General features: G+C 71.2%; 52 protein-coding genes. 27 read left to right on the top strand and 25 right to left on the bottom strand.

The features are described 5' to 3' along the window. The first annotated feature begins 24 nt into the window (after positions 1-24). The 12 genes from AC07AB_RS03105 to AC07AB_RS03050 all read left to right on the top strand — a co-directional run bounded on the left by AC07AB_RS03105 (position 25) and on the right by AC07AB_RS03050 (position 14596). On the top strand, positions 25-1614 hold the full coding sequence (locus AC07AB_RS03105) for a phage tail sheath subtilisin-like domain-containing protein (RefSeq protein ID WP_478559070.1): 1590 nt from the start codon (positions 25-27) through the stop codon (positions 1612-1614). Between the two features lie 75 nt (positions 1615-1689). Continuing rightward, complete coding sequence (locus tag AC07AB_RS03100; RefSeq protein WP_478559067.1) at positions 1690-2133, top strand: phage tail protein; 444 nt, start codon at positions 1690-1692, stop codon at positions 2131-2133. Then, positions 2133-2588, top strand: a complete 456-nt coding sequence (locus AC07AB_RS03095) for a hypothetical protein (RefSeq protein ID WP_478559064.1) — start codon at positions 2133-2135, stop codon at positions 2586-2588. Before AC07AB_RS03100 ends, AC07AB_RS03095 begins: the two co-directional genes overlap by 1 nt. Then, the gene (locus tag AC07AB_RS03090; RefSeq protein ID WP_478559061.1) at positions 2585-2743 is read left to right on the top strand and encodes a DUF6760 family protein; all 159 of its coding nucleotides are present in this window, start codon (positions 2585-2587) and stop codon (positions 2741-2743) included. Before AC07AB_RS03095 ends, AC07AB_RS03090 begins: the two co-directional genes overlap by 4 nt. A 6-nt stretch (positions 2744-2749) precedes the next feature. Beyond that, positions 2750-6553 (top strand): DNA polymerase III subunit gamma/tau domain-containing protein, encoded by a 3804-nt coding sequence (locus AC07AB_RS03085; RefSeq protein WP_478559058.1) that lies wholly within the window; start codon positions 2750-2752, stop codon positions 6551-6553. A 61-nt stretch (positions 6554-6614) separates the two neighbouring features. Next, a complete protein-coding gene (locus AC07AB_RS03080; protein WP_478559055.1) occupies positions 6615-7052 on the top strand; it encodes a phage tail protein in 438 nt (145 codons plus the stop codon). A 1-nt stretch (position 7053) separates the two neighbouring features. Beyond that, a complete protein-coding gene (locus AC07AB_RS03075) occupies positions 7054-7803 on the top strand; it encodes a CIS tube protein (RefSeq protein WP_478559052.1) in 750 nt (249 codons plus the stop codon). Beyond that, on the top strand, positions 7800-9704 hold the full coding sequence (locus AC07AB_RS03070; protein WP_478559049.1) for a VgrG-related protein: 1905 nt from the start codon (positions 7800-7802) through the stop codon (positions 9702-9704). The genes AC07AB_RS03075 and AC07AB_RS03070 overlap by 4 nt, the downstream gene beginning before the upstream one ends. 213 nt (positions 9705-9917) lie before the next feature. Next, positions 9918-10325, top strand: a complete 408-nt coding sequence (locus AC07AB_RS03065) for a GPW/gp25 family protein (protein ID WP_478559046.1) — start codon at positions 9918-9920, stop codon at positions 10323-10325. Further along, a complete protein-coding gene (locus AC07AB_RS03060; RefSeq protein ID WP_478559043.1) occupies positions 10325-12280 on the top strand; it encodes a putative baseplate assembly protein in 1956 nt (651 codons plus the stop codon). Before AC07AB_RS03065 ends, AC07AB_RS03060 begins: the two co-directional genes overlap by 1 nt. Positions 12281-12285: 5 nt before the next feature. Next, positions 12286-12891: a phage tail protein gene (locus tag AC07AB_RS03055; RefSeq protein WP_478559040.1), complete on the top strand. Its 606-nt coding sequence runs from the start codon at positions 12286-12288 to the stop codon at positions 12889-12891. Then, positions 12884-14596 carry an NADase-type glycan-binding domain-containing protein gene (locus AC07AB_RS03050; RefSeq protein WP_478559037.1) on the top strand — a complete coding sequence of 571 codons (1713 nt, stop codon included), beginning with the start codon at positions 12884-12886 and terminating at the stop codon, positions 14594-14596. Before AC07AB_RS03055 ends, AC07AB_RS03050 begins: the two co-directional genes overlap by 8 nt. A 60-nt stretch (positions 14597-14656) precedes the next feature. Here the strand turns inward: AC07AB_RS03050 and aspS are convergent, their stop codons facing one another. Next, positions 14657-16420, bottom strand: coding sequence for an aspartate--tRNA ligase (gene aspS / locus AC07AB_RS03045; RefSeq protein ID WP_478559034.1), 1764 nt, complete (start codon positions 16418-16420; stop codon positions 14657-14659). Between the two features lie 146 nt (positions 16421-16566). On the opposite strand from aspS, the gene AC07AB_RS03040 reads away from it, so the two are divergent. Continuing rightward, the gene (locus AC07AB_RS03040) at positions 16567-18762 is read left to right on the top strand and encodes an ATP-binding SpoIIE family protein phosphatase (protein ID WP_478559031.1); all 2196 of its coding nucleotides are present in this window, start codon (positions 16567-16569) and stop codon (positions 18760-18762) included. Here the strand turns inward: AC07AB_RS03040 and AC07AB_RS03035 are convergent. After that, positions 18663-19805 (bottom strand): AI-2E family transporter, encoded by a 1143-nt coding sequence (locus AC07AB_RS03035; protein ID WP_478559028.1) that lies wholly within the window; start codon positions 19803-19805, stop codon positions 18663-18665. The two genes, AC07AB_RS03040 and AC07AB_RS03035, sit on opposite strands and share 100 nt — an antisense overlap. Before the next feature lie 189 nt (positions 19806-19994). Here AC07AB_RS03035 and AC07AB_RS03030 point away from each other — a divergent pair, with 189 nt between their 5' ends. Both AC07AB_RS03030 and AC07AB_RS03025 read left to right on the top strand, forming a co-directional pair. Beyond that, positions 19995-20963, top strand: a complete 969-nt coding sequence (locus tag AC07AB_RS03030) for a hypothetical protein (RefSeq protein WP_478559025.1) — start codon at positions 19995-19997, stop codon at positions 20961-20963. 192 nt (positions 20964-21155) lie between these two features. Next, entirely contained in the window at positions 21156-21449 is a 294-nt protein-coding gene (locus AC07AB_RS03025) for a hypothetical protein (protein WP_478559022.1), read from the top strand. Between the two features lie 105 nt (positions 21450-21554). Here AC07AB_RS03025 and AC07AB_RS03020 read toward each other — a convergent pair whose 3' ends face one another. Both AC07AB_RS03020 and AC07AB_RS03015 read right to left on the bottom strand, forming a co-directional pair. Beyond that, on the bottom strand, positions 21555-22508 hold the full coding sequence (locus AC07AB_RS03020) for a pirin family protein (protein WP_478559019.1): 954 nt from the start codon (positions 22506-22508) through the stop codon (positions 21555-21557). A gap of 155 nt (positions 22509-22663) precedes the next feature. After that, positions 22664-23137 (bottom strand): SseB family protein, encoded by a 474-nt coding sequence (locus AC07AB_RS03015; protein ID WP_478559016.1) that lies wholly within the window; start codon positions 23135-23137, stop codon positions 22664-22666. Positions 23138-23268: 131 nt separating this feature from the next. On the opposite strand from AC07AB_RS03015, the gene AC07AB_RS03010 reads away from it, so the two are divergent. The 5 genes from AC07AB_RS03010 (at position 23269) to AC07AB_RS02990 (ending at position 30109) form a co-directional block, all read left to right on the top strand. Then, complete coding sequence (locus AC07AB_RS03010) at positions 23269-25125, top strand: acyl-CoA dehydrogenase (RefSeq protein WP_478559013.1); 1857 nt, start codon at positions 23269-23271, stop codon at positions 25123-25125. Positions 25126-25407: 282 nt separating this feature from the next. Further along, positions 25408-26739, top strand: a complete 1332-nt coding sequence (locus AC07AB_RS03005) for a M18 family aminopeptidase (protein WP_478559010.1) — start codon at positions 25408-25410, stop codon at positions 26737-26739. A 1-nt stretch (position 26740) separates the two neighbouring features. Further along, the gene (locus AC07AB_RS03000) at positions 26741-28888 is read left to right on the top strand and encodes an AfsR/SARP family transcriptional regulator (RefSeq protein ID WP_478559007.1); all 2148 of its coding nucleotides are present in this window, start codon (positions 26741-26743) and stop codon (positions 28886-28888) included. Between the two features lie 121 nt (positions 28889-29009). After that, complete coding sequence (locus tag AC07AB_RS02995) at positions 29010-29768, top strand: DUF4232 domain-containing protein (protein WP_478559004.1); 759 nt, start codon at positions 29010-29012, stop codon at positions 29766-29768. A gap of 116 nt (positions 29769-29884) precedes the next feature. Beyond that, positions 29885-30109, top strand: coding sequence for a DUF6458 family protein (locus tag AC07AB_RS02990; RefSeq protein ID WP_478559001.1), 225 nt, complete (start codon positions 29885-29887; stop codon positions 30107-30109). Positions 30110-30226: 117 nt separating this feature from the next. On the opposite strand, the gene AC07AB_RS02985 is transcribed toward AC07AB_RS02990, so the two are convergent. The 7 genes from AC07AB_RS02985 to AC07AB_RS02955 all read right to left on the bottom strand — a co-directional run bounded on the left by AC07AB_RS02985 (position 30227) and on the right by AC07AB_RS02955 (position 36701). Then, positions 30227-30880 (bottom strand): contact-dependent growth inhibition system immunity protein, encoded by a 654-nt coding sequence (locus tag AC07AB_RS02985; RefSeq protein ID WP_478558998.1) that lies wholly within the window; start codon positions 30878-30880, stop codon positions 30227-30229. 9 nt (positions 30881-30889) lie between these two features. After that, complete coding sequence (locus AC07AB_RS02980; RefSeq protein WP_478558995.1) at positions 30890-31189, bottom strand: RNase A-like domain-containing protein; 300 nt, start codon at positions 31187-31189, stop codon at positions 30890-30892. Positions 31190-31240: 51 nt separating this feature from the next. Continuing rightward, a complete protein-coding gene (locus tag AC07AB_RS02975; protein ID WP_478558992.1) occupies positions 31241-31924 on the bottom strand; it encodes a hypothetical protein in 684 nt (227 codons plus the stop codon). Positions 31925-31938: 14 nt separating this feature from the next. After that, on the bottom strand, positions 31939-33510 hold the full coding sequence (locus AC07AB_RS02970; protein WP_478558989.1) for an RNase A-like domain-containing protein: 1572 nt from the start codon (positions 33508-33510) through the stop codon (positions 31939-31941). A 386-nt stretch (positions 33511-33896) separates the two neighbouring features. Next, a complete protein-coding gene (locus tag AC07AB_RS02965; protein ID WP_478558986.1) occupies positions 33897-34202 on the bottom strand; it encodes a WXG100 family type VII secretion target in 306 nt (101 codons plus the stop codon). A 34-nt stretch (positions 34203-34236) separates the two neighbouring features. Then, positions 34237-34683, bottom strand: coding sequence for a WXG100 family type VII secretion target (locus AC07AB_RS02960; RefSeq protein ID WP_478559721.1), 447 nt, complete (start codon positions 34681-34683; stop codon positions 34237-34239). 179 nt (positions 34684-34862) lie between these two features. Beyond that, positions 34863-36701: an NHL domain-containing thioredoxin family protein gene (locus AC07AB_RS02955; protein WP_478558983.1), complete on the bottom strand. Its 1839-nt coding sequence runs from the start codon at positions 36699-36701 to the stop codon at positions 34863-34865. A gap of 64 nt (positions 36702-36765) precedes the next feature. On the opposite strand from AC07AB_RS02955, the gene AC07AB_RS02950 reads away from it, so the two are divergent. Further along, the gene (locus AC07AB_RS02950) at positions 36766-37278 is read left to right on the top strand and encodes an LURP-one-related/scramblase family protein (protein WP_478558980.1); all 513 of its coding nucleotides are present in this window, start codon (positions 36766-36768) and stop codon (positions 37276-37278) included. Positions 37279-37390: 112 nt separating this feature from the next. Here AC07AB_RS02950 and AC07AB_RS02945 read toward each other — a convergent pair whose 3' ends face one another. Then, positions 37391-38170, bottom strand: a complete 780-nt coding sequence (locus tag AC07AB_RS02945) for a carbon-nitrogen family hydrolase (protein ID WP_478558977.1) — start codon at positions 38168-38170, stop codon at positions 37391-37393. Between the two features lie 137 nt (positions 38171-38307). On the opposite strand from AC07AB_RS02945, the gene AC07AB_RS02940 reads away from it, so the two are divergent. Then, positions 38308-39138 carry a maleylpyruvate isomerase family mycothiol-dependent enzyme gene (locus AC07AB_RS02940; protein ID WP_478558975.1) on the top strand — a complete coding sequence of 277 codons (831 nt, stop codon included), beginning with the start codon at positions 38308-38310 and terminating at the stop codon, positions 39136-39138. A 364-nt stretch (positions 39139-39502) separates the two neighbouring features. On the opposite strand, the gene AC07AB_RS02935 is transcribed toward AC07AB_RS02940, so the two are convergent. Together AC07AB_RS02935 and AC07AB_RS02930 are read right to left on the bottom strand one after the other, a co-directional pair. After that, entirely contained in the window at positions 39503-40825 is a 1323-nt protein-coding gene (locus AC07AB_RS02935) for an MFS transporter (RefSeq protein WP_478558972.1), read from the bottom strand. Continuing rightward, positions 40822-41502 (bottom strand): GntR family transcriptional regulator, encoded by a 681-nt coding sequence (locus AC07AB_RS02930; protein WP_478558969.1) that lies wholly within the window; start codon positions 41500-41502, stop codon positions 40822-40824. The genes AC07AB_RS02935 and AC07AB_RS02930 overlap by 4 nt, the downstream gene beginning before the upstream one ends. A gap of 192 nt (positions 41503-41694) precedes the next feature. Here AC07AB_RS02930 and AC07AB_RS02925 point away from each other — a divergent pair, with 192 nt between their 5' ends. After that, positions 41695-42600, top strand: coding sequence for a 4Fe-4S domain-containing protein (locus AC07AB_RS02925; protein WP_478558966.1), 906 nt, complete (start codon positions 41695-41697; stop codon positions 42598-42600). Positions 42601-42794: 194 nt separating this feature from the next. Here the strand turns inward: AC07AB_RS02925 and AC07AB_RS02920 are convergent, their stop codons facing one another. The 4 genes from AC07AB_RS02920 to AC07AB_RS02905 form a co-directional block, all read right to left on the bottom strand. After that, positions 42795-43454 carry a hypothetical protein gene (locus AC07AB_RS02920; protein WP_478558964.1) on the bottom strand — a complete coding sequence of 220 codons (660 nt, stop codon included), beginning with the start codon at positions 43452-43454 and terminating at the stop codon, positions 42795-42797. A gap of 11 nt (positions 43455-43465) precedes the next feature. Next, positions 43466-44689, bottom strand: a complete 1224-nt coding sequence (locus tag AC07AB_RS02915; protein ID WP_478558961.1) for an AAA family ATPase — start codon at positions 44687-44689, stop codon at positions 43466-43468. 607 nt (positions 44690-45296) lie between these two features. Further along, positions 45297-45518 carry a DUF397 domain-containing protein gene (locus AC07AB_RS02910; protein WP_478558958.1) on the bottom strand — a complete coding sequence of 74 codons (222 nt, stop codon included), beginning with the start codon at positions 45516-45518 and terminating at the stop codon, positions 45297-45299. Positions 45519-45522: 4 nt separating this feature from the next. Next, the gene (locus tag AC07AB_RS02905; RefSeq protein WP_478558955.1) at positions 45523-46398 is read right to left on the bottom strand and encodes a helix-turn-helix domain-containing protein; all 876 of its coding nucleotides are present in this window, start codon (positions 46396-46398) and stop codon (positions 45523-45525) included. 241 nt (positions 46399-46639) lie between these two features. On the opposite strand from AC07AB_RS02905, the gene AC07AB_RS02900 reads away from it, so the two are divergent. After that, complete coding sequence (locus AC07AB_RS02900) at positions 46640-47071, top strand: ATP-binding protein (protein ID WP_478558952.1); 432 nt, start codon at positions 46640-46642, stop codon at positions 47069-47071. On the opposite strand, the gene AC07AB_RS02895 is transcribed toward AC07AB_RS02900, so the two are convergent. Beyond that, on the bottom strand, positions 47068-47469 hold the full coding sequence (locus AC07AB_RS02895) for a recombinase family protein (RefSeq protein WP_478558949.1): 402 nt from the start codon (positions 47467-47469) through the stop codon (positions 47068-47070). The two genes, AC07AB_RS02900 and AC07AB_RS02895, sit on opposite strands and share 4 nt — an antisense overlap. Positions 47470-47526: 57 nt before the next feature. After that, positions 47527-48114: a TetR/AcrR family transcriptional regulator gene (locus tag AC07AB_RS02890; protein ID WP_478558946.1), complete on the bottom strand. Its 588-nt coding sequence runs from the start codon at positions 48112-48114 to the stop codon at positions 47527-47529. A 287-nt stretch (positions 48115-48401) separates the two neighbouring features. On the opposite strand from AC07AB_RS02890, the gene AC07AB_RS02885 reads away from it, so the two are divergent. Continuing rightward, on the top strand, positions 48402-48986 hold the full coding sequence (locus AC07AB_RS02885) for an NAD(P)H-dependent oxidoreductase (RefSeq protein ID WP_478558943.1): 585 nt from the start codon (positions 48402-48404) through the stop codon (positions 48984-48986). A 1219-nt stretch (positions 48987-50205) separates the two neighbouring features. Here the strand turns inward: AC07AB_RS02885 and AC07AB_RS02880 are convergent. Further along, positions 50206-51084: a LysR family transcriptional regulator gene (locus AC07AB_RS02880; protein WP_478558940.1), complete on the bottom strand. Its 879-nt coding sequence runs from the start codon at positions 51082-51084 to the stop codon at positions 50206-50208. A 112-nt stretch (positions 51085-51196) separates the two neighbouring features. On the opposite strand from AC07AB_RS02880, the gene AC07AB_RS02875 reads away from it, so the two are divergent. After that, complete coding sequence (locus tag AC07AB_RS02875) at positions 51197-51796, top strand: N-acetyltransferase family protein (RefSeq protein WP_478558938.1); 600 nt, start codon at positions 51197-51199, stop codon at positions 51794-51796. A gap of 143 nt (positions 51797-51939) precedes the next feature. Here the strand turns inward: AC07AB_RS02875 and AC07AB_RS02870 are convergent, their stop codons facing one another. Together AC07AB_RS02870 and AC07AB_RS02865 are read right to left on the bottom strand one after the other, a co-directional pair. After that, a complete protein-coding gene (locus tag AC07AB_RS02870; protein WP_478558935.1) occupies positions 51940-52551 on the bottom strand; it encodes a DUF1707 SHOCT-like domain-containing protein in 612 nt (203 codons plus the stop codon). 189 nt (positions 52552-52740) lie between these two features. Continuing rightward, a complete protein-coding gene (locus tag AC07AB_RS02865; RefSeq protein ID WP_478558933.1) occupies positions 52741-53490 on the bottom strand; it encodes an SDR family NAD(P)-dependent oxidoreductase in 750 nt (249 codons plus the stop codon). 95 nt (positions 53491-53585) lie between these two features. On the opposite strand from AC07AB_RS02865, the gene AC07AB_RS02860 reads away from it, so the two are divergent. Then, a complete protein-coding gene (locus AC07AB_RS02860) occupies positions 53586-54194 on the top strand; it encodes a TetR/AcrR family transcriptional regulator (RefSeq protein ID WP_478558930.1) in 609 nt (202 codons plus the stop codon). Between the two features lie 90 nt (positions 54195-54284). Here the strand turns inward: AC07AB_RS02860 and AC07AB_RS02855 are convergent, their stop codons facing one another. Beyond that, entirely contained in the window at positions 54285-55043 is a 759-nt protein-coding gene (locus AC07AB_RS02855; protein WP_478558927.1) for a phosphotransferase family protein, read from the bottom strand. A gap of 172 nt (positions 55044-55215) precedes the next feature. Beyond that, entirely contained in the window at positions 55216-56028 is an 813-nt protein-coding gene (locus AC07AB_RS02850; RefSeq protein ID WP_478558924.1) for a helix-turn-helix transcriptional regulator, read from the bottom strand. Positions 56029-56369: the final 341 nt, after the last annotated feature.

Genomic DNA, 56369 nt, shown 5'->3' with positions numbered 1-56369 from the left:
ACCGTCGCAAGGAGTTCAGCCCCCATGCCCTCTTACCTGTCCCCCGGCGTATATGTCGAGGAAGTCGCCAGCGGATCGCGCCCCATCGAGGGTGTCGGCACCTCCGTCGCGGCCTTCGTCGGACTCGCGCCGGTCGGTCCGGTCAATGAGCCGACTCTGGTGACGAACTGGTCGCAGTACGTGGCGTCCTTCGGCGAGTTCACCGACGGGTACTACCTGGCGCACGCCGTCTACGGCTTCTTCAACAACGGCGGCTCCGCCGCGTACGTCATCCGCGTCGGCGGCACGGGCCAGTCCGCTGGGGCCGGCGGCGGCTCGCAGGGTGAGGCGGCGGCCAGCAAGCTGGTCAAGGAGCTCGTCGCCGGGGAGCCCGCGGCGCTCGGCTCGTTCAAGGTGTCGGCCATCGCCGGCGGCTCGATCAGCGTCGAGGTGCAGGACGTCGAGGGCGAGGGCGCCGCCGACCGGTTCAAGCTGGTCGTCAAGGACGGCGAGAAGGTCTCCGAGAGCTTCGACGTGAGCGCGAAGAAGAGCGCGCGCAACTACGTCGTCACGCAGGTCAAGCAGCGCTCCAAGCTGATCGTCCTCGAAGAGGCGGCCCCGGCCGCCCAGCTGGCGAAGCCCGACGCGCAGACCGTCGCCCTCGCCCCGGCCGTGCCCGCCCCCGAGCCGGCCGCGGCGCCGAACGCGGGCGCGGAGCTGGAGCAGCTCGCCCCCGGCCGGTTCATCGGCGACTCCGCCGACCGTACGGGCTTCGGCGGGCTGGAGGCGCTCGACGAGATCAACATGGTCGCCGTGCCCGACCTGATGGCCGCCTACCAGCAGGGCCTCATCGACCTGGAGCACGTCAAGGCCGTACAGCTCGGACTGGTCGCGCACTGCGAGCTGATGGGCGACCGGATGGCCATCCTCGACCCGCCGCCGTCGCTCGGCGCCCGGCAGATCCGCCAGTGGCGGCAGGAGGTCGCGGGCTACGACTCCCGGTACGCCGCCCTCTACTACCCCTGGATCAAGGTCTTCGACCCGGCCACCGGCCAGACCAAGACCGTGCCGCCGTCCGGCCACATGTCCGGCGTCTGGGCCCGCAACGACTCCGAGCGCGGCGTGCACAAGGCCCCGGCCAACGAGATCGTGCGCGGCGCCGTCGACCTGGAGCTCCAGATCACCCGCGGCGAGCAGGACCTGCTCAACCCGATCGGCGTGAACTGCATCCGGGCGTTCCCGGGCCGCGGCATCCGGATCTGGGGCGCGCGCACCCTGGCGTCCGACCCGGCGTGGCGCTACCTGAACGTCCGCCGGTACTTCAACTACCTCGAAGAGTCGATCCTCATCGGCACCCAGTGGGTCGTCTTCGAGCCCAACGACCAGGCGCTGTGGGCGCGCATCCGCCGCAACATCTCGGCGTTCCTGGTCAACGAGTGGCGTGCGGGCGCGCTGTTCGGATCGCGTCCCGAGGACGCGTTCTATGTGAAGTGCGACGAGGAGACCAACCCGCCGGAGTCGGTGGACGTCGGCCGGGTCATCTGCGAGATCGGCATCGCGCCGGTGAAGCCCGCCGAGTTCGTGGTGTTCCGGCTGGCGCAGTTCTCGGGCGGCGGCGGCGAGCTGGAGGAGTAACCGATCCGCGCCGCGGGCCGCGCCCTCGCCCGTACCTCTCAGGAACAGCAGGAACAGAAGGAAGAGTGAACTCCCTTGTCGCTTCAGCCCGGTGACGCCCTCACCACACACAATTTCGGCCTCCAGATCGACGGCGTGATGGTCGAGTACCTCCAGGAGGTCAGCGGTCTGACGATGGAGCAGGACGTCATCGAGTACCAGCAGGTCTCGGCGGACGGCAAGCCCGTCGTGAAGAAGATGCCCGGCACCAAGAAGGCCGGCGAGGCCACGGTGACGCGCGGTATGACCCAGTCGTCCTCGTTCAGCGAGTGGATCAACCAGTCCATCGCCGGTGACATGGGCTCCGCCCGCAAGAACGCCACCATCATGATGATGGACTTCCAGAACAACCCGGTGAAGCGCTACAACATGCGCAACGCCTGGTGCAGCAAGGTGGAGACCAGCAGCGTCAAGGCGGGCGACGCGGCCGCGCTGACCGAGCAGGTCACCATCGTCTTCGAAGAGCTGGTCATCGAGTAATGCGACGCGAAGGCCCGGCGGCACCGGCGGGCGCGGCGGGGCCGGTCCCCGCCGGGCCCGGCCCGGCCGCACAGGCGCGGGAACCCCTGCGCACGGAGTTCGAGTTCGAGCTGCCGCGCGGCTTCGTCGACGATTCCGGCACCGTGCACCGCAACGGCTCGATGCGGCTCGCCACGGCCCGCGACGAGCTGATCCCGCTGCGCGACGTGCGCGTCCGGGAGAACCCCGCGTATCTGTCGGTGGTCCTGCTCGGCCGGGTCATCACCCGGCTGGGTACCCTGCCGATCGTGCACGACGGGACGGTGGAGAACATGTTCGCCTCCGACCTCGCCTTCCTCCAGGACTTCTACCGGCAGATCAACGCGGAAGGGCACACCCGCGCCGCGGTCGCCTGCCCGCACTGCTCGGAGTCCTTCGAGGTGGAGCTGGCCGGGAGCCGCCTGGGGGAATCGTGACGTACGCGACCGACCGGATCCACGAGGAAGTCGCGTACCTCGCCTACCACTTCCACTGGGGGCTTGAGGACATCCTCGACCTCGAACACGCCGACCGGCGCGCATACGCGACGCGGATCGCGGACTTGGTGGAACGCGCCGAAGGGAAGCAGTGACGGGGCATGGGGTTGTTCAGGAGGAAGTCCCGCCAGCCGAAGGCCGACCCGCGGTCGGCCCCGGCCGGCATGCCCGCACCCGCGTCCTCGCAGGCCCCGCCCGCCGAGGCGCCTGACGGGGGCTGGGCGGCCATGCCGCCCGTGCAGCGGGTGCTCGGCGCGCCGAGCCCGGTCGTCGAGACGGGGTTCACCGCCTCGCTGGCCTCGCACCGCGACCCGTCCTTCGGCGGAGAGCTGGGGCACGACGTACGGGCCTCCGCGCCCGGCGGCACGGTCGGCGGGGTGATCTCGCGGGCCGTCGCGCCCAGCGGGAGCGTGCTGCCGGCGCTGCCGGTCCTGCCGGTGGCCCCGCGCGGCCGTACGGACGCCCCGGCCGCCCCCGAGCCGCCGGAGCCGCGCTCCCTGCGCCCGGCGCCCGTCCAGCGGGCGGCGGCGCCCGTCCAGCGGGCGGCCCGTAGCCTGACCTCGGCGGCCGCCACCGCCCCGAGCAAGCCGCGCCGCCTCCCGGCGGCCCGGCCCACCAACGTCCCCGCCCCGGGCCACACCCCCCGGGCGGGGACCCCGGCCACCGACGCGCAACGCACCGCGCCGGTGGCCGAAGCCCCTGTCGCCGTACGGCCGTCCACCCCCGTAGCGGCCGTGCGGCGACAGGCGGCGATTGCGGATGCGCCCGCCGCCGCGCCTTCGGGCCCGGCGGGCCCCGCGGCCCCGGCTCCCTCGGAGCCGGGGCCCTCCGCCTCTGCCGCGTCCGCCGCGCCGGTCCACCCGGGGCCGGCCATCCAGCGGCGCACGCCGCGGACCGGTGCCGCTCCGGTACGGCCGGCCGGCCCCGCGAGCCCGGCCGGTCCGTCTCCGGCGGTACAGCGGCGGGCCACGGGCGGCGAAGCCCGCCCGGCGGCGGACGGGCCTGGTCCCGCCGCGCCGCCACAGACTTCGGGCCCCGGCCCGGCCCCCGTTCAGCGGCGGGCGACCGAGGGAAGCACTCCGCCGGTACGCGGCGGCGGCACCGCCGAGCCGACGGCGCCCGACGGCGCGAAGGCGCGGCCCTCGTCGCCGCCCCCGGCGGGCCCGCCGATCCAGCGGCGGCCGACGACCGGCGGCTCCGCGCCGATACGCGCGGCGGACGCGCCGTCGACGACTTCCGGGCCGACGGCTTCGGGCCCGGCGGCTTCGGGCCCGACTCCTTCCGGCCCGACTCCTTCCGGCCCGACTCCTTCCGGTCCGACTCCTTCCGGTCCTTCCGGCCCGGCAGCTGCCCGCCCGGCGGCTCAGCGGCGGGGGCCGGGCGACGGCCCGTCGAGCCTGGCCGACGCGCCCGGCCGGATCGGCCCGGCCATCCAGCGGCGGGCCGCGGGCAGGACGCCGGGCGGCCCGTCGCCCGTCGGTCCGGCGGGACAAGCCGGCCAGAGCGGTCCGGCGGACGGTCCGGCCGTGCAGCGGCGGGCGGATGGCGGTACCCAGGGCCGGGCGGCCTCGGGCGACGCCATGGGCGGCCCCGCTGCGCAGCGGCGGACCCCCGGCGACGCCACCGGCACCCCGGCCGCGGCCAGCCCGGACCAGGGCCCGGCCGCCCACGCGCCCGTACGGCCCGGCCCGGCCATCCAGCGACGGGCGGCTACGGGCGGCGCGCACGGGCAGTCGACCCAGCCCGTGCGGCGGCAGACCCCGGGCAACGCCACCAGCGGCCCGAGCCAGGGCCCGGCCGCCGACGCGACCGGGCAGGGCAGCCCCACTGTCCAGCGGCGGACGACAACGGGCGGCGCCCCCGGCCAGTCGGGCCCGGCGGCCGACGCGGCGGGGCAGCAAGGCTCCGCCGTGCGGCGGCAGGCGGCGACCGGCGACGCGTCGGCGACCCGCTCCGCGACCACGCGCCCGGGCGGCGGCCCCGGGGACTCCACCACTCCGGCCGTACAGCGGAGCGCGTCGACGGCCAGCGACGCCGCGCCCGTACGCGCCACCGGCACCCAACCGGCCTCGCCCTCGGCAGGGCCCACCATCCAGCGACGGCCCACCACCGGCAACGCCGCACCCATCCACACCAGCCAGCCCCCGAGCGACAACACCGCGGCCCCCGCCCGGCAGTCGGCGACGACCGGCGACACCGCGCCCGTACGCGCCTCCGGAACCCGGCCCGCCGCGCCGTCGGCAGGCCCCGCCACCGGCGGCGCCGAGCCCGCCAGTCGGCCCCCGAGCGCCGCCGCCGGGGACTCCACCGTCCCGGCCGTACAGCGGAGCGCGTCGACGACCGGCGACGCCGCGCCCGTACGCACCGGCCAGGCCCCGGGCAGCAGCGCCGCGGACTCCACCGCCCCGACCGTCCAACGGCGGCCCACGGCGAGCGGCGGTCCCGCGCCCGTACAGGCCACCGGGGCCCAGTCCGCCCCGCCCTCGACAGGCCCCGCCGTCCAGCGACGGCCCACGGCCGGCGGCGCCGCGCCCATCCACACCGGCCAGACCCCGAGCGACAGCACCGGGAACCCCGCCCGGCAGTCGGCTACGAGCGGCGACTCCGCGCCCGTACGCGCCTCCGGAACCCAGTCCGCCCCGCCGTCGGCAGGGCCCGCCATCCAGCGACGGCCCACCACCGACAGCTCCGGGGACTCCGCCCGGCAGTCGGGGACGAGCGCCGACTCCGCGCCCGTACGCCCCGGCCAGACCCCGGGCAGCAGCGCCGCGCCCCGGTCCGGCGACGCGGCGGGGCAGCGCGGGCCGGCCGTTCAGCGGCGTGCCGCCGACACCGCCCCCTCGGCCACCGGCGCGCCGGTCCGGCCGGGCCCCGCCGTGCAGCGGCGGGCGGCGGACGGCGCCGCCCAGTCGGCCCGTACCGCCGAGAGCCCCGCCGCGCGGCGGCCCATGACCGGCGGCTCGGCCCCCCTGCCCGCCGTGGACACCAGCGGCCCCACCAGCACCGGCACGCACCGCGCACCGGCCGACGCGGCGCGACCGACGGCGCGCGGCACCAGTCCGGCCGCCGCGCCCGTACGCGCCCAGGAAGCCCCCGCCAAGCCCGTCATCCAGCGGCGCGCGACCACCGGGGCCCCCGGCAACCGGCTGGAGTCCGCGCATGCCGCCGCCGAGGTCGGCCGCGCGCTCCGGCCGGCGGGTCCCCCGGCCGGCCCGCAGCCCGTCCGGCCCGTCCAGCGCACGGCACCGGCGCCTTCCGCGCAGCAGCAGCCCGCGCCCGGCCCCACCGCCACGGGCGCCCCGGCAACCGCCCCCGCCGAGAACCCCGGCCTGGGGCAGGCGGCCGCGCCGCTCGTCCAGCGCCGAGCCGCCCCCACCGCCCCGGTCAAGAACCTCGGGCTGGCGCAAGCGTCCGCCCCCCTCGTCCAGCGCCGGACCGACCCCACCATCAGCGCCCCGACGGCCCCCGGCCCCCTCGGTACGGGCGTGGCCCCGGCCCCCGAGCAGCAGCACGCGCCCGTCGTCCCCCTCCGGAAGCCGGCCGCGCCCGCCGCCGTGCCCGCGCCCGTACAGCGGCGCACCGTCGAGGTCCCGGCGCCACCGCCGCCCCCGGCCCCCGCGCCCGCGCCCGCTCCCGGGCCGGCGCCCGTTCAATCACCTCCTCCCCCGCCCGTCCAGCGGCGGACCGCGCCACCGCCGCCGCCACCGCAGGCCCCCCGGCCCGCGCCGTCGGCGTCCGCGCCGGCCCCCGCGCCCGAGCCCGAGCGACCGCCGGTCACCGCCCCCGACCCGGCCGAACTCGACGACCTGGCGCGCCGGCTCCTCGCGCCGCTGTCGCGGCTGCTCCGTGCCGAGCTGCGCGGGGACCGCGAGCGCATCGGGCGGCTGCGCGACCACGGGCGCTGAGCGCGACGGCACCACCTCGACACCAGCCCCCACCCCGTACCACTAGCGAGAGAACCAACGCATGCCGACGACCAAGGACCCCGGTTCCACCGTCTTCTTCAAGCTGACCATCGACGGCCAGGACCTCGGGCTGTTCAACGGCTGCGAGGGGCTCGCCTCCGAGGTCGAGGTGGAGCAGCGTCAGGAGGGCGGCAACAACGGCTTCGTCTGGCAGTTGCCGTCCCGCGTGACGTTCTCCACGATCCGGCTCACCCGGCCGCTGACCCACGAGACATCGCGGGTGGCCGCCTGGATCTCGTCGATCGCCACCGGCATCAGCCGGCCGACCGCGCAGATCGCGGCGCTCCGCGCGAACGGTGAGATCGTCGCGCAGTGGGGGCTGGTGGAGGTGCTGCCGGTGCGCTGGCAGGGGCCGAGTCTCAATCCGGAGAGTCCGAGCGTGGCGACCGAGACCCTCGAAATCGCCCATCACGGTTTCACTGACGCGGGAGGTTCCTGACATGGCCGCGCCGACCGGCGGCAAGGCGGGAGCGAGCCTGGTACGGGCGTCGCTCGCGATCCATCAGCCCCCCACCGACCTGGGCGGGTCGATGGGCGGGAAGATCGGGGAAGTGGAGTTCCAGTTCAACCCGACCCAGCTCCAGATGGGGCGCGAGGCGGAGTGGCAGACGCGGCAGGCGGTGGCGTACATGCGCGGCGCGCCGCCGAAGTTCACCGGCACCCGGCCCGCGACGCTCCAGCTCGAAGTGTTCCTGGACGCCTCCGGCACCCCGAAGTCCGGCAAGGTGCAGAAGCACGTCGAACTGCTGCTGTCCTGCTGCGAGGTGACGTCGCAGAGCTCCACGTCCAAGCGGCCGTCGCCGCCGTGGGTGCGGTTCTCGTGGGGGTCGTTCAACACGGTGCAGTTCATCGCGTACGTGACGTCCGTCAACGCGACCTACACCCTGTTCAACCCCACCGGCGAGCCGATCCGCGCGACGTGCACGCTGTCGCTCACCGAGGTGGCCATGTCCACCAAGGGGCAGAACCCGACCTCCGGCGCGCTCTCCGCGCGCCGGATCACGCGCACCGTGGCGGGTGACTCGCTGGCCTCCCTGGCCTGGCGGGAGTACGGGGACGCGACGCGCTGGCGAGTGATCGCCGAGGCGAACGGCATCGACGACCCGATGCGGCTGCGCCCCGGCACCGAACTGCTGCTTCCGGCCGCCGACGAGGTACGGGCGCCGGACCTGGGCGAGGAGGACTCATGAGCGAGAAGACTTTCACCACCGTTCTCCACGCGGAGATCGGCGGAGCGGTGCTGACCGACAAACTGGCGGCCCATCTCATCGAGGGCTGGGTGGACGCGAGCGTCAATGTGCCCTCCGCGTTCCAGCTGACCTTCGACGACTCGGGCAGCGACATCCTGAAGAAGTTCCCGCAGATCAAGATCGGCGCGGAGGCGAAGCTCTGCCCGTTCACGGACGGCAAGCGCGGCGACCCGATGCTGACCGGCGAGGTCACCGCGCTGGAGGCGGACGTCGACGCGGGCGGCAAGTCACTGGTGGTGCGCGGCTACGACCTCGGCCACCGGCTGCTGCGCAACCGCCGCGTCGAGGGGTACCCGAACATGACGGCCGGGGACATCGTCAAGCGCCTCGCCGGCAAGAACGGCCTGTCCATCGGCAAGATCGACTCGACGCCCACGGTGTACGAGCTGGCGACCCAGCCCAACATCACCGACTGGGACTTCCTCTCCCGGCTCGCCGCGGAGAACGACGTCCACCTCTACTTCGACCGGCACGGCAAGCTCCAGTTCACCGACCTGGCGCCGGCCTCCGGTGCGCCCTCCGACAGCACGTCGGCGGCGCAGTCCCCGTACGTACTCGAATTCAGCCACAACACCACCCAGGCCCGGGTGTCGGTCACCGCGGCCGGGCAGGTCAAGCGCGCCGCCGCGCGCGGCTGGGACATGCGCACCAAGCGCTCGCTGTCGGCCGACTCCCCGGCCACGAAGAGCGAGGACATCATCGCCGACATCACGCCGGGGAAGGTGTCGTCGCCGTTCGGGGCGTCCGAACTGACCGAGACGCAGACCCCGTACACGAAGTCGGGGCAGGTCAAGCACGCCGCGAAGGCGCTCGCCGACGACGTCGCGAACTCCTTCGCGGAACTGGAGGTGGCGATCACCGGCAACCCCGAGATGCGGCCGGGCCACCCCGTCGCGCTCAAGGGCGCCGGTTTCCCCTTCGAGGGGAAGTACACGGCGACCGGTGTCCGCCATGTCTTCGAGTCGGGGCGGCCGTTCACCACCTGGCTGCATGTCTCGGCGCGGCAGTTCCGCTCCCTGTACGGGCTGGCCTCGGGCGGCTCGGAGGCCGCGCCGACCATGCCGGGCGTGGTGGTGGCGCTGGTCAGCAACGCCAAGGACCCGCTGAAGCTGAACCGGGTGAAGGTGACCTTCCCGTGGCTCTCGGAGACGTACGAGAGCGACTGGTGCCGGGTCGCGCAGTTCGGCGGGGTCAAGGGCGGCGGGCTGCTGATGCCCGAGGTCGAGGACGAGGTGCTGTGCGCCTTCGACCGGGGCTCGCTGGAGCACCCGTACGTGCTCGCGGGCCTGTACAACGGGAAGGACAAGCCGACCCCCGACCCCGACGGCATCGACCCGGTCGACCAGCTCAGCGGCAAGGTCAACTGGCGCAGCCTGACCTCCCGCTCCGGGCACACGCTGGAGCTGGTGGACGCCAAGTCGAAGATGAAGAGCGGCGTGCGGCTGCAGACGGGCAACGGCAGGTTCACCGTGCACCTCGACGAGGTCAAGACGAGCGTGACGATCAGTTCCGACGGCAGCGTGCACATCCGGGGCAACCGCAGCGTCGACATCACGGCCGGCGGCAATCTGTCGCTGAAGGCCGCCGGGTCGATCAACATCGACGCCGGGGCCGCGGTGGACATCAAGGCGGGGATGAAGTTCGGGGTCACCGCGGGGGCCGAGGCGGACATCAACGCGAGCGCCGCCGTGAACATCGAGGCGGGCGAGGCTGTGGAGATCCAGGCGGGCCTCACGGCCGGGGTAAAGGCCCTGGTCGGGCCGGTGACGCTCAGCTCCCTCATGGCCGTGGGCATGGAGACACCGGTGGTGCTCGTCAACGACATCCCGTTGCCGATCTGATCCGGAGGCCGAAAATCCGAGCCCGAGACCGAGACCGAGACCTGGCCCGAGACCGACCCCAAGTCCGAGACCTGGCCCGAGCCCGACCCCGAGCCCGACCCCAAGTCCGACCCCAAGTCCGAGTCCGAGACCGAGAACAAGTCCGAGAACACGTCCGCGTCCACGTCCATGGACCGGACCTGGTTCCGATCCGAGCCTGAGGGGCCACGGCAGATGAGTGAGCAATTCGTCGGTGCGGGCTGGGCGTTCCCGATGCGCACGGATGTCTCCGGCGGCATCGCGCTCGTCCGCCGCGAGCGCGAGATCGAGGAGTCCATGCGGCTGGTGCTGGCCACCGCGCCCGGCGAGCGGCCGATGCGGCCCGAGTTCGGGTGCGCGGTGCACGACATGGTCTTCGCACCGGTCAACGAGGCCACGGCCGGGCGCATCCGGTACGAGGTGCGGCTGTCACTGGACCGGTGGGAGCCGCGCATCGAGGTGCTGGACGTACTGGTGAGCCCCGCGCCGGACGACTCGTCGGTGCTGTACATCGACGTGCAGTACGCCGTGCGGGGCACCAACAACCCGCGCTCCCTCGTCTTCCCCTTCTACGTGATCCCGTCCACCGAAAGCGACGTCTGATGGCCCTGCCCGCCCCCCACCTCGACGACCGGCGCTTCCAGCAGTTCGTCGACGACGCCAAGCGCTACATCCAGCAGCGCTGCCCCGAGTGGACCGACCACAACGTCTCGGACCCGGGCGTCACCCTCATCGAGGCCGTCGCGCACATGGCGGACCAGGTCGTCTACCGGCTCAACCGGGTGCCGGAGAAGAACCATCTCGCCTTCCTCGACCTGCTGGGCGTCAGCCTCTTCCCGCCCGCCGCGTCCCGCGCGGACGTCACGTTCTGGCTCTCCGCGCCGCAGGACGAGCCCGTCATGCTGCCCGCCGGCACGGAGGTGGCGACCAGCCGCACCGAGTCCGAGGAGGCGGTGGCCTTCGCGACGGAGCACGATCTGACGATCGTGCCGTGCGAGCTGGGGACCGTGCTGCGGCAGGAGGCCGGTTCCTCGCCCGAGGACCGCAGCCACGACATCTTCGGCGGCGACGACGTGCCGGTCTTCGCCGAGTCGCCGCGCCCCGGCGACATGCTGCTGTTCGGGCTGTCGGCGGCCGTGCCGCGGTGCGTCGCGGTGCTGAACCTCGACAGCCGGGTGGACGGCGTCGGCGTCGACCCCCGGCAGCCGCCGCTGTGCTGGGAGGCGTGGACGGCCGACGGCTGGATCGAGTGCGAGGTCGACGAGGACTCCACCGGCGGCCTCAACCGGCCCGGCGAGGTCGTGCTGCACATCCCCTCCGGCCATCTGCTCTCGCGCGTCGGCCGCCGGGAGGCCGGCTGGCTGCGCTGCCGGGTGACGGAGGCCGCGCCGGGGCAGCCGTTCTACAGCGCCTCGCCGACCGTACGGTCGGCGTCCGCGTTCACCATCGGCGGCACGACGGTCGCCGCCCACGCCGAGGTCGTACGGGACGAGTCGCTGGGCGAGTCCGCGGGCGTCCCGGGGCAGCGGATGCGGCTCGCGAACGCGCCCGTCGTCGGCGACCACCCGCCGCTGCTGCTGGAGGTCTCGGAGGGCGACGGCTGGCAGAGCTGGGAGGTCGTCGGCGACTTCGCGCGCTCGGGGCCCGAGGACCGCCACCTCACCCTGGACGCGGCCACCGGGGAGATCGCCTTCGGCCCGTCCGTACGCCAGGCGGACGGCGAAGTGCACCAGTTCGGCGCCGTGCCCGCCAAGGGCTCCATGATCCGCGCCGCCCGCTACCGCACCGGCGGCGGGCGCGGCGGCAATGTGGCGCGCGGCGCGATCCAGGTGCTGCGCAGCTCCATCCCGTACATCGCGCGCGTCGTGAACCGGGAGGCCGCGCGCGGCGGCGTCGACGGCGAGACGGTCGACGAGGCGAAGGTACGGGCCCCCATCGCGCTGCGCGCCCAGGAACGGGCCGTCACGGCGCGGGACTACGAGGAGCTGGCGCGCCGCGCCGCGCCCGAGACCGCCCGTATCGCGTGCCTGGCCGCGGACCAGCACGACCACGGCGACAACGCGGTGCGGGTCCTCGTCGTCCCGCAGGCCGTCTCCGACCGCGGCGGCCGGCTCCGCTTCGAGCAGCTGGTGCCCGGCGACGAACTGCTCGGCCGGGTCACCGACTTCCTCGACGAGCGCCGCCCGCTGGGCACCCGGCTGTCGGTCGGCCCGCCCTTCTACCAGGGCATCACGGTCGTCGCGACGCTGCACTCCTTCCGGGCCGCGCAGGCCGAGCGGGTACGGGCCGAGGCGCTCGACGCGCTCTACGACTACCTCGACCCGCTGACGGGCGGCGCGCACGGCGAGGGCTGGCCGTTCGGACGGCCGCTGCGCTCCGGCGAGATCTTCGCGGCGCTCCAGCGGGTGCCGGGGGTGGAGCTGGTGGACGAGGTGCTGCTGCACCCCGCCGACCCGCTGACCGGGCGGCGCGGCGACGCCACGGACCGCATAGAGCTGGCGCCGTCGGCGCTGCTGTTCCCCTTCGACCACCGCGTACGCGTGATTGAGGCCCGGTAACGCCGATGACGACACCGATCGAGGCGGTGCCGCCGCCCGCCTACCGGGGCACGGTCGACGGGCTCGGCACCCCCTACCCGCTCGGCGACCAGCTCCCCGGCATCTACGCCGAGGACGATTTCGCGCTGCGCTTCGTCGAGGGCCTGGACGTGGTGCTGGCGCCCTTGTTCAACGTGCTGGACTGCCTGGAGGCGTACTTCATGCCGTCCCTGGCGCCGGACGACTTCATCGACTGGCTGACGACCTGGGTGGGCGCGGAGCTGGACGGCACGGAGCCGGTGCCGCTGCGCCGCCACGCGGTGGCGACGGCCGTCTCCCTGCACCGGGTGCGGGGCACCTACCAGGGGCTGTCCGACGCCGTGCGGCTGGCGTTCGGCGTACGGCCCGAGATCGCGGAGAGCGGCGGCGCCAGCTGGTCGGCGCGCCCCCTGGGCGCCTTCCCCGGCGACCCGCGGCCGTATCTGCGGGTGACCCTGCACGTCCCGGACCCCGCGGCGGTCGACGCCCACCGGCTGCACGCCATCGTCTCCGCGGCCCGCCCCGCGCACCTCCCTTTCACGACCGAGGTAGCCTCAGCCCCCGCTCCCCTGGAAGGAACCGACCATGTCTGACGCCCCCGCCGCCACCTGCCCGGACTGCGGTACCCCGGCGCGCCAGGAAGGCCAGTCCTTCTGCGACTCCTGCGGTGGATTCCTCCGCTGGGACTCCTCCCCGACCACATCGCCGGCCGACGGCTCGTCCGCGAAGAACATGCCCACGGTGGACACGACCCCGCCCCCCAGGTCGGCCCCGGCTCCGAAGGACGGCGGCACCATCCAGGGCGGTACGGGCCGTGGCCGGCCGGACTCCGCGCCGGGCGGCGCTTCGGGCGCTTCGGGCCCTTCGAGCTCTTCGAGCCCTTCGGGTTCGGCCTCCGGCCCGTACTCCGGGCGCGAGTCCGGGGTGCCCAGCGGGCCGGACGCGGGGGCGGGCTCCGGCTCGCACGACGGCCCGCCCGGCGGCTCGTACGGCAGCTCGTACGACGCCCCGCACGGCAGCCCCGGCCCCGGTCCGGCCGGCCGTCCCCATGCCTCGGGTTCCGCGCCGCTGCCCCCGGCGGGGCCCATGCCGAGCGAAGCGGCACCGGGCAGCGCCGGCGGCGCGGCGCAGACCCGGCCCGGGTACGAGGACCCCGACACCGAGAACACCGTGCCGCTGCCGCCGTCGCCCGGCGACCGGCGCGCGCGGCGGGGCGTCAACGACGACTGGCCCACCGCGCAGAGCCCCGCGGAGCCCGCCGGGCCCGCCGAGCCCGACGAGGCCGCTCAGTCCGGTCAGGCCGGCCAGGCTGCTCAGTCCGGCCAGGCTGGTCAGTCCGGTCAAGCTGGTCAGCCCGGCCAGGCTGGTCAGTCCGGTCCCGCCGCGCCGACCGCTCAGCCCGGCGCCGACTGGGAGCCGCAGCGCCCCGCGGCAGACCCCCCGGGCCGGTCCGACACCGCGATCCGCGCGCTGCTCGTGCCCGTACCGGAGGCCACGGCGCCCGCCGCCCCGCCGGAGGCGCCCGGCACGGTGCTGCCCGGCCGCCCCGAGACGCAGCGGCCCCGGGTCCGTACGCCGGGCGTGCCCATGGCCGACTTCGGGGACCCCTGCCGGTACTGCAGCACGGTGAACCCGCCGCGGCGGCACTTCTGCCGGCAGTGCGCCAGCCCGCTGTCGGATGAGCGGGACGCGGTGGCCGAGGGCCCGTACGCCGGTCAGCGCCCGCGGCTGCACCGCGAGCACGGCCGCTGGATCACGCGCGTCCTCCTCGCGCTCCTGCTGGTCGGCGTGATCGTCGGCGGCGTCTTCGGCGGCCCGCCGGCCGCCCGCGCCGTGCAGGACCACTTCGCCAAGCGGGTGCCCGTGCACCCCACGTCGTGGGCGGACAAGCACCACTCGCCCAAGCACGGACCGGAGCAGGCCGGCGACGGCTACTCCAACACCTGGTGGGGCACGGGGTACGCGGGCGACTCGGCGGGCCAGTGGATCGAGGCGCGGTTCCAGCAGCCCACCGACCTGCTGGCGATGCTGGTCACGCCGGGCTCCTCGGCCCGTTCGGCGCAGTCCGCGGACGAGGCCCGCCCGATGGACTTCGACCTGATCGTGACGGACTCCGCGGGCAAGGCGCACACCTCGCACCACACGCTCAACGACGGCGGTGTGCAGCAGGTCGACGTGCGGGTGCGCAACGCGGTGACCGCGCGGTTCGTCATCCGCTCCGCGTACGGCACGGGCAAGGACAAGCAGGTGGCCGTCGCCGAGCTGGAGTTCTACCGCCGCGCGACGAACTCGCACTGAGAACGCGAAGAGGGCCCCTGAACCGCGAGGTTCAGGGGCCCTTCGCCGTCTTTGTGGCGACTACTTCAGCGGCGGCTTGCGCAGCGACAGGTGCAGCTCCTTGAGCCGCGCGTCCTCCACCTCGCTCGGCGCGCCCATCAGCAGGTCCTGCGCGTTGCCGTTGAGCGGGAACGCGATGGTCTCGCGGATGTTGGGCTCGTCGGCCAGCAGCATCACGATGCGGTCGACGCCCGGGGCGATGCCGCCGTGCGGCGGGGCGCCGAACTTGAAGGCGCGGAGCATGCCGCCGAACTCCTGCTCCACGGCGTCCTTGTCGTACCCGGCGATGGCGAACGCCTTGTACATGACCTCGGGCTCGTGGTTGCGGATCGCGCCGGAGGACAGCTCGACGCCGTTGCAGACGATGTCGTACTGCCAGGCGAGGATATCCAGCGGGTCCTTGGTCTCCAGCGCCTCCAGGCCGCCCTGCGGCATGGAGAACGGGTTGTGCGAGAACTCGATCTTCCCGGTGTCCTCGTCCTTCTCGAACATCGGGAAGTCGACGATCCAGCAGAACCGGAAGACGTCCTCCTCGAAGTGCCCGGCGCGCTTGGCGGCCTCGACCCGCACCGCGCCCATGATCTTGGAGACCTCGTCGAAGTCGCCCGCGCCGAAGAACACCGCGTGGCCGGGCCCCGCGTCCAGGGCGGTCAGCAGCGCCTTGGTGTCGTCCTCGGTGAGGAACTTGGCGATCGGGCCGGTCAGCGCGCCCTCGTCGCCCACCCGGACCCAGGCGAGCCCCTTCGCGCCCTGCTGGACGGCGAAGTCACCCATCTGGTCGAAGAACTTCCGGGACAGTTCGGCGGTGTCCGGCACGGCCAGCGCCCGTACGTGCTTGTCGGCGAACGCCTTGAAGCCGGAGCCCGCGAAAACGGCCGAGACGTCGGTCAGCTCCAGCTTGGCCCGCAGGTCGGGCTTGTCGGAGCCGTACTTCAGCATCGCCTCGCGGAACGGGATCCGCGGGAACGGCGAGGTGACGGTCTTGCCGCCGCCGAACTCGGTGAACAGCTCGGTCATGAGCTTCTCGATCGGGCCGAAGACGTCCTCCTGCTCGACGAAGCTCATCTCCACGTCGAGCTGGTAGAACTCGCCCGGCGAGCGGTCGGCGCGGGCGTCCTCGTCGCGGAAGCAGGGCGCGATCTGGAAGTAGCGGTCGAAGCCCGCGATCATCAGCAGCTGCTTGAACTGCTGCGGGGCCTGCGGCAGCGCGTAGAACTTGCCCGCGTGCAGCCGGGAGGGGACCAGGAAGTCGCGGGCGCCCTCGGGGGACGTCGCGGACAGGATCGGGGTCGCCATCTCGTTGAAGCCCAGCGCGGTCATCTTGTGCCGGATGGCGGAGATCACGGCGGTGCGCAGCATGAGGTTGCGGTGCATACGCTCGCGGCGCAGGTCGAGGAAGCGGTATTCGAGCCGCTTCTCCTCGTTGACCCCGTCCTCGGCGTTGATGGTGAAGGGGATCTGCTCGGCGGCGCCCAGCACCTCGACGGCGGTGACCTCGACCTCGACCTCGCCGGTCGGCAGGTCGGGGTTGACGTTGTCCGTGCCGCGCGCGCTCACCCTGCCGTCGATACGGACGACGGACTCCTTGGTCAGCGAGGAGAGCGCCTCGTTGGCGGGGGTGCCGGGGCGGGCGACGAGCTGCACGAGACCGTAGTGGTCGCGCAGATCGATGAAGAGGATGCCGCCCAGATCACGACGATTGTGCAGCCAGCCGCTCAGCCGGACGTCGGTGTCGACGTCAGCCGCACGGAGCTCGCCGCAGGTGTGGGACCGGTACCGATGCATCGTTCATCCAAGTCGTCTGATCGGGGGCGGATGGCCGGCGGATGGCCGGGGGCGGGGCCTGAGGTCGTCCAGTACAGGCCAATGTGCAAGCCTACCGTTACGCCCCTCGCTGGTATCCCTGACTTAAGTCCACATAAAGTGGGGCAATGCGCACCGAGGATGTCCTGGCCGCCGTCGCGACCGGCCTATGGCGCTGGAACAACGTCACGGGCCTCGTGACCTTCGACGCGGAGGCCGCCCGACTGATGGGCCTGCCCGCCGCGCCCGTGGAAGTGGCCGAGTCCGCCGCGCGCGCCCGCTTCCACCCCGTCGACTGGGTCGAGATCCAGGGCATCATCAGCCTCGCCGTCGCCGAGGGCACCCTCGCCGAGGCCCGGCTGCGCGTCGTGGACCACGAGGGCCGTGTGCTGCGCACCGTACGCAGCCGCACCAAGCCGGTCCCGCGCGACGGCTCGTACGAGCTCGTGGGCACCCTGGCGGAGGTCCCCGAGCCGCAGCCCGGCACCTCCGCCGCCCGTACGCCCGTCACCGGCGACTGGCGGCGCAACCGCGAGGCGTTCCTGCTCGACGCGGGCCGGGCGCTCGCCGAGGCGCGGTCCACGGCCGAGGTGCTGCGGGTCGCGGCCGGACTGTCCATGCCGGGGTTCGAGCCGGCCGGGCTGGCCGTCTTCGGGATCGACGGCGACCGGATACGGGTCATCGGCCACCACGGCCACCGGCAGGGCGAGGAGGAGCCGTTCCTCGACATGCCGCTGTCCACCGACTACCCGGCCGCCGAGGTCATCCGGACCGGCCGGGCGATCTACCTGCCCGACCCGGACGACTACCGCCGCCGCTTCCCCACCACCTGGCCGCTGGCCGAGAAGTTCGACCGCCGCTCCTGGGCCTTCCTGCCGCTGATCAACGCGGGCCGCACCATCGGCGCCTGGATGGCCGGATTCTCCATACCCGTCACCTTCAGCCCCGACGAGCGCTCCGTGCTGACCACGGTCGCCCGGATGCTCGCCCAGGCCCTCTCGCGCGCCAGCGTCCACGAGTCGGAGCGGGAGCTGACCGACGGCCTCCAGCGCTCGATGATGCCCACCGTGCAGCCGGACATCCCCGGCATGGCGGTGGCCGCCCGCTACGTGCCGACCGGCGGCGGCCTGGAGGTCGGCGGCGACTGGTACGACATGATCACCCTGCCGTCCGGGAAGATCGCGCTGGTCATCGGGGATGTGCAGGGCCACGACGTACGGGCCGCCGGGCTGATGGGCCAGCTGCGGATCGCGCTGCGCGCCTACGCCTCCGAGGGCCACCATCCCGACGCGGTCCTCTCCCGCGCCTCCCGCTTCCTGGCCGGCATCAACGACCTGGACGACCCCGGCGGCGGCTCCGACCCGCGCTTCGCCACCTGCCTCTACATCGAGGTCGACCCCGGCACCGGCCTCCTCGACATCGCCCGCGCCGGCCACCCGGACCCGGCGATCCGGCTGGTCGACGGCACCATGCTGGTACGGGCCACCGCGGGCGGCCTGCCGCTCGGCATCGACCCGGACACCGACTACCCCACCACCCGGCTCGTCCTCGAACCCGGCGAGACGATGATGGTCTGCACCGACGGCCTCATCGAGACCGGCGGCCACGACCTGGAGACCGGCTGGAGCCGGCTCCGCTCCATCATCGAGGGCCACGACCTGTGGGAGGCCGAAGGCTCCGGCGGCCTGGAGAAGCTCGCCGACGCGCTCGTACAGGCCGTGCACGGACCGTCCTCGCACCACACCACCGGGCCGCTCGTCGACCGGCGGGAGGACGACATCGCGGTGCTGCTGCTGTGCCGCGAGGGCGGCAGCTGCGGCGTCGGCTCGTACGGCCAGACGTCCGCGCCCGTCCGCCGCACGGTGCTGACCGTCGCCCAGGCCGAGCCCGAGCGCATAGCGGCGGCCCGCCAGCAGCTGCGCGACCTGATGCACGACTGGGCGGACGAGGACCAGATCGACTCGGCGGTCCTGATGGTCTCCGAGATGGTCACCAACGTCCTGGTGCACACCGACGGGGACGCGCTCCTCGTCGCCGAGATCACCGGGGAGCGGCGCCGGCGCCGCATCCATGTCGAGGTCGCCGACGCCAGCGACGACATGCCTCACCTGCGCCAGCCCGGCGAGATGGCGTCCTCGGGGCGCGGGCTGGTGCTGATGGAGCTGCTCGCCGAGACGTGGGGGGTGGACCCGCGGGGCGAGGGGAAGTCGATCTGGTTCGAGCTCTACGAGGGGTCGGCGGCGCCGGGTCCGGCACCGGCGGAGCCGTCGGCGCCCCCGGCCCCGTCGGCCCCGTCGGCCCCGTCGGTCGAGCCCGCCGCGTAGCGTTCCCGCAGTTCGGCGAAGATCCCGAAGGCCGCGGCCGTCAGCGGCACGGCCAGCAGCATCCCCACGATCCCGGCGACGCTCGCGCCCGCCGTGATCGCCACCATCACCACGGCCGGATGCATCTGCACCGTACGGCTCTGGATCACCGGCTGGAGCACATGCCCCTCCAGCACCTGCACGGCGAGCACCACGCCCAGCGCCCACAGCGCGATCACGAACCCCCGGTCCGCGAGCGCCACCAGGACGGCCACCGCACCGGAGATGAACGCGCCCAGATACGGGATGTACGCGCCCACGAACACCAGCGCCCCCAGCCCCACCGCCCCCGGCACCCCCAGGATCAGCAGCCCGACGGTGATGCAGACCGCGTCGATCAGGGCGATGACGGTCGTCCCCCGCATGAACCCCTCGACCGCCCCGAAGGCGCGCCGCGCCATCGCCTCCAGCTGCGGGCCGCTCGACCCGGGAGCCAGCGACCGCAGGGCCGCCGCCGCCCGGTCCGAGTCCCGCAGGAAGAAGAAGGTCAGCAGCAGCGCGAGGACCGCCGCTGCCGCGGCCTGGCCCACCACGCTGATCCCGGACAGCAGCCCGGAAGCGGCGGTTCCGCCGAACTTGCCGAGCCAGTCCTTGGCGTTCGACGCCATGTCGTCGAGGGAGGTGCCGGCCGTGCCGAAGTGGTCCGAGAGCGAACGCGACGCGTCCTTCAGCGATGCCACGATCTCGTCGCCGGTGTCGATGAGCGCGCTCACCACGATGTACCCGGCGCCGCCCACCACCGCGACGAGCGCCGCACACGTCAGCCCCGCGGCCAGGGACCGCTGCACCCTCATCGCCACCAGCCGCCGATACAGCGGCCCGAGCAGCCCGGCCCCCAGCAACGCCAGCAGCACCGGCGTCACAGCGGCCTTCAACTGCACGCACAACCACACCCCGACCGCCCCCACCGCGGCCAGGAGCAGCACCACGACACACCACGCGGCCACCCGCCGCGCACCCTCGGGCAACAACGCCCGCCCGGCCTCCACTTCGTTCTCCACCACCTCACAGGATCATGGGGGCGGCGGCGGGGCACGCCGGGCGGGGGCAGGCGGGTGACGGGGCGTCACATGGAACGCGCGGATGACGCTCCCGAACACCCCATCGAACAAACAGCGTGACCAGTCCACTCATACGGGTGATCACACGCGAAACACCGAAGATCGATGTTTGGACGGTCATACCGTCCGCTCATGGTCAACTCCCCGCACGAGGCGTCGCACCGGATCTTCCAGGACCGGCCCGCACTCGTGACGCCGGTCTTCCGCATCCTGGGCGTGCCCCTGGCCGCGAAGGTCTCCGTCGACGTACTCACCGGCGACGTCACCGAGATCCGTCCGCTGGAGCGGAGAGTGGACAGCGTGCTGCGCGTCGAACCGTCCGACGGCAGCGCATTCCTGCTGGCCATCGAGGCACAGGGCCGCCGCGACCCGGACAAGGCCGCGAGCTGGACGTACTACCTGGCCTACCTCAGCGCGAAATACGGCATCCCCGCGCTGCTCCTGGTCGTCTGCCAGGACCGGGCCACAGCCCGCTGGGCCTCCGGCCCCTTCCACACCGGCGTGGAGGGCTGGACCGCCCTCAGCACCCACCCACTAGTCATCGGCCCCGACAACATCCCCGTCATCACCAGCCCCACCGAAGCCGCCCGCAACCTCGACTTGGCCGCCTTCTCCGCCCTGACCCACGCAAAAGACTCGGACGCCACGGCCATACTGGAAGCACTGGCGAATGCCCTGGGAACGGCCGACTCGGCGGCTCTGCAGTACTACACGGAAATGCTGGAGATCGGCCTGGGTGACACCCCGGCAAGAGACATTTGGAGGAACCTGATGCGCCTGGACCCCAATGCCCCCGGCACCTACTTCCCCGGCCGCGGCACGATCATCGAGGAGACCTACCTAAAGGGCAAAACGGAGGGCGAGGCCAGGGGAGAAGCCAGAGGAGAAGCCAGGGGTGAAGCCAAAGGCGAGGCCAAGGGGAAGGCCCAGGCAATTCTGCAACTCCTGACGGCCCGTGACATCTCCGTCCCCGAGTCCGCCCGTGAACGCATCACCGACTGCACCGACCTCGACACCCTCACCCACTGGTTCAACCGCGCGGTCACGGCCACCGACGCCGAGGAACTGTTCACCGACACGGGCGTCGAACTCGCGGAGTAGCCGCCGCTCACCCCACCTGCCCACGACGGACCGCGCCCCCGTAAAGGCGCGGTCCGTCGTCGTCACAAGGGGTGGAACGATGCCGGGCCCACGGCAGAGTGGCTCCGGAACAACGTGCACCCCGATCCCAACCGAACCGGCACATACCCCAGCCGCCTGGGTGCCCGCGGCGAGACAACATGGAGGAACCTGATGCGCCTGGACCCCAATGCCCCCGGCACCTACTTCCCCGGCCGCGGCACGATCATCGAGGAGACCTACCTGAAGGGCAAAACGGAGGGCGAAGCCAGGGGAGAAGCCAGAGGCGAGGCCAAGGCAATTCTGCAACTCCTGGCGGCCCGTGGCGTCTCCGCCCCCGAGTCCGCCCGGGAACGCATCACCAACTGCACCGACCTCGACACCCTGAACCACTGGTTCAACCACGCGGTCACAGCCACCGACGCCGAGGAACTGTTCGCTGAAGAGGAGACCCAGACCACGCCGTAACCGCGCGGCGTGGCCTCACACAGCGGAGGGGGGGCCCCCAGTCCAAGGGGGCCCGCCCTCCGCTGTCGTGCTCGCCGCCAGGCGCTGGGCGCTGGGCGCTGGGCGTTACGACTCGTCGGCCGGCACCTTCCCCAGCCGCCCCGCCTGGAAGTCCTCGAAGGCCTGGGCCAGCTCGGCGTGGGTGTTCATGACGAACGGGCCGTAGTGCATCATCGGCTCGCGGATCGGGCGGCCGCCCAGGAGGACGACCTCGAAGTTGGGGCTGCGGGACTCCTGCGCCTCGTCGGCCTTGATCGTGACCGAGTCGCCGTTGCCGAAGACGACCGCCTGCCCCATCCGGAACGGCCGGCCCTCCGCGCCCGCGGTGCCGCGTCCGGCGAGGCCGTACGCGAGGGCGTTGAAGTCGGAGCGCCACGGCAGCGTCAGCTCGGCGCCCGGGTTGATGGACACGTGCGTCATCGTGATGGGCGTGTGCGTGATACCGGGCCCGGCATGACCATCGATGTCACCGGCGATCAGGCGCAGCAGCGCGCCGCCGTCCGCGGAGGTGAGCAGCTTGACCTGGCCGCCGCCGATGTCCTGGTAGCGCGGCGCCATCATCTTGTCGCTCTTGGGCAGGTTGACCCACAGCTGTAGGCCGTGGAAGAGCCCGCCGCTCATGACGAGCGACTCCGGCGGGGTCTCGATGTGCAGCAGCCCGGACCCGGCGGTCATCCACTGGGTGTCGCCGTCGTTGATGGTGCCGCCGCCACCGTGCGAGTCCCGGTGGATGAAGGTGCCGTCCATGATGTACGTGACGGTCTCGAAGCCGCGGTGCGGGTGCCAGGGGGTCCCCTTCGGCTCCCCGGGCGCGTACTCCACCTCGCCCATCTGGTCCATCATGATGAACGGGTCGAGGTACTTGTAGTCGATCCCCGCGAAGGCCCGGCGGACCGGGAAGCCTTCGCCTTCGAAGCCGCTCGGCGCGGTGGCCACGTGCAGCACCGGCCGTTGTTCGGCGGCGGCCGGCGCGGCCACGCGCGGCAGGGTCAACGGGTTCTCCACGGTCACTGCTGGCATGACGGGCCTCCTCGGCTCTTGCCCCCAATTTAGTTGAACAGTGAACATCCAGCAAGGCGGCAGAAATTCCCCGGGGGGCAGAGAGGGGCCCGGAGCACGCGCAAGGGCCCGCCGCTTCACGCGGCGGGCCCCTATAAAAGGCGGAAGGGCGGGATCTATCCGTACATACGGCGCATAGCGAAGTCGACCATCTGCTCCACCGACTTCGCGTCGAAGACCATCCGGTGGTCGCCCTCCATGTCGAGCACGAAGCCGTACCCGGTCGGAAGCAGGTCGATCACCTCGGCGCCGGTGATCACGAAGTACTTGGACTCCTTCCCGGCGTACCGCCGCAGCTCCTTGAGCGAGGTGAACATCGGGATCACCGGCTGCTGGGTGTTGTGCAGCGCGAGGAAGCCCGGATTGTCACCGCGCGGGCAGTAGATCTTGGACGTCGAGAAGATGCCCTGGAAGTCCTCGGCCGACATCGAGCCGGTCGTGAAGGCGCGCACCGCGTCGGCGAGGGAGGGCGGCGACGGCTCGGGGTAGAGCGGCTGCTCGCCGTAGCCGCCGGGCTGCGGATGCTGCGGCGGCGGGGGCGGCGCGGCGTATCCCTGCCCCGCGCCCGCGTTCTGGTCGTAGCCGTACATGCCTACGAGCGTACTGAGTCACAGTTGGACCATTGGGGGTTGCCTGTTATTACCCACGGGTAGCATCATGGTGGTTACCGATTGGTATGCATACGAGATCACTGTCTCCCGAACCTTACGGAGCCGTCGCCATGGGGCATTACAAGTCGAATCTCCGCGACATCGAGTTCAACCTCTTCGAGGTTCTCGGCCGCGACAAGCTGTACGGCACCGGCCCGTTCGCGGAGATGGACGTCGACACCGCCAAGAGCATCCTCTCGGAGATCGCCCGCCTCTCCGAGAACGAGCTGGCCGACTCCTTCACCGACGCCGACCGCAACCCGCCGGTCTTCGACCCGGAGACCAGCACCGCGCCGGTCCCCGAAGCCTTCAAGAAGAGCTACCAGGCGTACATGGACGCCGACTGGTGGCGCCTCGGCATCCCGGAGGAGATCGGCGGCACCACCTCGCCCCGCTCCCTGCTGTGGGCCTTCGCCGAGACGGTCCTCGGCGCCAACCCCGCCATCTGGATGTACGCCTCCGGCCCCGCCTTCGCCGGCGTCCTGCACGAGGAGGGCACCGAGGCGCAGCACGCCATCGCGCAGCGCATGGTCGACCGCCAGTGGGGCTCCACCATGGTGCTCACCGAGCCCGACGCGGGCTCCGACGTCGGCGCGGGCCGCACGAAGGCCGTCCAGCAGGACGACGGCTCCTGGCACATCGAGGGCGTGAAGCGGTTCATCACCTCGGGCGAGCACGACATGTCCGAGAACATCATCCACTTCGTCCTCGCCCGCCCCGAGGGCCACGGCCCCGGCACCAAGGGCCTCTCCCTCTTCGTCGTGCCCAAGTACGATTTCGACTGGGAGAGCGGCGAGCTGGGCGAGCGCAACGGCGCCTACGCGACCAACGTCGAGCACAAGATGGGCCTCAAGGCGTCCAACACCTGCGAGATGACGTTCGGCGCCAACCACCCCGCCAAGGGCTGGCTGCTCGGCGAGAAGCACGACGGCATCCGCCAGATGTTCAAGATCATCGAGTTCGCGCGGATGATGGTCGGCACGAAGGCCATCGCCACCCTCTCCACCGGCTACCTCAACGCCCTGGAGTACGCCAAGGAGCGCGTCCAGGGCCCCGACCTCGCCGCCTTCACCGACAAGTCCGCGCCGCGCGTCACCATCACCCACCACCCCGACGTGCGCCGCTCGCTCATGACGCAGAAGGCGTACGCCGAGGGCATGCGCGCCCTGGTGCTCTACACCGCGTCCGTACAGGACGAGATCATCGTCCGGGAGGCCGCCGGCGAGGAGGCCGAGGCCAAGGCCGCGCACCGCCTCAACGACCTGCTGCTCCCCATCGTCAAGGGCTACGGCTCCGAGAAGTCGTACGAGCAGCTCGCGCAGTCCCTGCAGACCTTCGGCGGCTCCGGGTACCTCCAGGAGTACCCGATCGAGCAGTACATCCGGGACGCCAAGATCGACACCCTCTACGAGGGCACCACCGCCATCCAGGGCCAGGACTTCTTCTTCCGGAAGATCGTCCGCGACCAGGGCCAGGCGCTGACCGCCCTCTCCGAGGAGATCAAGAAGTTCCTCGCCGAGGCCGCCGGCGGCGAGGACCTGGCCCCCGCCCGCGACGAGCTCGCCAAGGCCGCCGTCGACCTGGAGGCGATCGTCGGCGCGATGCTGACCGACCTCGCCGCCACCGAGCAGGACGTCAAGTCCATCTACAAGGTCGGCCTCAACACCACCCGGCTGCTGCTCGCCTCCGGCGACGTCGTCATCGGCTACCTGCTGCTCAGGGGCGCGGCCGTGGCCGCGGACAAGATCGCCGACGCCAAGTCCCTGCCCGCCAAGTCCCTGCCCGCCAAGGACACGGCGTTCTACGCGGGCAAGGTCGCCGCCGCGAAGTTCTTCGCGCACAACGTCCTGCCGAACGTCTCCGTCTCCCGCTCGCTGGCCGAGTCCGTGGACCAGTCCCTGATGGAGCTGGACGAGAGCTCTTTCTGACCCGCGACGGGGGCTCTCTCCAAGTCTCCGAGGCTCCGTCCGAGCGATCCAAGGCCCTTTCCGAGCGCTCCCAGGCTCCTTCCGAGCGCTCTCCGAGCCCCAGCGGCGAGAGCTCTTCACGAGACGAGCCGCGAAACGGCCCGGCGGCCGGACCTCGAAAAGGCCCGGCCGCCGGGCCGCCGGTCCGAAAACCGACGATAGCCCCCGTGGACGGGGCCCGATTCCCTCACAGTGGGGGCCGGACCCCGTCCGTTCTTCAGTTCTGATCCTTATCCTGAGGTCATGAGCTCTGCGCACCGCTTCGACCGCGGCCACACCGACGACATGATGTCCTTCCTCGCCGCGAGCCCGTCCCCGTACCACGCGGTGGCGAACGCGGCCGCACGGCTGGAGAAGGCCGGATTCCGCCAGGTCTCCGAGACCGAATCGTGGACCCCGCCCCCCGGCGCGGCGGGGACGGACGAGACGGCCGGCGGCAAGTACGTACTCCGGGGCGGCGCGATCATCGCCTGGTACGTACCGCGCGGCGCGACCCCGGCCACCCCGTACCGCATCGTCGGAGCCCATACCGACTCCCCCAACCTGCGCGTCAAACCCATCCCCGACACCGGCGCGCACGGCTGGCGGCAGGTCGCCGTCGAGATCTACGGCGGCGCGCTGCTCAACACCTGGCTCGACCGCGACCTCGGCCTCTCCGGGCGGATCACGCTGCGCGACGGCACCACCCGGCTCGTCGCCGTCGACCGCCCGCTGCTGCGCGTGCCGCAGCTCGCCGTCCACCTCGACCGGTCCGTGCACAGCGAGGGGCTCAAGCTCGACAAGCAGCGCCACATGACGCCCATTTGGGGCCTCGGCGACGCCCGCGAGGGCGACCTGATCTCCTTCATCGCCGACGAGGCGGGCGTACCGGCCGCCGACGTCACCGGCTGGGACCTGATGGCCCACAGCGTCGAGCCCCCCGCCTACCTCGGCCGCGACCGCGAGCTCGTCGCCGGCCCCCGGATGGACAACCTCCTGTCCGTCCACGCGGGGACGGCCGCCCTCGCGGCGGTGGCCGGCGCCGCGACGGCCGGCGGCGACCTCCCGTACATCCCGGTGCTCGCCGCCTTCGACCACGAGGAGAACGGCAGCCAGGCCGACACCGGCGCCGACGGCCCGCTCCTCGGCAACGTCCTGGAGCGCTCCGTGTTCGCCCGCGGCGGCGGCTACGAGGACAAGGCCCGCGCCTTCGCCGGCACCGTCTGCCTCTCCTCCGACACCGGCCACGCCGTGCACCCCAACTACGCCGAGCGCCACGAGCCGGGCCACCACCCGCTCCCCAACGGCGGCCCCATCCTCAAGGTCAACGTCAACCAGCGCTACGCCACGGACGGCAGCGGCCGGGCCGCCTTCGCCGCCGCCTGCGAGCGCGCCGACGTACCCTGGCAGAGCTTCGTCTCCATCAACTCCATGCCGTGCGGCACCACCATCGGCCCCATCACGGCCGCTCGGCACGGCATCACCACCATCGACATCGGTGCCGCGATCCTCTCCATGCACTCCGCCCGCGAACTGTGCGGCGCGGACGACCCACACCTGCTCGCCTCAGCGCTGAGCGCCTTCCTGGAGGGCTGATTTGGAGTTCTCACTACTGGGCCCGGTCGCCGTCTCCACCCAGTCCGGAGATCTGCCCCTGGGCCCGGCCAAACGCCGCAGCGTGCTCGCCATGCTGCTGCTGCGCCCCAACACCACCGTCTCCGTCGAGCAGTTGACCGGATCCGTATGGGAGGACGAACCGCCCGAGCACGCCCGTACGGTCATCCAGGGCCATGTATCCAAGCTCCGCGCCACGCTGGCCGACGGGGGCGCGGACGCCTACGGCGTCGAGCTGACCACCCGCGGCTCGGCGTATCTGCTGCGGCTGCCCGAGGAGCTGATCGACACCTACCGGTTCAGCGAACTGGTCAATCTGGCGCGCCCGGAGGATGCCCCGGACGACGCCGTGGCGCTGTTGCAGGAGGCGCTGGCCCTGTGGCGGGGCCCCGCGCTCTCCGGCACCGTCTCCAGCCCCCCGCTGGCCGCCGCCGCGCACGCCCTGGAGGAGCGCCGGCTCACCGGCGTGGAGGCCCTGGCCGCCGCCCACGGCGCCCTGGGCGACCACGGCCGCGCCGCCGCGACCCTGCACTCGGCCGCCGTCACCCACCCGCTGCGCGAGGGCCTGATCGCCGCCCTCATGCAGGCCCTCTTCCAGGCGGGCCGCCAGTCCGACGCCATCGACTGGTACCACCGCACCCGCCGGCTCCTCTCCGACGACCTCGGCGTCGACCCCGGGGAGCAGCTCCGCACCTCGTACGAGCAGATCCTGCGGGCGGGCGGGCCGTCGGCGTCGCAGCCCGCGGCCCGTACGCGCCCGGCCGGGGGCGGACAGGCCGCCGGTGCGCGCCGGCCGTGGCCACGGACCGGTGCGGCGCAGCCGAGCACGCCGGAGGCCGGCGGCCGGCCCGCGCCCGCCGCCGACCCCCGGATCGCGGCCGGTACGGGCCGCCCGCCGCAGGCGGCCCCTCCGGAGGCGGCGCCCACCGACCCCAGGGTCGCGAGCGGTACGGGCCCCCCGGCCCCCCACGCGCAGCAGCCGTCCGGCACGGGCGACCCCTGGGCCGCGCAGACCGGTCCCAGCTCGCCCGAACAGCCGGATTACGCGTCCGGCTACGGCGCCCCGGCGTCCGAAAGCCGCGGCGTGCCCGCAGCTCCGCGACTGCTCCCGCGCCCCCCGGCCGGGTTCCTCGGCCGCGGGGACGAACTGGCCGCCATCACCAGGCTGGCGCTGCCCGGGGCCGCCACCGGGGCGCCCCTGCCGCCGGACGCGGACAGCACCGTGGTGCTCGTCACCGGCCCCGCCGGGGTCGGCAAGACGGCCTGCACGGTGCGCTGGGGCCACACCCACGACACGCACTTCCCCGACGGGCTGCTCTTCGCGGACCTGCGCGGGTTCGGGGAGAGCGACGAGGCGGCGCCCATCGAGGTGCTGAGCGAGTTCCTGCTCGCGCTCGGCACCCCGCCGGACCGCATCCCCACCTCGCCGCAGGCGGCGGCAGCGCTCTACCGGTCGCTCGCGGCGAACCGCCGGCTGCTCGTCATCCTCGACAACGCGCGCGGCTCCGCGCAGGTACGCCCGCTGCTCCCGGCGGGCCCCGGCTGCACCACCCTGGTCACCAGCCGCAGCAGGCTGGACGGCCTGGTCGCGACGGACTCCGCCCGGCCCGTACGGCTGCACCCGCTCGCGCCCGCCGACGGCGTGGCGCTGCTCGGCGCGCTGCTCGGCACGGAGCGGGTCGCCGAAGACCCGGACGCGGCGCACGAGTTGGCGGCCCTGTGCGACGGGCTGCCGCTGGCCCTGCGCGCGGCGGCGGCCCAGCTCACCGCCCGCCCCCGCTGGCGGCTGGCGCGTCTCGCCACGGCGCTGCGCGACGAACGCCGTCGCCTGGCCCTTCTGTCCGCCGAGGACACCGGGGTGGCGGCGGCGCTGCGTACGTCCGTGGCCCGGCTCTCGGCGGACGACGCCCGGCTGCTGCGGTCGCTCGGCACCAGCTTCACCAGGGTCGTGGACGCCTCGGCGGTGGCGGCGCTGGACGGCGCCGACCCCGATCTGACGCGGGACGGCCTGGACCGGCTGGCGGAGATGCATTTGATCGACGAGGAGGCCACCAACCGCTATGTGATGAGCGATTTGGTGAAACTCTTCGCCCAGCGCAAGGAGAAGAAGGAAGAGAAAAAAGAACCCTGACCTGGGGGTTGAGGGGCCGTTAGCGGGGCATTAGCGCAGCGGCAGCAGGGCGGCAGCGCCCCCGGCCAGGATTGGTGTCACACCGAGAGAACGACACCGAAACGACCCGGGGGAACCCACCATGAACGCCACCGCTCGCCGCACCCGCAGCCTCCGCGTCGCCGCCGCCGTCCTGACCGCGGCGGCCGCGCTGACCCTCTCCGCCTGCTCCGGATCGGACACCTCCGGCACGAAGACCTCCGGCAAGGCGGACACCTCGGCCGGCGCGCCGGACACCTCCATGGAGGGCTCCTCCGGCTCGGGTGCCGAAGCGCAGGGCGGTTCCGGCGCCAAGGGCGGGAACACCGGCGGGGAGAAGGGCGGCAGCACCGGTGGGGAGAACGCGAGCGACAAGTCGGCGGCCCTGCGCGGCAACAAGGCGGGCTCCAGCGCCAACAGCGGTGGCGCCTCCGCCTCCAAGCGCTGCCACACCTCCGAACTCCGCGGCTCCTTCGCGACGGGCGATGACGCGGCCCCGGACAAGAACTCCGGCGGTTCGACGACCACCAGCGTCGTGCTGACCAACAAGGGCGGCCGCACCTGCGTGATCGGCGGCTTCCCCGGTGTGGACCTCACGTCCGAGAACGGCGGTGAGCGGTGGTCACTGGCCCGCTCGTCGGCCAAGTACAGCTCGATCACCCTCAACCCCGGTGACAGCACCGACTTCGCCATCAACGTCGCCATGGCCCAGGACGACGAGGAGAACTTCTACCAGCCCGCCCACGTCGAGGTCACCCCGCCCAACGAGACCAGCTCGCTGAACATCAACTGGCCCTGGGGCACCCTCGTCAAGCAGGACGGCGCCACCCACCCGGCCACCTTCGTCAACCCGATCGGCTGACCACTGCCGCCTCCTCCGCCGCCTCCGCTGTCTGATTAGCCGTTCCGAGCCCGGGTACCCGAAGACGTACCAGAGCCCGGAACGGCCACATCAGCTTCAGTTCGGAGGCGTTACCCATGGGCATGGGATGGTGCATCGGTCTGGTCGCGATCGGCGCGATCCTCACATTCGCCGTCGACTGGCAGATGCAAGGCGTGAACGTGCACCTCGTCGGCCTGATCCTGATGGTGGTGGGCATCATCGGCATCTGCGCGTACATCAGCATCTTCAAGCGCCGCCGCATGCAACCGCCGCCCCCGGCGGCCCCAGTGGTCGAAGAGGACCGGCGCTACATCCGCTGACCACCCAAGGACCCGGCCCGTTCGGCGGCAGGCCCGTACGCCACCGGTGTCGTACGGGTCTGTGGCGTACGGATCGGTGGCGTACGCGCCGGTGGCGTACGGGCCGGTGTTCGCCCGCTACGCGCTCAGCCGCCCGGCGATCACCGCGAGCCAGGCGGCAGGCGTGTACGGGGCGGGCGGGTCGACCTCCATCCCCAGTTCGGCCACGGCGAGCGCGCAGTCGCTCTCGTCCAGATCCAGCGCCAGCAACTCGTGCAGCTCGCCGGCCAGTCGCGCGACGAGCGACGGGGCGGTGGTGTCGAGATAGTCCCGCAGTGCGCCGTCGTGATCCTCGAACTCGTCGGGCATGTCCTGGGAGAACCACCCACCGAGCAACTGCCCCAGCTCGGGGAAGCGGGTCTGCCACTCCCAGTGGGTCTCCGGGGCGCCCGGCGGCGGGACCTCACCGGCCTCGACACTGTGCTTGAGGTGATCGGCCAGAGTGAGCAGCCAGGACTCGACCTCGGCGTCGGCGAGGCCCACGTCGGGGACCGGATAGAACTCTCCGAGGCGCAGCCGCAGCCGGCCCGGCGGGTTATGGGCGTACTCGCGCAGCTGGACCTCCGCGGTGGAGATGGCCCAGGGGCGGGTGTGCCAGGTGTGGCGCAGATACGCATCGAGAGCGGCACTTCGCCGTTCCGGGACGTCGTCGGCGACCTGCCCCAGGTACGCGCGGACGACCTGGTCCAACTCCCCGTACTGACGGTTGTGTTCCAACGGCTTCAAGGACACAGGTTCTCTCTAGAGGTAGATGGGGACGGTCGCGTGCACGACGAAGCCGTGCGGGCTCTCCGGCACGCGCCTGAGCACCACCCGCGCGGCCCGCACGTCGACGGGCCCCCGCCCGGCCAGCATCATCGCCTGAAGCAACACCCGCCCCACCGGCTCGGCCCGGGAGGGCCACGCCGCCTCGATGGTCAGACGCTGCCGCGTCCCTTGGGCCAGCCAGCGGTGGATGACCTGCTCATTGCCGGTCACGACCTGCTGGGTACACCACTGGGCGGTCTCCCGGTCGGAGTAGGTGGCGGAGCGGGTACGCATGGTGGGTCGCCTGTCGTGAGAGGGGGCGGAGCGGGGCAGCTATCACCGGTGTCACACGGGAGGGTGGAACTCTTTCATGTGCTCAATGCACATCTGCGCCAGCACCGGAAAGAACTCCTCGAAATCCAGATAACCAGAGCCGCCCCCGAGTTCCTGTACGAAGAATCGATCCAACGCCTCCTCGTGCTGGAACAGGGCCAACGCTTCATAGCATTCGCCTGCCACGCCCGGTAGTTCCCACGGGCACTGCGGGTGCGTCTCATCGATCCACATCTGGATTCCTTCTTCAGACGACGCGTCACTCATGTCGTCCGAGATGGCAGCACCATCCTGACCGAAATAGATGGAGAGGATCCGCCGGAGGCGGGGGAAACGCAGACGCAGTTCGGGGGTAGTGGCCTCTACGGAATAGAGCCGCTCCGACTTGGCGCGCACAGCCCATTCTTCGACATACGTCGCAATCTCCCTCAGCACGGCGGGCGTACGCTCACGCGGCACAGCTTCCGGGATGTTCTTCACAGCGTGGTACGGGCCGTCAGAGGCGAAGATGTCGGCCGCCAGCCGGAGTTCAGCTGCGACTTCGAATCGGTTTCTGCCGCCCCCTACCTCGGAGTTCCATAGCGCCCGGAACATGGGCGCCAGCGCGGGACGCCACTGGTCAACGTCAGAAGGAATCCCCTTCACGTCGAATTGCCCAAGAAGAACCCGAGCTCCATCGAGCGTAAAGTAGTCCATAACTTCTCTTCGCATCACGGGACTCTCTTAATCTCTACAGGCATTGACGTCATGACCGTGAAAGGCGGATCAAGGTCCGGATTGTACAAGATCTGCACCTTAACACCATCGACTTCCTTCGCCCTCCCCGAAGGGAACCGATCGGTCTTCAACTCCACCTTGTCGATGCTGCTGCCACTTGGCCCGTACGGCGTCCCATTCACCTCAATATCCTTGCGTTCACCCCGCTTAGGCCCAAGCTCAATCCAATTCCTGATCCCATCCGCGTTCTTATCAATGGTGTACTGTGTCATCCGCTGCGCCGAATCAAGGTCCTTGAACGTCGAAGCGTTACTGACCTTCGGCTGTCCGTAAGGCCATTCCGTGCCCGGCCTCGGCGGTTTCTTCAACTCGTCCCGCAGCCGCTGGGCAAGCTGCTCATCCGTCAGCCCGACGTGCTTGTTCACCGTATGCGAATTCTCCAGCCATTCACTGGAGGCCAGGTCGACCCGGAAGACGTCCCGGCTCGTGTCGCCGTCCCCCGTCCACCGGTGGCGAGCCTTGAACTCGTCGAGAGAGCGCGCCCCGTACGCCGCCGCGCGCGCCGACTCCGCCTCGTACGTCGGCGCGCTGTCGTACGCCTCGTCCAGCTCGGGCAGCAAGCCCTTGAGCGCGGCGGCCGCGTCGTGGAACGCCTTCTGATAGGCGTCCACTGCCGCGTTCATCGCCGCCGTGTCCAGGTGCTTCTTGAAGTACTGGACCGCCTTGGCCGCCCTCTCGACGGCGCCGATCGGTGGTATGAGCAGGAGCAGGTCCTCCCACAACGAGGTGTCAGCTCCCTCCAGGAGGTCGTTGACCATGGCCTTTGCCGCCTGGGACGCCAGCCGTGAGGTGGTGGCGGTGGTGGTGTCCGCGATCTTGATCAAGGTGTCGCACTCCTTCCGCACCGCGTCCGCGGTCTTCTGGAGCACTTCGATGACGGGCTGCCTCGAACCAGGCGGCTTTCCGGGGTTGGTCCGCCATTCGCGGCCGCTCGTGGCAGCGCCCCTGGGCACGGCGGTGCCGTCCGGGTAGCGGGGTTCGCCCCAGGCCGTCGTGCCCCAGATCGACTGGCAGAAGCCGTTCATCGCGCCTTGCCACTCGCTGTTGCTGCCGTCGGTCATGCCGCCGACAGTGCCGGCGAACCCACTGGCGGAGCTCTTGGCCGCCGCGCCCGCCCGGTGCCAGGCGTCACCGATGCCCCTGAGGTCGTCGGTCACCGCACCAGGGGTGATGTCGTACGTCTTGCCGAGGCCGAGCACGTTTTTGATCACGGGCTCGACCAGGTCGGCGAGCATGTCCGGGATCTCGTTGAGGGCCGCGAGCAGCGCCGGATCGTCACTGCTCCCCGTGCCGGACCACTTGAGGGGCGCGATCGGGCCGTAGTGCACCGCACCGACGCCATACGGCGGATCTCTGCGCGGCGGCGGACCATAAATGCCCCTGGCCGACCAGTCGGCCGCCTGGTAGTGGTTCGCGGTGACGGTCAGACCGACCGCCACCCCGCCGACGCTCTGAATGCACTTCGCCCACACCTCCAGAAAGCGCTTCGCGACCTTCTCGTACATGTCGGCGAAGGCGTCCGGGCCTTCTCCCTTTCCCGCCGCTTGCGGGTGGTCGACTTCCTGGACGAATCGCGTCCCCGCCTTGTGGAAGGTGAACTGCTCGTCCCGTATCAGCAGGGACGTGTAGTAGACGTGCCCCGGCTTGACGTCGAATCCACCGCCCGCGTCCGGCGGCGGCGCCTTCATCTGCTCGCGTTCCCACGCACGGCGCTTGTCGCTCGGCAGCCCGTCGCGCCCGGTCGGCGGTGGTGGCGGCGGCTTGTAGTCGGGGTCGGGGGACGTACCGGGCGACGGCTCGGGAGTCCTGTCCTGGCTCGGCTCGGACGGTTCTGCGTCAGCCGCCGGCGGCGAGGCGGAAGGCGTGGGCCGCGGTGGTGGCGGAGTGGCCATCAGGCGCCGCCCCACCCGCGCAGCACGGCTCGGTGGGCGGCCGCATAGCCGGTGTGGCCGCTGACGACGACGCCGTGCAGCCACCGCTGGGCGCTTTCCATGTCCTGCATGGCCCGGTCCCACTTGTCGAGGTTGTCGACATACATGTCCCGCGCCTCCCCCTCCCAGCTCAGCACGACCTTCTCCGAGCGCTGGTAGAGGGTTTCGAGTCTTGCGTTCAGATCCTTGAGCAGAGAATCGAGTTCCCCCGATATCTCGGTGAGCTTGCTGAACCTGACGGATATCGCGTCGCCGTCTTCCGGCATGTCAGTCCCCCCGGACCTTCTCTGATTCGTACGGTCAGAACCCGTCCAATTTGCTCTTCGGCGCGTCCGGCACATGCCCCGACTGCCCCGGCCCCGCCTCCGGACCCGACTGTTGATGAGCGCCGGCCAAAGCGAGGATTTCGTGCTCCCCCGTCGCCGACTTCTGCAAGTTCTGGAACCGGCGCAGCACTTCCATGTCCTGTGCGCTGAATCCGTCGCGGCTCAGCTTCATCGCTTCTTCCAGCAGAACCAGCATCTCCCGGATACGCGCCGCGTCCTCGTTCACGCTCTTCTGCAACGAGGTGTAGGCGGACGCGGCCGGGCTCCGCCACCCGGAGGCCACGGAATCGACCAGGTCGTCGAGGCGCTGCACTCTCCGCTTCAGGTACTCCTGCATATCGTCGAGATCCGCTATGAGACTCGCCAGTTGGTCATCGGAGACCGCGAGCCTTGGATTCCCCACCTGTTCTCCCCCCTCCATTCGGCGCAGGACCGCAAGAGCCTCGGGTCCCAGGAACCGCAAGAATCTACCTACGCCCCCAGTCGCCCCCCATGCGCCCCATGGCACGCAATCGTGCCATGGGCAGCAACGGCGGACGAGCCGGTTTCCCCCTCAGCCAGCGCCGGCCCCTCAGGCCCTCTCAGGCCCCCTCAGTCCCCTCAGCCGTCCATCCCCGCCAGCACCAGCGCCAGCCGCCCCGTGCCCCCGTCCGTGACGCGGACCGGGACGCCCCAGTCCTGCTGGTGGACGTGGCACGCGGGGTACTCGTTCGCCGGGTCGTCGTCGCAGGAGGCGGCCATGGCGGAGACGTGCAGCACGCCCTCCGTCGCCCCCTCGGCGAGCAGGACGTCCCGGCTCAGGTCCGTACCCGCGCCCGAGCCCTCCGCCAGGAGTTCCGGCGGGGTGGAGCTGATGAGCAGGCGGGTGGAGGGGCCGTAGCGGGTGTCGAGCTTCTGGCCCGCCGGGGCCTGGAAGACGACGTCCACGGTGAGCTTGCCCGCGCTCACGTCGGTCGCCGCACGCTGCGTGCGGTGCGCGACGGACTCCACCCGTACGGCCTCCTCGGGCAGCCGCAGCCGGGTCAGCCGGTGCCGCGCGGACTCGACGACGACGATGTCGCCGTCCACCAGCACCGCGCCGGAGGGCTCCCGCACATCGGTGGCGAGCGTGGTGACCTCGTCCGTCGCCGGGTCGTAGCGGCGCAGCGCGTGGTTGTACGTGTCCGCGACGGCGACCGAGCCGTCGGGCAGCGCCGTCACGCCCAGCGGGTGCTGGAGCAGCGCCTGGGCGGCGCCGCCGTCCCGGTGCCCGAAGTCGAAGAGCCCGGTGCCCACGGCCGTACGGACGGCGAAACCGTCAGCGTCGCCATCGCCGCCGCCGGACCGCTCGACCCACCGCACAGCGCTCGTCTCGGAGTCCGCGACCCACAGCCGCTCCCCGTCGGCGGACGCCGCCAGCCCGGACGGCTGCGCGAACCACGCCTCGGCGGCCGGCCCGTCCACCAGTCCCTCGTTGGTGGTGCCCGCCTCGGCCCGTACCGTCCCGGCTGCCGGGTCGTACGACCACAGCTGGTGCACGCCCGCCATCGCGATCCACACCCGGTCCGCGAACCACGCCACGTCCCACGGCGACGACAGGTCCACCTCGCGGGCGCCGCCGCTCGTCGGCGCCCCCTGCCACCACTGCCGCCCGGTCCCGGCGACCGTCGTGACCTCGCCGCTCGCCGGGTCGTACGCGCGCAGGGCGTGGTTGACGGTGTCGGCGACGAGCACCCGCCCGTCCGGCAGCAGCGTCAGCCCTTGCGGCTCGCTGAACCGCGCCGTCTCGGGCCCGCCGTCCACGAGCCCGCGCTCGCCCGTGCCGATCCGCCGCACCACGGTCTCGCCGTCCGGGGCCAGCTCCACGAGGGCGTGCCGCGTCGAGTCCGAGACCAGCAGGTTCCCGCCGGGCAGCGGCAGCGCCTTGCCGGGGAAGCGCAGATCGGTCGCCACGGGCTCGGGGGCCACGTACGGGCCGTCGCCGTGCCGCAGCGTCCCGCGCGCCCCGTGCGCGTCCTCCAGCTCCGCGACCAGCTTCTCGATGGCGTGGGCGTGCCCCTCACCGGCGTGCTGGGCGACGACGTACCCCTCGGGGTCGATGACGACGAGCGTGGGCCAGGCCCGTACGGCGTACTGCTTCCAGGTGGCGAGCTCGGGGTCGTCCAGTACCGGGTGGTGCACCTCGTACCGCTCCACCGCGTCGACGACCGCCTGGTGCTCCGCCTCGTGCACGAATTTCGGGGAGTGCACGCCGATGATCACGACGGTGTCGCGGTGCTTCTCCTCCAGCTCCCGCAGCTCGTCCAGGACGTGCAGACAGTTCACACAGCAGAACGTCCAAAAATCTAGGATGACAATGCGTCCTCGCAGGTCAGCGAGGGTGAGCGGGTTACCGCCGGTGTTGAGCCAACCGCCCTGGCCGGTGAGTTCGGGGGCGCGGACGCGTGCACGTGAAGCCATGCCCCCATCCAACATCACCGGCCCCCGCGCGCATTCCTGCGGCGGCCGGGGGAACCTGTCTGCCATGAAATACCAGGTGCGTGAACGCATGCTCGCCATCGGCGACGACTACTGGATCACCGACGAGCACGGCGAGAAGGCTTTCCTCGTGGACGGGAAGGCGCTGCGGCTGCGGGAGACGTTCGAGCTGAAGGCCCCGCACGGTCCGGTGCTGGCCGTGATCCACAAGAAGATGTTCGCCTTCCGCGACACCATGGAGATCGACCGGGACGGCGAGACGCTCGCGACCGTCAAGAAGAAGCGTTTCTCGCCGCTGCGCGACCACTACCGCGTCGAGCTCTCGGACGGCACGGAGCTGGATGTGTCGGGGGACGTCCTCGACAAGGAGTACGGCATCGAGTACGACGGCGAGCTGCTCGCGCACATCTCGCGGAAGTGGTTCCGGCTGCGGGAGACGTACGCCGTGAACGTGGTGCGCGAGGACGCGGACCCGGCGCTGCTCATCGCGGTGGCGGTCTGCGTGGACCGCCTGGCCGAGCACGAGCATGAGGAGCACGAGCACGGACACGGGCACTGAGGGACTGAGGGACCGAGGGGCCGAGGGGCCGAGGGACCGAGGGGCTGAGAGGCCGAGGCAAAGGCCGCTCCCGGTCAAGGGCCGGGCCGTACGGGCACGGCCCGGCCGCCCCTCAGCGTCCCAGCACCCGGTCCTTCAGCACCGGGAACTCCTCCCGCGTCTTCGCCACCCGCGCCATGTCCAGCTCCACGGTCAGCACCTCCTCGGCCGCCCCCGCCTCGGCGAGCACCTCGCCCCACGGGTCGACGACGACGCTGTACCCCGCCTGCTCCACCCCGGCGTGCGTGCCCGCCGTGCCGCAGGCCAGTACGTACGCCTGGTTCTCGACCGCGCGGGCGCGGGCGAGGAGCGACCAGTGGGCGCGGCGGCGGGCCGGCCAGCCGGCCGGGATGACGAGCGTCTGCGCGCCCGCGTCCACCAGGGCCCGGAACATCTCCGGGAAGCGCAGGTCGTAACAGGTGGCGATGCCGACCGTGGTGTCAGGCAGGCCCACGGTGACGAGCGCGTCGCCCGCGCCCATCAGCACGGCCTCACCCTTGTCGAAGCCGAACCGGTGGATCTTGCGGTAGATGCGGGCGAGTTCGCCGTCGGGGGAGAAGATCAGGGAGGTGTTGTACAGCGGCCCGTCCGGGTCCCGCTCGACGATGGAACCGGCGTGCAGCCAGACTCCGGCGTCCAGCGCGGCCGTTGACATCGCCTCGACCGTCGGGCCGTCCAGCGGCTCGGCCTCATCCGCGAACGACTCGAAGGCGAAGGCGCCCACCGGCCAGAGCTCGGGAAGCACCACCAGGTCGCTGCCGCGCTGCTCCCGTACGAGTGAACCGGCGCGCACCCGGCGCGATTCAACCGTTTCGTCCGGGTCTACCTCGATCTGGATAAGAGAGGCGCGCACACTACCACCGCCTAATAATTCGAGCCGTCGCTCCGGGCCTACGATCAGAGACGAAAGCACTGCCGGGGTGCTCTTTCGCAGCGTAACTTAACTGCACAACAGCACCCAGACCGCGTACGAACCGCCCGAGGGGTTCCGTGACCGTCCACCCAAACCTTCAGACCTCCATCGACGCCTGGACCCATTCCATCGAAGCCATATCGGAGTTGGTGACACCGCTCGTCGAGAGCGAGTGGAACCGGGCGACCGAGTGTCCCGGCTGGTCCGTGCGCGACATCGTCTCGCACGTCATCGGCATCGAGTGCGAGATGCTCGGCGACCCGCGCCCCATCCACACCCTGCCGCGCGATCTCTACCACGTCACCGATGAGTTCTCGCGCTACATCGAGGTCCAGGTGGACGTGCGGCGCTGCCACACCTCGCCGGAGATGACCTCCGAGCTGGAGTACACGCTCATCCGCCGTTTGCGGCAGCTGCGCAACGAGACCCGCGATCCGCAGACCCCGATCCGCTGGCCGCTCGGCAGTTCCACCGAGCAGACCCTCGAACGCGCCCTGAAGGTACGCGCCTTCGACGTCTGGGTGCACGAGCAGGACCTGCGGCGCGCGCTCGGCACGCCGGGCAACCTGGACTCCGCGGGCGCCCAGCTCACCCGCGACTTCCTGCTGCGCGCGCTTCCCAAGGTCGTCGCGAGCGACGCGGGCGCGCCGCCCGGCTCCGCGGTCGTCTTCGATGTGCACGGCCCGCTGGAGTTCATGCGGACGGTCCGGGTCGACGCGGAGGGCAAGGGCACCATCGACGGCAGCGTGTCGCTGGGGCCGACGGCGACGCTGGTCCTGGACTGGGAGACGTATCTGAGACTGGCGTGCGGCCGGGTCCGGCCGGAGGCGGTGGCCGACCAGCTCAAGATCGAGGGTGACCGGCCGCTGGCGGAGGCGATCCTGCGGGAGTTCGCGGTGACGCCGTAGCGCTTCGCGCGCGTCGCCGCGCCCGTACGGACGCGTGTTGTGCCCGCACGGGTGAGGCCGCGGGCCGCGTACGCATGAGTACGGCCGCGGGCCTGGCACGCGTACGGACACGACCGCGCGCCAACGCCCGTACGTCGGGACACCCGTACGTCGGCGCACCCGCATGTCGGCACATCCGCGCGTCGGGACACCCGCACGTCGGCACGGGTACGGCCGCGCTCCGACGGCTCCACCGCCCAGTCCAGCCCGTTCAGCCGCGCACCGGCCACAACCACCCGCAGACACGTCCGTACGGCCGCACGCCGCCCCCACCCGCAGACACGTCCGTACAGCCGCACGCCGCCACCCCCACCCGCAGACACCCCTAAGCCGGTACGTGCACCGTCTCCACCCGGGATGCCACGACGCGTTCCTTCTCCCGGCGGTGTGCGCGCGCCCGCAGCCGCAGGATCTGGGTCAGCCCCAGCGCCTCCAGGACGAAGACCGACGCGAACGCGGTCCGATAGCTGTTCCCGGACGCGTCCAGCAGTACGCCCACCGCGAGCAGCGTCGTCATCGACGCGATGAAGCCGCCCATGTTCACGATGCCGGAGGCCGTGCCCTGCCGCTCCGGCGGGTTGGCCGGGCGCGCGAAGTCGAAACCGATCATCGACGCCGGGCCGCACGCGCCGAGCACCACGCACAACACGACCAGCAGCCACATCGGCGCGCTGTCGGCGGGCCAGAAGATCGTCACGGCCCACAGCGTGGCGGTGGCCGCGACCGTACCGAGGGCCAGCGGCAGCCGGGCCGCGTGGTGGCGGCCGATGACCTGCCCGTAGACGAGCCCGACGGTCATGTTGGAGAGCACGATCAGCGTCAGCAGCTCGCCGGCCACGCCCCGCGAGAGCCCCTGCGACTCCACCAGGAACGGCATCCCCCACAGCAGCAGGAAGACCATCGCCGGGAACTGGGTCGTGAAGTGCACCCACATCCCGAGCCGGGTGCCGGGCTCCCGCCAGGCCAGCGCGATCTGCCGGCGCACGAAGCCCTTGCCCACGTGGGACTGGGGCGCCGGTTCGTACCCCTCGGGGTGGTCCTTGAGGAAGACCAGCAGCAGGGCGAGGACGGCGACCCCGGCCAGCGCACTGCTCGCGAACGTCTTCTCCCACCCGGCGCTGTGCAGCAGCCGGGCCAGCAGCATCGTCGACACGAGGTTGCCCGCCATCCCGAAGAGCGCCGCGACCTGGGCGATCATCGGCCCGCGGCGGGCCGGGAACCAGCGCGAGCCGAGCCGCAGCACGCTGATGAAGGTCATCGCGTCGCCGGAGCCGAGCAGGGCGCGGGAGGCCAGCGCCATCCCGTACGAGTGCGAGAACGCGAACCCGAACTGCCCCACCGTGAACAGCACCACCCCCAGCGCCAGAACCTTCTTGGTCCCGAGCCGGTCGACCATCAGCCCCACGGGTATCTGCATCCCCGCGTAGACCAGGAGTTGCAGGATCGAGAACGTGGAGAGGGCGGAGGCGTTGATGTGGAACCGCTCGGCGGCGTCGATGCCCGCGACGCCGAGGCTCGTACGGAAGATGATCGCCACGAAGTAGACGCCGACGCCCAGTCCCCAGATGCCCAGTGCCCGCCGACCGCCCGGCGGGTCACCGGGCAGCCCTATGGAGCCACCGCCGGCACCAGTACTCGCACTGCTCATCGCACATCCCCCTGCGCCAGATTTCGCACCCAGCTCACGTGCTGGTGCACGGCTTCGGTGGCCGCCGCCACGTCCCCGGCGCGCAGCGCGTCGAGGATTTCCGTGTGCTCGGTGATGTTCTTCGCGATCCGGCCCGGGTGGGCGTGCATCAGGGCGACGCCCATCCGCAACTGCCGGTCCCGCAGCTGGTCGTAGAGGCGCGACAGGATCTGGTTGCCCGCGCTGCGCACGATCGCGGCGTGAAAGGCGCGGTCGCTGTTGGAGAGCGCCGCCAGGTCCCCGGTCTCGGTCTGCCGCCGCATGTCGGCCAGCAGTTCCGTCAGCCGCGCGATGAGCCCGGCGGGCGCGGGCACGGCCTTGGCCACCGCGAACTTCTCGACGAGCAGCCGCGTCTCCACCACGTCCGAGATCTCCTGCGCGGATACGGGCAGGACGAGCGCGCCCTTCTTCGGATAGAGCTTGATCAGCCCCTCGACCTCCAGCCGCAGCAGCGCTTCGCGTACGGGCGTACGCGACACCCCGACCGCTTCCGCGAGGTCCCCCTCGGTGAGCAGGGTGCCGCCCTCGTAGCGGCGGTCGAGGACGGCTTCCTTGATGTGGGCGTAGACGCGTTCGGCCGCGGGGAGCGGTTTGGGTGCGGACGTGGGTGCCGGCGCGGGGGCGGGAGCGGGTGACATGCGCACAGCATAGATACATCAGGTATGCATAAAGGAGACCCTGTCCACGATCCGGACTTGCGATTGACCGGCCCATGACAAAACGACCGTCGCGAGAGCGGCACCCCACGGGAACAACAAGGTTCTGGCCTCTTCCGCTTTCCGGACGGCGCGGGAAACCCTGGAGGCCACCGACCTTGGAGGAACCGCCCCGTGACGACCGACCCGATCACCGAGCCATCAGCCGCGGCCGACGGCTGGTACGTGGACGACCGCTGCACCAACTGCGATGTCGTCCGGCAGGTCGCCCCCGACCTGTTCATCGAGGCCGACGGCCGCTCAGAACTCCACCACCAGCCGCGCGACCAGCACGAATTAGAGCAACTCCACGCCGCCGCGTACGCCTGCCACACCCGCTCCATCCGCCACCCGTCGCTGCGGCTGGACCCGACGCTGGACCCGTACCCGATGGAACTGGACGACGGCCTCTACTTCTGCGGTCACAACTCCACGCACACCGCCGCCGCCAACTCCTACCTGCTGAAGCTCCCCTCCGGCTCGGTCCTGATGATCGACACCCCGCGCTGGAACGCCGAACTCGCCACCCGTTACGAGTCCCTGGGCCCCATCACCGACGTCCTCCTCACCCACCGCGACCACGCCGCCCACGGCCGCCGCTACGCCGACCACTACGGCGCCCGCCTGTGGATCCACGAGGGCGACCTCGACGCCGCGCCCGACGCCGACCAGGTCATCCGCGGTACGGAACCGGTCGAGGTAGCGGAGGGCGTGATCGCCCACCCCCTGTCCGGCCACACCGAGGGCAGCGTCCTTTACGTGGCCCATGAGCGCTACTGCTTCAGCGGCGACAGCTTCTACTGGTCCCGCACCAGCGGCGACATCGAGGTCGCGGAGTACATCACCTGGTACTCCATCGAAGTACTCGCCGCGTCCCTGGCCCGTACGGCCGACCACCTCCGCTTCGAATGGCTCCTCCCCGGCCACGGCGACCGCCGCCACCTCCCGGCCGACGAGATGTCCCGCCGCATGCACCACTTGGCGGCCCGGTCCCAGGAATACCGCCCCCAGCCGGTGGACTTCACGGCCCATCGCTGGTGACGGCTGCTCGGCAGTGAGCGACGGCATGGGCCCCGCGGCGGACGCGAGCGCGGATGCGAATGCGGATGCGGATGCGGATGCGGGGCCGGTTCATTCCTGATACCGGAATGCCGGAGGTGACTGGCACCAGAGGAATCCGGACAGAACACGGCGACTGGTTCCCAGCACACCCCATTGCCCGAGGCAGAGAGAGTTCACCGGCCGGACGGAGCAGGAATATCCCAGCCGGTCAGGTCCTCGATAAATTCGCTATAGGAACGGTTCGAGCCGACGGGCTCGGCAAGGAGCCCGTGCTCCAGGGCATGGGAGGCGATCTCAGGTCCGTCGCTCTCTCGAAAACGCGGGCTGGTGAGTTCAGCTTCAAGGTCTTTCTTGGGGGTCTGACGCCGCCCCGTATCCCGACCCCGCCACTGTGCGGGGATCTTCCACGACGGCCTATAAAGCTGAAACGCATCAGGAAAAAGCAAGAGCCACGCTTCGGATTCGGCCGCGGCAAGGGCATACACGGACGAGGACGACGCGGCCGCCTTGGAAAGCGCAGTGGAGACGGCGCGGCGTGCAGCGTCATACCCCGGGCCGAGACAGGCGTCCATGTCCTCGTGAACCGCGATGCCTACAAACTGCCCTGCCTTGCATTTCGCCTTGCCGCGCGCCTTCTTCACCAGGCATTCGGCAGCTGTCGCCAGTTCAGCGCCTGACTTCTTCCGCAACCGCACGGGATCAGTGATCTCGGTGAGGGTGACGGCCGCAGCGAGGCCAGGATGGGCCGACTTGATGAGGGCGGCGAGCATGCGCCGATCGTTGGAACTCTCCCCCGCGAGCACGACGATGCCCTTACCCGGAGACTTATTCATGCCTCTGCGGCTCACAGCTCGTCCTCCGTCAGGTCGCCGCCGAGTACACCGGAGAACCACAGCTCGCCAAGCGGCTGGTCACCAGTCACCTCAACGATGTCCTCCACCTCTTCCGCCGAGAGCGCGGGGATGATCGAGGCACCTTCATCGTCGCGGTCGCACACGATGAACTCCTGCGGTACCAGGCGATCGACGAGTGAGGGCGAGTGGGTCGCCACGATCAGCTGTGTCCGTTCGGACGCCTCCCGCAACCGCTCCACGATCAGCTCAAGCGCTTGCGGGTGCAGACCATGGTCGATCTCTTCCACACAGGTGAGCGCCGGCGGGTTCGGATCGTAGAGCATGGCCAGCAAGCCCAGGAGACGCACCGTGCCGAACGAGGCGTCGGCGAGCGGGGTGGCACGCCGCAGACCGCGTTCGTGGAGCACGACAGCGAGTCGATCGGAGTACCCCCCGGCCTGTTCGAACTCGATGGCCTCCAATTGCGGCAGTATCCGGCGTGCGTCCTTCGTCAGAAGGCCCCAGCGCTCCTCGTCAGCGCTGAGTTGAACCAGGAATGCGGCCAGGTTCTCCGCGTGGGATTCCAAGCGGCCGGCCAGAGTGGAGCGAGCGCGTGTGGGCTGACGGGCAGCGGCGACGTCTACATCGAACACTCTGAACGAAGAGAGACGTTCGGCTACCCGAGAGACCTCCTCGCCACCATCCGAACGTCCCAGCCGAGGCAAGGTGGACAACCCGCTGCTCAGCCGTTGGATACCGAAGCTGCCGCCGTCGGACTCCCGCCCCGCTTTCTTGTCGACCACTCGGGCTTCCCCGCCCGAGATCGTGATGCGTCGCCCTCGCCCCTGAGTCCGCTTGAACGCGAAACTCTCCTGGCGCGACAGAGTGTACGAGTCACGACTGTTCGGCATAGAGCGCCGACGAATGTTCAGCGAGTACTCGTCCGGCGCCTTCAGGCTCGCGTGAGTCGTCCAGGTGGCCTTGAGATGGATCTTCATTGATGTCGGCGGCCTCGCGCCACCCCAGAAGGCCACCTCATCGAAACCGCCGCGCTCATCGAGCGCGGGTTGAAGGTCGGTTCGGATGATCGAAGCGAGAAAATCGAAAACCTTCAGTACGTTTGACTTGCCCACCCCGTTCGGCCCCACAAGCACAGTGAGCGGGCCGAGGGGGATGGTCACGTCACGCAGGCTGCGGAAGTTCTCAACGTGGAGTTCCAGGAGACGGCCGGGCATGAGATGAACCTATCGGGTGGGTGATCGCAACGCAGGCAAGCGGGCGAAATCTGCCGCGGCCACCGGGTGATCCGTCCTCAGGAGGAGCAACGAGCGGCACCATGCCGACCACATGCCGGCCCGACGGAATGTGCGCCCGCCTCACCACACAATCGGCTGCGCCGACGGCTTCGGCGGCTCCGACGGTCACCAGCCCACTCGCTCGTAGCGAGGGCGGGTCTCGACATGACCGCGGCCCTGGCCGCTATCGACACCGCGATCGATGCACTGCGGGCGTGGCCGAAACCAGCGCCGGCCGGGGGTGATCGGCCGGGTCACCAGGCAGAGGACCGCGTCGCTCACGACACGGCGACGGCAGCCTTGTCGCCCACCCCACCCGGCCGGTCACACCGACTCCGGCGACAGCTTGCGTGCGTACGACGCGCCATTGCCACCGATTCAGGTCCGGGGCGTCATCTGCCTCCCGCTACGCGCCGTCGGCCGCATTCCCCGTGCGATGCGGCATCCACAGTCGCATCGGTGACCAGCCGACTTACCCGGCTCCACGGACACAGATGTACTCACGCGCACCAACAGGGCTACCCCGTACAGCAGTCCAGGTCACAGATCACACCCTCGCTTCATGGACTCGCGAAAGGTTCTCAGATCGCGCCCCGTGGACTATGGCGTCCCTAAAGGCCGACCAGGCGGCGGGGGTGACATGGAGGGTGGGGCCGGTGGGGGTTTTGGAGTCGCGGATGGCGATGACGCCGGGGAGGTTGGTGGCTATCTCGACGCAGTCGCCATCAGTCTTGCTGTAACTGGACTTCACAAACTCGAACACAGCCACCCTGTCAAATCTCCTTGCGGATGCTATCGATCAACACAGCCGAGTCTCGCTGCGCCAAACTCGCTCTTGCGGTGCGGTCAAAATAAGTACCGTGGACGACAGCTTCTGCCTGGCTCTCCAACCACAGCGAAGCCATCGTCGTCTCGGTGTAGACCACGTCCACAGCCTCCTCTTCGGCGAAGGAGATGATGTTGAACATGTTGACCACACTGGGGTGTCCTCCAGCGCTGAACGGCAGCACTTGAAGCCGAACATTGGGCAGAGTCGCAACCTCCAGTACGTGCTCCAACTGCCCTCGCATCACATGGCTTCCACCGACCAGTTGGCGTAGAAGCGCTTCCCAGATCACTGCGTAGATGTGCACCGGGTGGTCACCGAACAGACGCGCCTGTCGCCTCATCTTGATCTCGACCATGAGCTCGATCTCATCGGGGTCATCCCAGCCACCGCTGCTTACCGCCAACGATCGTGCATACTCTGCGGTCTGGAACAAGCCCGGGATAAGGGAAAGTTGCCAGGTGCGGATGCGAACCGCAGCGTCCTCCATGGCGATGTACTCCGCCATGGGATTCGCCTCGGGGATCTGCTTCCACCAACCCTTCACTTTGCGACGTTCGCGGTCGAGCTTTGCAAGGCTGAGAAGGCTACTGACCTCCTTGGCATCCGTCTGACCGTAGAACTCGCACAGGGCCCGGATGTCCGGGTCACGCATCGGAACCCAGCCGCGCTCCATCTTCACGACCTTCGTCCCGGTCGCGCTGAGTATCTGCGCCGCTTGCTGTTGAGTCTTCCCTGCGGCGTCACGCAGACGCAGCAGCTCCCCACCGAGCCTGCGTCCCAGAACAGTTGACGTCCGGTTCCCTTGATCTGTTCGTCTCACCCGACACAGTCTTGTGCCTCGCCTCACCCTGAGTCGAGACATTGCCAAATCTGGGGAAGAACTTCCCCGAAGCGGTTGAGCCCAGAACAGTGTGGTCGCTACTGTACGTACGCAACCGCTCGCACAGCGGCGCATTCACCCAGCGGAAGTGCACCGCTCCGCCCTGCGCGGAACGGCATAGACACCGAAGGTGATTGGCGCGGCGTACGGGCTCCACGACCGCACGAGGAGGTGCGCGTCCATGGACGTAAGCATCGGCGAACCGGACGATCGCTACGACGTCGTCGACTACACCCCGTACCCGTACAACGTCCCGGTGGCCCGGCGACGCGTGGCGCGGCTCACCTGCGAATGGGGGCACAAGGCAGTGGCCGGGGACACGGCGTTGCTGGCGAGTGAGCTGATCACCAACGCGCTGCTGCACGGGTGCCTGCGGGAACGCCTCTTCCGCGTGGAACTGTTCCTCAGCGGGCCGGTCCTGCGGGTGGCCGTCACCGACCCGAAGGGCGAACGTCAGCCGCGCCAACGGGAGGCGGACCCGTACTACGACCAGTTCGGCCGGGGCCTGCTCATCGTCCGTACGCTCGCCGACCGCTGGGGAGTGGAGGGCCGTACGGTCGGCAAAACCGTCTGGGCCGAACTGGCCCTCGGGCAGCATCCGAACGGACATTAGCGGTGGCAGCTGACCCGGATCACGATCCGGTCGGGGCGAGGGTGCTGACGCGGTTTCGTACTCGCGGCGGGCTTTGCGCTGGGCCGGGTCAGCCCGGAGGTCCTGGGCACCGTCGGGGGCCGACAGTGGGCGATGCGGTCGTGGTGCGGGACTTCGAGGCCGTCGAGGCGGAGCTTCTCGGAGATGTGTACGGCGTCGCCCGGCCGCGCGTACGTGAGCAGTTCGTTGAACTTCGGCCGCTGGAGCGGGTGGAAGCGGCTGGAGGCACCGGCCTCCTCCTCGAAGGCGACCGGGACCTCGATCCCGACCTCGGTCAGGACGAGGTTCTGCCGGTCGGTGGACTGCCGGTCGGTGGACTGCCAGTCGGTCGAGGCCCGCTTGTAGACCAGGTTCGCCACCGAGGCCCCCTCCTGACGCCCGGCCAGTCCGTCGGTCGGTCAGGCGTGGTGCCGGGTTCAGGGGCGGTCAGGTTCGTCGCAGGCGGTCCAGATGAGGCGGCGGGCGAGCTCACCGGTGCGCTGGGCGGGTCCCTGGGGTCCGAGGACGGTGGCGGTGACGTAGACGCCGTTGAGGACGAGGGTCAGATCGTCGGCGAGCTGCTCGGGGTCGGGGGCGCGGGCGTCGGCCGCCAAGTCACGCATCCAGTGGCGGACCCGCTGCTCGTGGGCGACCGCGACACGGTTCGCGGGGTGCTCCGGGTCGGGGAACTCGGTATGGGTGTTGAGCATGGGGCAGCCGCGGAAGGTGGGCAGCCCGGTCTCCTCGATGACGGCCGTGAAGATCGCGAGGAGTTTCTCGCGCGGGTCGTCGACCTGGTCGGTGGCCTCGCGCATGCGCGCGAACCAGGCGTCGGCGCGGTCTTGGGTGAAGGCGCTGGCAAGAGCGTCTTTGGTGGGGAACTGCCGGTAGACAGTGGCGTTGCCGACCCCGCTCTCTTTGACCACCAGGTCCATGCCGACGGCGCGGATGCCGCGCTGGTAGTACAGGCGGCTCGCCACGGCCAGGACGTGGCGCCGGTTCTCCTCCGCTGTCTTGCGAGCCATGGCGCGCTCCTTCTGCTTGTCATGCGTCGCATCGAGCCGACGCGGCGCGCGGTGGGCCCTTCGGCCGCGCGCTGGGCACGGCGCCAGTTTGACAGACGGATCGATCCGTCACAAACTCCGTAACGGAACGATCCGTCACAAGAAATCGAGGCGCGGGCCACTTGCCCCGTCAAGTGAGTCACCTGTGTCACCTGTGTCACCGACAGACGTGATCGACGTCCACGGTGGCGTACGGATCAGCTGCTCCGACTCCCCCGTAAGCCGACCACAGTCAAGGATCAACCGCGGTGAACCATCCCAGCCCCCTCTCCGCGACCTCAGCCGGCCCGCCCTCCTCGCGCACCCTGGTTGTCGTTGCCCACCCCGACCTGGCCTCCTCCCGCATCACCGCCCGCCTGGCCGAGGCCGTGAGCGACCTCGCGCACGTCACCGTCCACGAGATCGGGCCCGCCTACGCCGATGGCCGCTTCGACATCGCCCGTGAGCAGCAACTGCTGCGCGACCACGACCGGATCGTGTGGCAGTTCCCCTGGTACTGGTACTCCGTCCCGGCAGTGCTCAAGGCATGGATGGACCAGGTCCTCACCTACGGCTTCGCCTACGGCAGCCAAGGCTCCGCGCTGCGCGGCAAGACCCTCCAGTTGGTCACCTCCACAGGCGGGCCGGAAGAGTCGTACGCTTCCGTCAATCCCACCTCCCATTTCACGCTGACCCAGCTGCTGGCGCCCATCGACGCCACCGCCCGCCTGATCGGCATGCGTCTTGCCGAGCCGCTGGTTCTGCACGGCGCCCGCACCGTCTCCGACGAGGACCTCGCCTTGCACGCCAAGCGCTACCGCGAGCTTCTCGACTCCGCTCGACGGGCCGACTGAGCCTCGCGCACAAGGCGGTCCGGGTCGGAGTCACAGGTCGCGGCTCCGGCCCTGGCCGTTTACGACCGTACGGGCGCGTGGCTACTTCGGAGCCCACCAGTACCGAGGGCCGAACTCAACGCGGAGGGCTCCGAGCCCACACGTCAGGTCGAGCCCACGCCTCAGCGAAAACGGGGCGGCATTGGCAGTTGGCGACTGCGGGTTTCGTCTCGGGCCCTGCGGGCCCAAGGCGCCGGCAGCGGGAGGGAGGGGGGCGACTTGCGGTCGGTTCACTGGGTGCGCGCGGGCCGGCGGCTGAGGTCAAGACGGGCTCCGCTGCGCTCCGCCGCTGGCTGCTGCCGCGATGAGGCGGGGGCCGGAGCTTCGATTGGAGGGTGCGTCTCGGGCCCTGCGGGCCCAAAGACGCCGGACCGGCCCTGGCTGCGGGTGGGTTGGGGCTGGGCAGTGCAACAGAGTGAGCGCCGGGCAGCAGTTTCTCGCCCCTTAAACGGCAGGGCGGGGCATGGTGGCGGTCTTGTCCTATATGCCCCGCTCTATTTGGTTGACTGCGCAACAGGGGCGGACAGCCACCCAATTCCCGTCCCCTATGCCCGCTTTGCCGGGCGGCTTCTCGCCTCTGATCCCTGCGGGAGCCAACGGCGGGGCTGTATGAACCCTCAGGCAACCAACCCAGCCCCACCACCACCGGGTGTCCCACCAGGCCCGGCCACGAACCTCCCCCGGGGCGGCAAACCCCCCTCAGCCCCGCCCCCACCCTCCACCGCTGCCAGCGGTCTTTGGGCCCGCAGGGTCCGAGACGAAACCGCCGGACGACCCACCGGCCCCCGCCCCATCGCGGCAGCAGCCAGCGGCGGAGCGCAGCGGAGCCCGTCTTGACCTTGGCCGCCGACTCCCCCGCACCCAGCCAACCGGCAGCAGCCCGCCCCCCTCCCTCCCGCTGCCGGCGCCTTGGGCCCGCAGGGCCCGAGACGAAACCGGCACCCACCCCACCCCACCCCCAATACCGCCCCACGCGGCAGCATCCCAGCGCAACCCTTCCCCAGCGGACCGCCCCTCCACCGCCCTGGACTCGCAGGGTCCGAAACGAAACCCCCAGCCGATCCACCAGCCCCGACCCCACCCGTCCCATCACACACGTCCCATCCAACCCCTCCCATCACACCCGTCCCATCGCGGCGGCGCCCCAACGCCCCCACCCCCAACCCGAGGGCTCATCGCGTCAGAGTTCGAACCCGTCCAGGGCCCTGAGCACAGCGGCGATAGCGGGCTCGGCGGCGCGTTCGCGGTGGTGGGCCGCCATGAGGTCGACGTGCCACTCGGGCATGTCGCTCACGTCGAGTTCGACCAGGGTGCGGGCGGCGAGGTCGCGTTCGACGGTGGCGCGGGTGAGGACGGCGACGGCCTGCCCGGAGCGCGCGAGGTCGGCCGCGGTCTCGGCGGAGCTGATGCGGTAGAGCTGCTGCGCGCGGGTGGGGGCGTCCAGGAGCTGTTCGTGGAAGAGGTCCGCCCCGCTGCCCCAGAGGTTCACGGCGAGGGGGTGACCGCTCAAGCGGGCGGTGTCGCAAGGGCGTGCCGCGAGTGGGTGGTCCGGGCGGCAGACCGCGATGACCGGCTCGCTGCGGAACTTGCGCAGCCGTACCTCATGGGCGTGCGGCACCGGCAGCGTGATGGCGATGTCGGTCGTGCCCGCGGCCACGCGTCGGAGTGCGCTCGGGCTGTGCTGGTCGTCGACCACGACGGCGTACCTGAGCGGCTGTAGGGCACCGACGACGAAGGGGACGGCCAGCGGTGCGTAGCCGGCGTGGGTGGTCAGGTGCAGGGTGCCGCCCTGGGTGTCGTCCTCCCGGGCGATGTCCAAGGCCCTGTCCGCCAGTTCCAGGCACCGCTCCGCGTGGGGCAGCAGCCGTTCTCCCGCGGGCGTCAGTGACACTCCTCGGCTCGACCGGTCGAGCAGCGGCTTGCCGACGAGGCGTTCCAGCCGGCGCAACCGCTCGCTGACGGACGGCTGTGCGGCGCGTAGCTCACGTGCCGCGGCGGACAGCGAGCCGGCGGAGGCGGCGGTGACGAAGACCCGCAGGTCCGCGAGTTCCAGAGCCATAGGCGCACCCTATGGCCAGCCGCTTCGAATCATGGGGTTCCGCGTGATCGGCGGCGTCCATAGCGTGCCCGTACGACCTCCCGCCTCCCGCCCGGCCTCAAGGAGCCTTGCCGTGTACGAGATTGACGAGACGGCCACCGAACCCGCCCCCGCCCCTGCCCCCACCCCCAACCCCGCGACCACGACCGCGACCGCGACCGCGCGTGATCTGCCCGGGATCGTCGCCATCCAGAATCACACGGCCGCGACCTCGCACGCCCGGTTCGCCACCAGGTCGCTGCGTACGGAGGAGCGGCGCGACTGGTTCGCGCAGTTCGCGGGGGCGGGCCCGTACCGGATGCTCGTCGTCCGCCGCGGTACCCAGGTTCTCGGTTACGCGTGCAGCCAGCGTTACCGCGCCCAGGACGCGTTCCGGGAAACGGTCGAAGTGAGCGTCGGGCTCGGTGAGGGCAGCAGAGGGCAGGGGCTGGGAACCGCCCTGTACCGTGCGCTCTTCGGCCTTCTGGACGACGAACCGGTACACGTCACCCTCGCCGGCATCGCCCTGCCGAACCACGCGTCGGTGGCCTTGCACCGCAAGTTCGGCTTTTCCGAGGTCGGGACCTTTCACGAGTACGCCGTGAAGAACGGCCAGTACATAAGCTCCCTGTGGATGCAGCGCCTGCGGTCCGCTCCGTTCCCGGGGCCGGGCCAGAGCAGGCCGGTTCCGTGATCGCATGCCGGGGCCGGCCAGGCGCGGAGGCGGGCGCGGGCGGCGGGTGCGGACGGCGGGCACGGGCGGCGGCAGCCCTCATGCTCCTGGGAGCGGACCCGCTCCACCGGACCCGCTCCACCGGAACAGGCCCGTGCCCGTGCCTACCCCGCGCCCCCACCCGCAGAGCCGCGCGGGCGCGCACCGAATCGCAGCCCGCGGCGTCGGCTGCGGCGTCGACTGCGGTGGGGCGGGTGGCTCACCGTGATGCGGCCCCGGTCGGCGAGGCCGGTCAGGTGGATGACGGGGGCGGACGGGGACGTCGGCTGCGTGGCGGTGTTGATGACCTTGCCGTTGCCGCGAACGGCCACCGCGTCGGTGTGCACGGCCCAGCCCGTCGGGACCACGAGGGTGATCGGGCCGTTGCTGACGCATACGGCCTCGATGAACACTTCGCGGTGCCGGCAGTCCGCCTCGGTGAAGTCCAGCCGGATGCGGCCGTCCTTCTCCGCGACAGCGCGGATGTGCCGCGGCACCGGCCACCGGCCCTCCTTGCACACCTTGGCGTTGTGCCCCGCGCTCAGATTCATCGGCGCGGGCTCCGGTCCCGGCCGCGGGGCGAGGTCCCGGGTCAGCGCCGACAGGTCGTCGCGCGTGGCGGCCCGCCACAGCGCGTCCAGGCGCCCTTGGAGCAGGTCCATATCCAACCTGCCCTCGGCGAACGCCTGTTGAAGGATCTCGGCTCCGCGCTCCCGCTCTGCGTCTGATGCGCGCATACGAATCGGCGGCTCGGGCTCAACGCCTTCCACTGTGGCCCCCTCTCCCCGGCCCGCTCTCCCCGGCCCGCAAGCTCCTGTCAGCTTGGCATCCGCGCGTACGGCCGTCGTCGTTCTCCGGGGTGACCTGGTCCAGTAGGGGGCACATGGGGGCGGCAGCGCCACCGCTCACGGCTCACGGCTCACTGCTCAGATCTGGTTCTCGCCGCCGTCGACGTAAAGATTCGCGCCGAGGATGTAGCTGCTCTGCTCGGAGGCGAGGAAGGCCACTGCCGCGGCGACCTCCTCCGGGCGTCCCATCCGGCCTATCGCGACGCCCGCTGCGAGGTTCGCCCGGACGGCGGGCGCGTTCTCCTCGCCGAAGAGGTCCGTGATGCCGGTGGTGTCGATCGGGCCCGGGGAGATGGCGTTGACGCGGATGCCGCGGCCTTTGAGTTCGTTGGCCCAGCCCCGTGCGAAGGACCGGACGGCGGCCTTGGACGCCGCGAACAGGCTGAACGCCTCCGTACCGTTCTCGGCGGCGGTGGAGGCGTTGAGGATCACCGAGGCGCCGTCGTTGAGCAGCGGCAGCGCCTTCTGCACGGTGAACAGCGTGCCCCGTACGTTGACTCCGAGGGTCTGGTCGACCTGCTCTTCGGTGATCTGCCCCAGTGGGGCGAGCGAGGCGGTCGCCGCGTTCGCGAAGACCACGTCCAGGCCCCGGCCCCGGGCGCGTACCGCGTCGTACAGCCGGTCCAGGTCGGCCAGGTCGGTGATGTCGCCCGGCACGGCGGTGGCCCTCGCCGGGCCGATGGTCTCCACGGCCGCGTCCAGCTCGGCCCTGCGCCGGCCGATGACGAATACATACGCGCCCTCGTCCGCCAGCCGTACGGCGGTGGCCAGGCCGATCCCCGTGTGGCCGCCGGTGACGACGGCGGTCCTGCCTTCGAGCTGCCCCATGTGACGTCCCCTTCGCAGAATTCAGTACCGATCAGTACTGAATTGGACCGTAACACATCAGCACCGATCGGTACGGAAGCAGTAGGATCGAGGGCATGGAGACGCGACAGAAGGGCCCGATCGGCCGACCGAGGGGCTTCGACGCCGACGAGGCCCTCGAACGCGCCATGCGGGTCTTCTGGGAACAGGGCTACGAAGGCGCCAGCCTCACCGACCTGACCAGCGCCATGGGCATCACCCGCACCAGCATGTACGCGGCCTTCGGCAACAAGGAGGAGCTGTTCCGCAAGGCCCTGGAGCGCTATGCCGAAGGCCCCGCCTCGTACGGGGTCCGGGCCCTGCGGGAGCCGACCGCCCGGCAGGTGGCCACCGCGATCCTGAACGGTTCCGTCCAGGCCACCACCCGCCCCGGCTGCCCCACCGGCTGCCTCGGCGTGCAAGCCTCCCTCGCCGCGGGCAGCGCTGGACGCGAAGTCCGCGACGCTCTCGTCGCCTGGCGCAACGAGGGCACCTCCCGCCTGACCGACCGCTTCCGGCGAGCCGTCGACGAAGGCGACCTGCCCCCCGGCACCGATCCCGGGCAGCTGGCCCGCTACGTCATGACCGTCGCCAACGGCATCGCCGTCCAAGCCGCCGGCGGCACCACCCGCGACGACCTCCAGCAGGTGGCCGACATGGCTCTGCGCAGCTGGCCCACCGCCTGACGGCCGGCGACCCCGCCGGCCCCGCCGACCCCGGCGGCCCCGGCGGCCCCGGCGACCGGCCGCATACGGAGCAGTCGGGCCCGCGCAGCCTCACATCCGGGATCTCAGCACGTCGACCTCACAGCCCGGCGCGAAGGGGTCGAAGCCGTGCTCGCTCAGCCATCGAACCGCCAGCAGGCTTCGCAACGACCACCACGCGCGGATCACGTCGAGGTCGATGTCGGTGCCATAGCCGGCGATGACGTCGTCGAGGCGCTCCTCGTGTCCGAGCGTGAAGGTGGCGAGGTCGTACAGGGCATCGCCCTGGCCCGCCTCGGACCAGTCGATGATGCCGGTGACTTCGTCGCCGTCGACGAAGACGTGCGCGATCTGCAGATCGCCGTGTGTGAACGCCGGAGTCCACGGCCGGAGCGCGGCCTCGGCGACCTGGCGGTTGCGGGTGACCAGGTCAGCGGGGAGGAGGCCGTTCGTCACGAGCAGCTCGCACTCGTCGTCGAGTTCCGCCGCCAGCGCGACGATGCTCCGTCCGGCCCGGCCGGGCCGGGGCGGCGGGGGCGCGTCGTGCAGCTTCCGGATGGCGGCGCCCGCCGCGGCCCACGCCTCCGGCGACCCGGTCGAGGGCCCGGTCGACGGCCCGCCGAGGCGCCCGAGCGTCGCCCCCGGGAGTGCGGCGATCGCGAGCACGGGCGGCTTGCGCCACAGGACCTCCGGGGTCGGGACCGGCGCGAGGGCCATCGCCTCGACCTCGGCGTCGATGCGCGCCTGATCGGCGTCCACCTTCAGGAACACGTCGCCGACGCGCAGGGTCGCGCGCTCGGAGTGGGCGACGACGACTTCGACCTCATCCATGTTTGACCTCATCCATGGGCGACCAGTGTCCCGGAGGTGATCGCCGATGTCGCCAGGTTTATCGCGTGCGGCGACGTGGCCGACCGCGTCCCGCGTCCCGCTGCCCGACAGCCCCGTCCACGGCACCGGCCTTCGAGCAGGTCAAGCCCACCACTCTTGTGAGGAGTGAGTCCTAAGCTCCCGCCTCGTCCACCGGCGTGATGAACACGAACCGCAGGTCCGTCCGTTGTATCGGCAGCAGCACATGGCTCGTCACCCGGATCTCCCGGCCGCCGTGGAAGGGCAGGCACAGGCGGAAGACGTGCCCGTCGCGGTGCTCCACGACCTCGCTCCCCTGCGCCCAGATGCGGCGGCAGTCCGCGTCGGCGGCCAGCACTTCGCTGACCAGGGCGCGCAGTTCGGCGTTGTCCGGGTTGCTGTTGGCCGCCACGCGGAGCATGGCCAGGTACGTACGGGCGCAGCTGTGCTCCCAGTCCAGCATCTGCTCCCGGGCCTCGGGGGAGAGCAGGGCCCAGCGGATGAGGTTGGCACCGGGCCGTACGGACCAGGGGAACCACTCGGCCATGAGGGCGTTGGCCGCGACCACGTTCCAGGCGATGTCCGAGAGGTACGCGGGGTAGCTGACCTGCTTTCCGAGGAGCGCCGTGACGCCCTCGGGCAGTCCCCGCGGGTCCCGTGGCGCCTCCTCCGGCGGGCGGCGGCCGCAGACGGCGAGGAAGAGCGTGAGGGTCTCCGCTCCGCTCAGGTCGAGCGCGCGGGCGACCCGGAGCAGGAAGCCCTCCGAGAAGTCCTGCCGCCGGCCGGCCTCCAGCGCGCGGTACCAGCCCTCGCTGACGCCGGTCAGCCGGGCGACGTGGGCCTGGGAGAGGCGGCGGCCGGGCCGGGGCTCGGTGCCGCGGAGTTCGGGGATCTGCCGGGCGTCCGTACGGGCGCGCCAAGCGCGGAGGAGACGGCTGATGGATTCGCCGCCCGCTGCCTCGCTCAAGGGTCCTCCAGATCCGGCACTGCAAGTGTCGGTCAATCCTAGGTAAATTCCCCAGCACGGGCGATTCCACGCTCCTCCCCATGTGGAACCCCCAGGCCGCTCACGCCTGACAGGGGCCCGGACGCGACGCTCTCTCTTCGCTGGAGGGGGGTGAGGAGAGAGTGTCCGGGCCCTTTCGCCCCGGACTTCGGACAGCCGCGGGGGTCTGCCCGAAGTCCGGACGGCCGCAGGGGGGGGGGGGGGGGGGGGGATGGATTCTGGCGCCAACCATTGTCAGTGCGTCCACCACCCCGCCCCCCTCCCGATTCTCACCCACCTTGGTTTCTACTCCGTTACCATCT

The sequence above is a fragment of the Streptomyces sp. NPDC044033 genome (assembly GCF_056434425.1).
This window is presented reverse-complemented; position numbering and strand designations above follow the sequence as displayed.

Excerpts from the sequence above, each read along its gene's own strand:
- AC07AB_RS02930 (WP_478558969.1), bottom strand. The coding sequence starts at position 41,502 with ATGTCACCCGCTCCCGCCCCCGCGCCGGCACCCACGTCCGCACCCAAA.
- aspS (WP_478559034.1), bottom strand. The coding sequence starts at position 16,420 with ATGCATCGGTACCGGTCCCACACCTGCGGCGAGCTCCGTGCGGCTGAC.
- AC07AB_RS02860 (WP_478558930.1), top strand. The coding sequence starts at position 53,586 with ATGGAGACGCGACAGAAGGGCCCGATCGGCCGACCGAGGGGCTTCGAC.
- AC07AB_RS02960 (WP_478559721.1), bottom strand. The coding sequence starts at position 34,683 with ATGGAGGGGGGAGAACAGGTGGGGAATCCAAGGCTCGCGGTCTCCGAT.
- AC07AB_RS03065 (WP_478559046.1), top strand. The coding sequence starts at position 9,918 with ATGAGTGAGCAATTCGTCGGTGCGGGCTGGGCGTTCCCGATGCGCACG.
- AC07AB_RS03080 (WP_478559055.1), top strand. The coding sequence starts at position 6,615 with ATGCCGACGACCAAGGACCCCGGTTCCACCGTCTTCTTCAAGCTGACC.
- AC07AB_RS03020 (WP_478559019.1), bottom strand. The coding sequence starts at position 22,508 with ATGCCAGCAGTGACCGTGGAGAACCCGTTGACCCTGCCGCGCGTGGCC.
- AC07AB_RS02995 (WP_478559004.1), top strand. The coding sequence starts at position 29,010 with ATGAACGCCACCGCTCGCCGCACCCGCAGCCTCCGCGTCGCCGCCGCC.
- AC07AB_RS02900 (WP_478558952.1), top strand. The coding sequence starts at position 46,640 with ATGGACGTAAGCATCGGCGAACCGGACGATCGCTACGACGTCGTCGAC.
- AC07AB_RS03075 (WP_478559052.1), top strand. The coding sequence starts at position 7,054 with ATGGCCGCGCCGACCGGCGGCAAGGCGGGAGCGAGCCTGGTACGGGCG.
- AC07AB_RS02990 (WP_478559001.1), top strand. The coding sequence starts at position 29,885 with ATGGGCATGGGATGGTGCATCGGTCTGGTCGCGATCGGCGCGATCCTC.
- AC07AB_RS02955 (WP_478558983.1), bottom strand. The coding sequence starts at position 36,701 with ATGGCTTCACGTGCACGCGTCCGCGCCCCCGAACTCACCGGCCAGGGC.
- AC07AB_RS02865 (WP_478558933.1), bottom strand. The coding sequence starts at position 53,490 with ATGGGGCAGCTCGAAGGCAGGACCGCCGTCGTCACCGGCGGCCACACG.
- AC07AB_RS03025 (WP_478559022.1), top strand. The coding sequence starts at position 21,156 with ATGCGCCTGGACCCCAATGCCCCCGGCACCTACTTCCCCGGCCGCGGC.
- AC07AB_RS02935 (WP_478558972.1), bottom strand. The coding sequence starts at position 40,825 with ATGAGCAGTGCGAGTACTGGTGCCGGCGGTGGCTCCATAGGGCTGCCC.
- AC07AB_RS03095 (WP_478559064.1), top strand. The coding sequence starts at position 2,133 with ATGCGACGCGAAGGCCCGGCGGCACCGGCGGGCGCGGCGGGGCCGGTC.
- AC07AB_RS02965 (WP_478558986.1), bottom strand. The coding sequence starts at position 34,202 with ATGCCGGAAGACGGCGACGCGATATCCGTCAGGTTCAGCAAGCTCACC.
- AC07AB_RS03105 (WP_478559070.1), top strand. The coding sequence starts at position 25 with ATGCCCTCTTACCTGTCCCCCGGCGTATATGTCGAGGAAGTCGCCAGC.
- AC07AB_RS02915 (WP_478558961.1), bottom strand. The coding sequence starts at position 44,689 with ATGCCCGGCCGTCTCCTGGAACTCCACGTTGAGAACTTCCGCAGCCTG.
- AC07AB_RS03015 (WP_478559016.1), bottom strand. The coding sequence starts at position 23,137 with ATGTACGGCTACGACCAGAACGCGGGCGCGGGGCAGGGATACGCCGCG.
- AC07AB_RS02980 (WP_478558995.1), bottom strand. The coding sequence starts at position 31,189 with ATGCGTACCCGCTCCGCCACCTACTCCGACCGGGAGACCGCCCAGTGG.
- AC07AB_RS03070 (WP_478559049.1), top strand. The coding sequence starts at position 7,800 with ATGAGCGAGAAGACTTTCACCACCGTTCTCCACGCGGAGATCGGCGGA.
- AC07AB_RS02870 (WP_478558935.1), bottom strand. The coding sequence starts at position 52,551 with ATGCGCGCATCAGACGCAGAGCGGGAGCGCGGAGCCGAGATCCTTCAA.
- AC07AB_RS03085 (WP_478559058.1), top strand. The coding sequence starts at position 2,750 with ATGGGGTTGTTCAGGAGGAAGTCCCGCCAGCCGAAGGCCGACCCGCGG.
- AC07AB_RS02920 (WP_478558964.1), bottom strand. The coding sequence starts at position 43,454 with ATGAATAAGTCTCCGGGTAAGGGCATCGTCGTGCTCGCGGGGGAGAGT.
- AC07AB_RS03030 (WP_478559025.1), top strand. The coding sequence starts at position 19,995 with ATGGTCAACTCCCCGCACGAGGCGTCGCACCGGATCTTCCAGGACCGG.
- AC07AB_RS02975 (WP_478558992.1), bottom strand. The coding sequence starts at position 31,924 with ATGGACTACTTTACGCTCGATGGAGCTCGGGTTCTTCTTGGGCAATTC.
- AC07AB_RS03010 (WP_478559013.1), top strand. The coding sequence starts at position 23,269 with ATGGGGCATTACAAGTCGAATCTCCGCGACATCGAGTTCAACCTCTTC.
- AC07AB_RS03060 (WP_478559043.1), top strand. The coding sequence starts at position 10,325 with ATGGCCCTGCCCGCCCCCCACCTCGACGACCGGCGCTTCCAGCAGTTC.
- AC07AB_RS03050 (WP_478559037.1), top strand. The coding sequence starts at position 12,884 with ATGTCTGACGCCCCCGCCGCCACCTGCCCGGACTGCGGTACCCCGGCG.
- AC07AB_RS03005 (WP_478559010.1), top strand. The coding sequence starts at position 25,408 with ATGAGCTCTGCGCACCGCTTCGACCGCGGCCACACCGACGACATGATG.
- AC07AB_RS02880 (WP_478558940.1), bottom strand. The coding sequence starts at position 51,084 with ATGGCTCTGGAACTCGCGGACCTGCGGGTCTTCGTCACCGCCGCCTCC.
- AC07AB_RS02855 (WP_478558927.1), bottom strand. The coding sequence starts at position 55,043 with ATGGATGAGGTCGAAGTCGTCGTCGCCCACTCCGAGCGCGCGACCCTG.
- AC07AB_RS02950 (WP_478558980.1), top strand. The coding sequence starts at position 36,766 with ATGAAATACCAGGTGCGTGAACGCATGCTCGCCATCGGCGACGACTAC.
- AC07AB_RS02890 (WP_478558946.1), bottom strand. The coding sequence starts at position 48,114 with ATGGCTCGCAAGACAGCGGAGGAGAACCGGCGCCACGTCCTGGCCGTG.
- AC07AB_RS03055 (WP_478559040.1), top strand. The coding sequence starts at position 12,286 with ATGACGACACCGATCGAGGCGGTGCCGCCGCCCGCCTACCGGGGCACG.
- AC07AB_RS02970 (WP_478558989.1), bottom strand. The coding sequence starts at position 33,510 with ATGTACGAGAAGGTCGCGAAGCGCTTTCTGGAGGTGTGGGCGAAGTGC.
- AC07AB_RS03040 (WP_478559031.1), top strand. The coding sequence starts at position 16,567 with ATGCGCACCGAGGATGTCCTGGCCGCCGTCGCGACCGGCCTATGGCGC.